The 55,158-nt window shown below is 62.8% G+C and carries 56 protein-coding genes and 1 pseudogene (2 of these 57 cut by a window edge); 22 read left to right on the top strand and 35 right to left on the bottom strand.

Translation table 11 applies throughout. The annotated features are described in order from the left end of the window. On the top strand, nt 1–247 hold the 3' portion of the coding sequence (carB, locus tag FJ527_RS12895) for a carbamoyl-phosphate synthase large subunit (protein WP_140713752.1). The gene continues 3,245 nt to the left of window position 1, outside the view; the window shows 247 of its 3,492 coding nt (coding positions 3,246–3,492); its start codon lies beyond the left edge, outside the window; the stop codon is at nt 245–247. Between the two features lie 17 nt (nt 248–264). Here the strand turns inward: carB and FJ527_RS12890 are convergent, their stop codons facing one another. The 7 genes from FJ527_RS12890 to FJ527_RS12850 form a co-directional block, all read right to left on the bottom strand. Further along, nucleotides 265–708, bottom strand: coding sequence for a hypothetical protein (locus tag FJ527_RS12890; RefSeq protein WP_140713750.1), 444 nt, complete (start codon nt 706–708; stop codon nt 265–267). A gap of 14 nt (nt 709–722) precedes the next feature. Further along, complete coding sequence (locus FJ527_RS12885) at nt 723–3,833, bottom strand: ATP-binding protein (protein ID WP_181166338.1); 3,111 nt, start codon at nt 3,831–3,833, stop codon at nt 723–725. A gap of 105 nt (nt 3,834–3,938) precedes the next feature. After that, entirely contained in the window at nt 3,939–4,331 is a 393-nt protein-coding gene (locus FJ527_RS12880; RefSeq protein WP_140713743.1) for a RidA family protein, read from the bottom strand. A gap of 83 nt (nt 4,332–4,414) precedes the next feature. Further along, nucleotides 4,415–4,879 carry a cupin domain-containing protein gene (locus FJ527_RS12875; protein WP_140713741.1) on the bottom strand — a complete coding sequence of 155 codons (465 nt, stop codon included), beginning with the start codon at nt 4,877–4,879 and terminating at the stop codon, nt 4,415–4,417. Between the two features lie 310 nt (nt 4,880–5,189). Next, entirely contained in the window at nt 5,190–5,747 is a 558-nt protein-coding gene (locus FJ527_RS12865; RefSeq protein WP_140713739.1) for a DUF4142 domain-containing protein, read from the bottom strand. A gap of 124 nt (nt 5,748–5,871) precedes the next feature. Beyond that, a complete protein-coding gene (locus FJ527_RS12860; protein ID WP_140713737.1) occupies nt 5,872–6,870 on the bottom strand; it encodes a YihY/virulence factor BrkB family protein in 999 nt (332 codons plus the stop codon). A 226-nt stretch (nt 6,871–7,096) separates the two neighbouring features. Beyond that, the gene (locus FJ527_RS12850) at nt 7,097–7,840 is read right to left on the bottom strand and encodes a DUF899 family protein (RefSeq protein ID WP_140713735.1); all 744 of its coding nucleotides are present in this window, start codon (nt 7,838–7,840) and stop codon (nt 7,097–7,099) included. A 152-nt stretch (nt 7,841–7,992) separates the two neighbouring features. Between FJ527_RS12850 and FJ527_RS12845 the strand changes: the two genes are divergently transcribed. After that, complete coding sequence (locus tag FJ527_RS12845; protein WP_015316182.1) at nt 7,993–8,331, top strand: hypothetical protein; 339 nt, start codon at nt 7,993–7,995, stop codon at nt 8,329–8,331. 87 nt (nt 8,332–8,418) lie between these two features. On the opposite strand, the gene FJ527_RS12840 is transcribed toward FJ527_RS12845, so the two are convergent. The 5 genes from FJ527_RS12840 to FJ527_RS12820 form a co-directional block, all read right to left on the bottom strand. Continuing rightward, entirely contained in the window at nt 8,419–9,243 is an 825-nt protein-coding gene (locus tag FJ527_RS12840; RefSeq protein WP_140823259.1) for a carbohydrate ABC transporter permease, read from the bottom strand. 1 nt (nt 9,244) lies between these two features. Continuing rightward, a complete protein-coding gene (locus tag FJ527_RS12835) occupies nt 9,245–10,117 on the bottom strand; it encodes a sugar ABC transporter permease (protein WP_224529548.1) in 873 nt (290 codons plus the stop codon). Between the two features lie 80 nt (nt 10,118–10,197). Beyond that, a complete protein-coding gene (locus tag FJ527_RS12830) occupies nt 10,198–11,466 on the bottom strand; it encodes an ABC transporter substrate-binding protein (protein ID WP_140823257.1) in 1,269 nt (422 codons plus the stop codon). A 115-nt stretch (nt 11,467–11,581) separates the two neighbouring features. Continuing rightward, nucleotides 11,582–12,070 (bottom strand): GNAT family N-acetyltransferase, encoded by a 489-nt coding sequence (locus FJ527_RS12825; RefSeq protein WP_140617760.1) that lies wholly within the window; start codon nt 12,068–12,070, stop codon nt 11,582–11,584. A 5-nt stretch (nt 12,071–12,075) separates the two neighbouring features. Next, nucleotides 12,076–13,008, bottom strand: a complete 933-nt coding sequence (locus FJ527_RS12820; RefSeq protein WP_140617759.1) for a lytic transglycosylase domain-containing protein — start codon at nt 13,006–13,008, stop codon at nt 12,076–12,078. A gap of 181 nt (nt 13,009–13,189) precedes the next feature. Between FJ527_RS12820 and FJ527_RS12815 the strand changes: the two genes are divergently transcribed. Continuing rightward, complete coding sequence (locus FJ527_RS12815; protein ID WP_140617758.1) at nt 13,190–13,759, top strand: methylated-DNA--[protein]-cysteine S-methyltransferase; 570 nt, start codon at nt 13,190–13,192, stop codon at nt 13,757–13,759. A gap of 23 nt (nt 13,760–13,782) precedes the next feature. Here the strand turns inward: FJ527_RS12815 and FJ527_RS12810 are convergent, their stop codons facing one another. Continuing rightward, entirely contained in the window at nt 13,783–14,109 is a 327-nt protein-coding gene (locus FJ527_RS12810; protein WP_140823256.1) for a hypothetical protein, read from the bottom strand. A 275-nt stretch (nt 14,110–14,384) separates the two neighbouring features. Between FJ527_RS12810 and FJ527_RS12805 the strand changes: the two genes are divergently transcribed. Continuing rightward, complete coding sequence (locus FJ527_RS12805; RefSeq protein WP_015316174.1) at nt 14,385–14,597, top strand: cold-shock protein; 213 nt, start codon at nt 14,385–14,387, stop codon at nt 14,595–14,597. A 249-nt stretch (nt 14,598–14,846) separates the two neighbouring features. On the opposite strand, the gene FJ527_RS12800 is transcribed toward FJ527_RS12805, so the two are convergent. From FJ527_RS12800 to FJ527_RS12790, 3 genes are all read right to left on the bottom strand, one after another. After that, a complete protein-coding gene (locus FJ527_RS12800; protein WP_015316173.1) occupies nt 14,847–15,455 on the bottom strand; it encodes a glutathione S-transferase family protein in 609 nt (202 codons plus the stop codon). A gap of 83 nt (nt 15,456–15,538) precedes the next feature. Continuing rightward, nucleotides 15,539–16,393 (bottom strand): EAL domain-containing protein, encoded by an 855-nt coding sequence (locus tag FJ527_RS12795; protein WP_140823255.1) that lies wholly within the window; start codon nt 16,391–16,393, stop codon nt 15,539–15,541. Further along, nucleotides 16,390–17,286, bottom strand: a complete 897-nt coding sequence (locus tag FJ527_RS12790) for an EAL domain-containing protein (RefSeq protein ID WP_041163693.1) — start codon at nt 17,284–17,286, stop codon at nt 16,390–16,392. Before FJ527_RS12790 ends, FJ527_RS12795 begins: the two co-directional genes overlap by 4 nt. 216 nt (nt 17,287–17,502) lie before the next feature. Here FJ527_RS12790 and FJ527_RS12785 point away from each other — a divergent pair, with 216 nt between their 5' ends. Beyond that, entirely contained in the window at nt 17,503–18,705 is a 1,203-nt protein-coding gene (locus FJ527_RS12785; protein WP_140823254.1) for a pyridoxal phosphate-dependent aminotransferase, read from the top strand. Nucleotides 18,706–18,776: 71 nt separating this feature from the next. Here FJ527_RS12785 and FJ527_RS12780 read toward each other — a convergent pair whose 3' ends face one another. Further along, nucleotides 18,777–19,172, bottom strand: coding sequence for a cupin domain-containing protein (locus FJ527_RS12780; protein ID WP_140823253.1), 396 nt, complete (start codon nt 19,170–19,172; stop codon nt 18,777–18,779). Between the two features lie 234 nt (nt 19,173–19,406). Here FJ527_RS12780 and FJ527_RS12775 point away from each other — a divergent pair, with 234 nt between their 5' ends. From FJ527_RS12775 to FJ527_RS12765, 3 genes are all read left to right on the top strand, one after another. Continuing rightward, nucleotides 19,407–20,936 (top strand): EAL domain-containing protein, encoded by a 1,530-nt coding sequence (locus tag FJ527_RS12775; protein ID WP_140823252.1) that lies wholly within the window; start codon nt 19,407–19,409, stop codon nt 20,934–20,936. A gap of 190 nt (nt 20,937–21,126) precedes the next feature. Beyond that, nucleotides 21,127–23,178, top strand: a complete 2,052-nt coding sequence (locus FJ527_RS12770) for an elongation factor G (RefSeq protein WP_015316167.1) — start codon at nt 21,127–21,129, stop codon at nt 23,176–23,178. Nucleotides 23,179–23,920: 742 nt separating this feature from the next. Next, nucleotides 23,921–24,418 (top strand): isoprenylcysteine carboxylmethyltransferase family protein, encoded by a 498-nt coding sequence (locus FJ527_RS12765; protein ID WP_140823251.1) that lies wholly within the window; start codon nt 23,921–23,923, stop codon nt 24,416–24,418. Nucleotide 24,419: 1 nt separating this feature from the next. Here the strand turns inward: FJ527_RS12765 and FJ527_RS12760 are convergent, their stop codons facing one another. Together FJ527_RS12760 and trxB are read right to left on the bottom strand one after the other, a co-directional pair. Then, nucleotides 24,420–25,316, bottom strand: coding sequence for a LysR family transcriptional regulator (locus tag FJ527_RS12760; RefSeq protein WP_023770205.1), 897 nt, complete (start codon nt 25,314–25,316; stop codon nt 24,420–24,422). A gap of 89 nt (nt 25,317–25,405) precedes the next feature. Beyond that, complete coding sequence (trxB, locus tag FJ527_RS12755; protein ID WP_127873462.1) at nt 25,406–26,380, bottom strand: thioredoxin-disulfide reductase; 975 nt, start codon at nt 26,378–26,380, stop codon at nt 25,406–25,408. Between the two features lie 263 nt (nt 26,381–26,643). Here trxB and FJ527_RS12750 point away from each other — a divergent pair, with 263 nt between their 5' ends. After that, nucleotides 26,644–27,123 carry an Lrp/AsnC family transcriptional regulator gene (locus FJ527_RS12750; protein WP_015316163.1) on the top strand — a complete coding sequence of 160 codons (480 nt, stop codon included), beginning with the start codon at nt 26,644–26,646 and terminating at the stop codon, nt 27,121–27,123. Between the two features lie 241 nt (nt 27,124–27,364). After that, entirely contained in the window at nt 27,365–28,159 is a 795-nt protein-coding gene (locus FJ527_RS12745) for a glycosyltransferase family 2 protein (protein WP_140823250.1), read from the top strand. 3 nt (nt 28,160–28,162) lie between these two features. Here FJ527_RS12745 and gmhB read toward each other — a convergent pair whose 3' ends face one another. The 5 genes from gmhB to FJ527_RS12715 form a co-directional block, all read right to left on the bottom strand. Beyond that, complete coding sequence (gene gmhB / locus FJ527_RS12740) at nt 28,163–28,801, bottom strand: D-glycero-beta-D-manno-heptose 1,7-bisphosphate 7-phosphatase (RefSeq protein ID WP_140713698.1); 639 nt, start codon at nt 28,799–28,801, stop codon at nt 28,163–28,165. Beyond that, nucleotides 28,794–29,366, bottom strand: coding sequence for an SIS domain-containing protein (locus FJ527_RS12735; protein WP_140823249.1), 573 nt, complete (start codon nt 29,364–29,366; stop codon nt 28,794–28,796). The genes gmhB and FJ527_RS12735 overlap by 8 nt, the downstream gene beginning before the upstream one ends. A gap of 8 nt (nt 29,367–29,374) precedes the next feature. Beyond that, a complete protein-coding gene (gene rfaE1 / locus FJ527_RS12730) occupies nt 29,375–30,868 on the bottom strand; it encodes a D-glycero-beta-D-manno-heptose-7-phosphate kinase (protein WP_140823248.1) in 1,494 nt (497 codons plus the stop codon). A gap of 136 nt (nt 30,869–31,004) precedes the next feature. Next, a complete protein-coding gene (locus tag FJ527_RS12725; protein ID WP_140823247.1) occupies nt 31,005–31,637 on the bottom strand; it encodes a LysE family translocator in 633 nt (210 codons plus the stop codon). 442 nt (nt 31,638–32,079) lie between these two features. Next, a complete protein-coding gene (locus FJ527_RS12715; RefSeq protein ID WP_015316156.1) occupies nt 32,080–32,316 on the bottom strand; it encodes a type II toxin-antitoxin system Phd/YefM family antitoxin in 237 nt (78 codons plus the stop codon). A gap of 142 nt (nt 32,317–32,458) precedes the next feature. Between FJ527_RS12715 and rfaD the strand changes: the two genes are divergently transcribed. From rfaD to waaC, 3 genes are read left to right on the top strand one after another with little or no spacing between them, the layout of a single operon-like run. After that, on the top strand, nt 32,459–33,409 hold the full coding sequence (gene rfaD / locus FJ527_RS12710; RefSeq protein ID WP_140823246.1) for an ADP-glyceromanno-heptose 6-epimerase: 951 nt from the start codon (nt 32,459–32,461) through the stop codon (nt 33,407–33,409). Next, on the top strand, nt 33,382–34,389 hold the full coding sequence (gene waaF / locus FJ527_RS12705; protein ID WP_140721798.1) for a lipopolysaccharide heptosyltransferase II: 1,008 nt from the start codon (nt 33,382–33,384) through the stop codon (nt 34,387–34,389). Before rfaD ends, waaF begins: the two co-directional genes overlap by 28 nt. Further along, entirely contained in the window at nt 34,386–35,366 is a 981-nt protein-coding gene (gene waaC, locus FJ527_RS12700) for a lipopolysaccharide heptosyltransferase I (RefSeq protein WP_140823245.1), read from the top strand. The genes waaF and waaC overlap by 4 nt, the downstream gene beginning before the upstream one ends. A gap of 108 nt (nt 35,367–35,474) precedes the next feature. On the opposite strand, the gene greA is transcribed toward waaC, so the two are convergent. Next, nucleotides 35,475–35,948, bottom strand: coding sequence for a transcription elongation factor GreA (gene greA / locus FJ527_RS12695; RefSeq protein ID WP_023767588.1), 474 nt, complete (start codon nt 35,946–35,948; stop codon nt 35,475–35,477). A gap of 269 nt (nt 35,949–36,217) precedes the next feature. Further along, complete coding sequence (locus tag FJ527_RS12690) at nt 36,218–36,754, bottom strand: tetratricopeptide repeat protein (protein ID WP_140823244.1); 537 nt, start codon at nt 36,752–36,754, stop codon at nt 36,218–36,220. 142 nt (nt 36,755–36,896) lie between these two features. On the opposite strand from FJ527_RS12690, the gene FJ527_RS12685 reads away from it, so the two are divergent. From FJ527_RS12685 to FJ527_RS12675, 3 genes are all read left to right on the top strand, one after another. Then, the gene (locus FJ527_RS12685) at nt 36,897–37,322 is read left to right on the top strand and encodes a DUF3775 domain-containing protein (protein WP_140823243.1); all 426 of its coding nucleotides are present in this window, start codon (nt 36,897–36,899) and stop codon (nt 37,320–37,322) included. 200 nt (nt 37,323–37,522) lie between these two features. Continuing rightward, nucleotides 37,523–38,563: an extensin family protein gene (locus FJ527_RS12680; RefSeq protein WP_181166346.1), complete on the top strand. Its 1,041-nt coding sequence runs from the start codon at nt 37,523–37,525 to the stop codon at nt 38,561–38,563. 116 nt (nt 38,564–38,679) lie between these two features. Then, nucleotides 38,680–39,486, top strand: a complete 807-nt coding sequence (locus tag FJ527_RS12675) for an extensin family protein (protein ID WP_140823241.1) — start codon at nt 38,680–38,682, stop codon at nt 39,484–39,486. A 7-nt stretch (nt 39,487–39,493) separates the two neighbouring features. On the opposite strand, the gene FJ527_RS12670 is transcribed toward FJ527_RS12675, so the two are convergent. Continuing rightward, the gene (locus FJ527_RS12670; RefSeq protein WP_015316147.1) at nt 39,494–40,204 is read right to left on the bottom strand and encodes a gamma-glutamylcyclotransferase; all 711 of its coding nucleotides are present in this window, start codon (nt 40,202–40,204) and stop codon (nt 39,494–39,496) included. A gap of 111 nt (nt 40,205–40,315) precedes the next feature. Here FJ527_RS12670 and FJ527_RS12665 point away from each other — a divergent pair, with 111 nt between their 5' ends. Then, complete coding sequence (locus FJ527_RS12665; RefSeq protein WP_140721786.1) at nt 40,316–41,023, top strand: LssY C-terminal domain-containing protein; 708 nt, start codon at nt 40,316–40,318, stop codon at nt 41,021–41,023. A gap of 159 nt (nt 41,024–41,182) precedes the next feature. Further along, nucleotides 41,183–42,493 (top strand): hemolysin family protein, encoded by a 1,311-nt coding sequence (locus FJ527_RS12660; protein ID WP_015316146.1) that lies wholly within the window; start codon nt 41,183–41,185, stop codon nt 42,491–42,493. 67 nt (nt 42,494–42,560) lie between these two features. Here FJ527_RS12660 and FJ527_RS12655 read toward each other — a convergent pair whose 3' ends face one another. The 5 genes and pseudogenes from FJ527_RS12655 to FJ527_RS29570 form a co-directional block, all read right to left on the bottom strand. Next, the gene (locus tag FJ527_RS12655) at nt 42,561–43,880 is read right to left on the bottom strand and encodes an HlyD family type I secretion periplasmic adaptor subunit (protein WP_140789629.1); all 1,320 of its coding nucleotides are present in this window, start codon (nt 43,878–43,880) and stop codon (nt 42,561–42,563) included. A gap of 1 nt (nt 43,881) precedes the next feature. Further along, nucleotides 43,882–45,618 (bottom strand): type I secretion system permease/ATPase, encoded by a 1,737-nt coding sequence (locus FJ527_RS12650; RefSeq protein ID WP_140823240.1) that lies wholly within the window; start codon nt 45,616–45,618, stop codon nt 43,882–43,884. Nucleotides 45,619–45,652: 34 nt separating this feature from the next. Continuing rightward, a complete protein-coding gene (locus FJ527_RS12645) occupies nt 45,653–47,134 on the bottom strand; it encodes a family 16 glycosylhydrolase (RefSeq protein WP_140823239.1) in 1,482 nt (493 codons plus the stop codon). A gap of 322 nt (nt 47,135–47,456) precedes the next feature. Then, nucleotides 47,457–48,383 (bottom strand): DMT family transporter, encoded by a 927-nt coding sequence (locus tag FJ527_RS12640; RefSeq protein WP_140823238.1) that lies wholly within the window; start codon nt 48,381–48,383, stop codon nt 47,457–47,459. A 437-nt stretch (nt 48,384–48,820) separates the two neighbouring features. Continuing rightward, nucleotides 48,821–48,986: pseudogene (locus tag FJ527_RS29570) on the bottom strand (CadC-family transcriptional regulator); the annotation flags it as partial. A gap of 74 nt (nt 48,987–49,060) precedes the next feature. Between FJ527_RS29570 and FJ527_RS12630 the strand changes: the two are divergent. Then, entirely contained in the window at nt 49,061–49,582 is a 522-nt protein-coding gene (locus FJ527_RS12630; RefSeq protein ID WP_015316141.1) for a hypothetical protein, read from the top strand. Between the two features lie 334 nt (nt 49,583–49,916). Here FJ527_RS12630 and FJ527_RS12625 read toward each other — a convergent pair whose 3' ends face one another. Continuing rightward, nucleotides 49,917–50,522, bottom strand: a complete 606-nt coding sequence (locus FJ527_RS12625) for an NADPH-dependent FMN reductase (RefSeq protein ID WP_015316140.1) — start codon at nt 50,520–50,522, stop codon at nt 49,917–49,919. Between the two features lie 90 nt (nt 50,523–50,612). Between FJ527_RS12625 and FJ527_RS12620 the strand changes: the two genes are divergently transcribed. Then, on the top strand, nt 50,613–50,981 hold the full coding sequence (locus FJ527_RS12620) for a helix-turn-helix domain-containing protein (RefSeq protein ID WP_015316139.1): 369 nt from the start codon (nt 50,613–50,615) through the stop codon (nt 50,979–50,981). Between the two features lie 493 nt (nt 50,982–51,474). On the opposite strand, the gene FJ527_RS12610 is transcribed toward FJ527_RS12620, so the two are convergent. Both FJ527_RS12610 and FJ527_RS12605 read right to left on the bottom strand, forming a co-directional pair. After that, on the bottom strand, nt 51,475–51,870 hold the full coding sequence (locus tag FJ527_RS12610; protein WP_013893544.1) for an acyl-CoA thioesterase: 396 nt from the start codon (nt 51,868–51,870) through the stop codon (nt 51,475–51,477). Between the two features lie 423 nt (nt 51,871–52,293). Next, nucleotides 52,294–53,235: a phosphoribosylaminoimidazolesuccinocarboxamide synthase gene (locus tag FJ527_RS12605; protein ID WP_140823236.1), complete on the bottom strand. Its 942-nt coding sequence runs from the start codon at nt 53,233–53,235 to the stop codon at nt 52,294–52,296. Between the two features lie 257 nt (nt 53,236–53,492). On the opposite strand from FJ527_RS12605, the gene FJ527_RS12600 reads away from it, so the two are divergent. After that, a complete protein-coding gene (locus FJ527_RS12600; protein ID WP_140823309.1) occupies nt 53,493–55,109 on the top strand; it encodes a GMC family oxidoreductase N-terminal domain-containing protein in 1,617 nt (538 codons plus the stop codon). Continuing rightward, on the top strand, nt 55,106–55,158 hold the 5' portion of the coding sequence (locus tag FJ527_RS12595) for a mandelate racemase/muconate lactonizing enzyme family protein (protein WP_140823235.1). 1,162 nt of this gene lie beyond the right edge of the window; the window shows 53 of its 1,215 coding nt (coding positions 1–53); the start codon lies at nt 55,106–55,108; the stop codon falls past the right edge of the window. The genes FJ527_RS12600 and FJ527_RS12595 overlap by 4 nt, the downstream gene beginning before the upstream one ends.

Here is a 55,158-nt window from a genome sequence, read left to right as displayed (position 1 = left end):
CAACAAGGTCCTGGAAGGCCGCCCTCACATCGAGGACGCCATCCGCAACCGCCAGGTCCAGATCGTCTTCAACACGACCGATGGCCAGAAGGCGGTGTCGGACTCGAAGTCGCTGCGGCGGGCGACGCTGATGCAGAAGGTGCCGTATTACACGACGCTGTCAGGCGCCGCGGCTGTGGCAGAGGCGATCGCGGCGCTGAAGGCCGGGAGCCTGGAGGTCAGGCCGCTGCAGGAGTATTTTGCTTAGGGGCACATCCACGTTCATTAGAATAACGGAATAATTATCTTGTATATAACTATGGCGTAGGATAGCACGACCAACAATATACCAATTATTATGTAAGACTCATACCATCGAAACGCATCCATGACTCCAATTGGCTTTCGTGCCTTACCAAATACAACTGCCTCTATCTCTGCCTCATCAGATCGATAATTCAGCCAAGCAAATAGTCCAGCAACCAGCGTCATGACACAAATCGCCGATACCGCTGCGGCGCACCAGAAAAGGCCCCAAGTGCCAAGCTTAGCAATATCGCTACTCAGACTATGGTCAGAGACACTTCGCACCACCTGAAATTGTGCGGCAAATATGACCGCCAAAACCGCTTGATAAAAGGCTCCGATTAGAAATGTGGTCTTGTTGAGCTCTTTCTTTTGATCCAGGACATATTTATACCGCTCTAAGAGATACGGATTTTCCCTCATGGTGTAACCTATCCTCAGTAGCCAAATGCTTCGATCGATGAGTCTCTGCGGTCCCACGCGAATGGATCAAATATAGTCGAGTTAGTGTCCCGCAATGCGAGAACGAACGACTGCGAATCCTTCATATAATTCTTCAGCCACTCGAACCCGGCCTGACTAATAGCCCTATCAAGCAGATCCTCGCTAAAGACATCCCAGGTCCAGCGGAAGCTCCGCAGCAATTCTATAACCAAAAGATTCGCGGCCAATGAACGAAGATCCGCTAAGTCACCTGATGTACCCATTGAAAACAGCAAATTGGCTAGAGGAACCCCTGGTACCAAATACCTCTCCCGATTTGATACAAAGCTGCCCGCTACACCCAGTCCCCGCGCCTGAACTGACGGGCCGGGTACATTGAGTCTATCACCACTCGCAGCCCTAGTCGTGCGTAGCCGTTCACGAGCCTCCCGCAGCATATGCCAGAACTTTATTTCCCGCTGAGCGATCTGATCAAAAACCGTAACAGTTGAAAGCCAATTTGGATTGCCTTCCCGCTTCACCCACCGAAGCTCCAGTTGTCTAGCTTCCTGAGAAGCCACAATTTCAGAAATTTCAAAAGAGGCTTTAATATTTTCCTCAACATAAGCAGATGAATTAAGATTACACACAGTTATTCCAGAGTGATGGACGCCACTTTTATTGCCAAGCGTAGCCAAGATCTTCGATGTAGTCACGTTCAACGGAGCTTCCTTAACAAAATACTCTATAGATTTGTATAGAGGGGATTCGACCGTCCAAAACTCTCTCGATCCAGAGAGATCAGTCATCGTAATATTTGATCTACCGCTAGAATCCTCAACAAGCACAAGCGGGACCTTCGACATTGATTCAGAAAGGAGCGCCGGCTTAGAAGCAGGAACTATTTGCCCAATCAAAGGAGTCGCGATGTAAGGTGCGACTCCAACGGCTCGCGAAAGGGAGTGACTGTCACTCGCAGAAAGTCGCTTAATCTCATCAGAGATATGGCGGGCATACATCTCGTAAATGGTCTGCAACATCTGCCTTTGCTCGGCCGTTTCTTCAAATGCCGAGCGTGCAACGTTCGTGCGGGGCGCCCCTTTCCCGACGGAGTTTGCTACCGCAAGGATAATCGGAGCCCTAAATCCTGGCGTGCTGTGCTCGACCGCCACACCTTCGATGCAAGTAGCGATTGGAGCAGGAACTTCATCGTCATCAACAGGCCCCCTCTCGCGTGGCACATCGACGAAACTCCAATCCTGAAATAATTCGTCCTTAGCGACCGCAAATGCCAGCGTAACACCCGCCTCAGTAAATTCCTTTACTTCCACTTCTCGTTTGTATCGAGGGCGTTGACGAGACGAAGAATCCAAGTACGACTGGATCGCCTCCTTTGGGGATTGATAGCCGATAACAACAGGGTCGTCATCATTGATTTTTACCCTCACTATACACCGCGGAAACATCAACCACGATTTTGCCACTCGCAACACTTCCCCAATACGTGCTGTAGGTCGCAGAATTATCTTCACAGCAGTGCCATGAGGATACATAGGTAACTGATCCCGATTGGAAACCTTATCAAGTAATTTTATTAGATACTTTCCATGGACAGACCTGAGTGCAATTCTTCTTGCCTTCTCCTCGTCATCGCTACATGTCGTAATCTCGACATCGTCGGAAACCATAAAAGCCGAAAGTACTCCAATACCAAAGCGACTTATGGAGTGAAAATCTGGGAACTTCTCTTTGAATTTTGCATCTTGATAACGAGAAGACCCAACCTTCAGCAGATGGCTCTCTATTACCTCCTGCGACATGCCAGTCCCGTTATCCAATACCGTCAAAGAGCGCTCTGCGTCGCTCCAAACAATTTCCACAACTCCGCGCTTTTCGGATTCGACTTCGTCAATGTTCGCCTGAAGCCGAACTGCATCTAATGCATTTTGGGTAAGTTCCCTTAGAACAACTGTGGTATCGTTGTATAGCGTGTGTCCAGTTAGGAGATCGAGTATTTTATGTTGATCAAGCTCAAACTCGAACGAATCAGTCAGGAATCCTTCTGTATCAATGCTGTCCGTATTTATGTGACGCCACGGAAAAATGTATGGACTAACAACATCTCGGCTCGATTTTTGAATCGCTGCATAGGATTGATTAAGCTCCTTTTCGGCGTAGAATAAATAGCTTGTGAGTCCAAAGAAGCCATCGGGCTCTTTAAAAGTTGCATGCACTTCTATGGTATCGGATTGCACTGACTTACTCACATGCCCTTCCCGGTCCCTACCGAGCGCGGCACGTACAGTGCGCACAGCCCCCTGTTTTTGCCATTCGACCTGACTAATCGGGTCATTAGGGTTTATTAGTTGATATAGTACCCCCGGGGCTCGTTGCCTGGTAATTTGGAGTAAATCGACTGTACGCAGGATGACAGCACAATATTGGAGATTAACCGTCTCATCGGCACTACCATACGGCTGAGATATTTTAAAAACAGATGTGTCATCTATATTTGCGAGAGTATGACTTTCGCAGATAAGAGCCAGGTCACGCCTTACCGTGTAATCCAGAGGTTTAATCAAATCCTCAATGATCTTACGAATAGTCGAAGACGAATTGTCATCGTCCATAATTGTGCCATCAAGCCAGGCGCGAACCCTTTTTCCATGGCTGTATCGAACAAACTCTTGATAGCGTAGGCGATCAGCATCTTCTTGTTTCATCTGCTCAAGTCGAGCAACAAATTCCTTATGCTTCTCTGAGGGCAAAACCGGGTTGGCCAGAAAGGTCTTATAGTCGGGATTTTTCGCCCGATTTTTATATTCATCTTGACTAATCAAAAGGCCGAGATCGTGAAAATAAACCGACAGCACGATCATAAACCAATCGGCCGGCGTCATGTGAGACTTTGTTTCGTCCGGGATCACCCACTCGACAGTTTTCAGCATATCGACAACATGAGAAAAACTGTGGTCTGTATATTGATGAAAGAAACCAAGGGATTTCCATTCTGAAAGTATCTTCTGAATGGTAGACCTAATTTGATGTATATTTACTGGAAACGCTGGAAGTTTAGTTGCTTCTAGCGCGTGCAATTCCGCTTCCGTGAACGAGATTTCGGTCATTGTCTTCCCCCTAAGAACTTGATGACATGTACAATGATTTTGGCTTCTAAGGAAGACGTGAGGGAGCTTCATGCAGATCAATCCATGACCATAGGTCCGGTTCCCTCAAGCCACAGCCACACACTCGATCTCGATATCAAACTCCATCGGCCAGGACGCCACCGGCACAAAACTCCGCGCCGGCGGGTTCATGCTGAAATACCGCGCATAAACCCGGTTGATGGCGTTGTAGAAGCCGGAATTGACGGCATAGATGCGCACCATCACGACGTCATCCAGCGAGGTGCCGGCCGCTTCCAGGCAGTGTTTCAGCGCCTTGAGCGACGCCTCGGTCTGCGTTTCGATGTCGCCGCGCACCATCTCGCCGGTCACCATGTCCACCGGCGGCGTCGCCGAGATGAACACGAAGCCATTGGCCTTCACCGCCGTCGAGCAGGGCAGGCCGAGTGCGCGCACCTTGTCCGACATCACAGGCACTTCGATGACTTGTTTCTTCATGGTGATGCTCCCTGGGTTGGCAAGGAGCTTATCCCGGCACTGGCGGAACGCCAGTGGCAAACCCTCGGTTCAGAGCCGGAGCCCTATCCCTGCCCCGGATACGGCATGCCGTCCTTGTGCAGGAAGCGCCCGTCCGAACTCGGGCTCATCATGTCGATGTCGGAGCAGGTGATGACATCGTCCGGAGAGCGCGAGCCGACTTCCAGGTAGCGCGCCGTGACCGACGCGCGGTTGATCATGTGATGGCCGTTGCCGCTGTTCTTGGCGAAGGCAGCACTGTCACCGGCCTTGAGCAGCGTCTCGCCGCCATCCTCGACCAGCACCAGTTCGCCTTCCAGCACATGGACGAACTCGTCCTCGTGGCTGTGCCAGTGACGCTGGCTCGACCAGCCGCCGGGTGGCAATGTCATCAGGTTGACGCCGAAATCGGTAAGCCCGCCGGCATCGCCGAGGCGCCGGCGCGTACGGTCGGCGCAAGGGGCGTCGAAGGGTGCGGGGTAGCCCGAGCCCTTGCGCTCGGGCACGGATGCGAGATCGATCTTGGGCATGGGATGCTCCCGAGGTGAGGCGGCAGTGTAGCGCATGGCGGGTGGAGGCACAGGGCCAAGTTGCGCGTTTTGCCTGGGCGTATGCGACGTAGCGCCCTACGGCGCCCCCCTCTGTCCTGCCGGACAATCTCCCCCCAAGGGGGGAGATTGGCTGTTGTCGCTGCTTTCGCCAATTTTCAACAGCGCCAGGAAGAGAGCCGGCGCCGAAGCCGCCAATCTCCCCACTTGAGGGGGAGATGTCCGGCAGGACAGAGGGGGGCGCCGTAGAGCGCGGATCTCGAACCGTTCTCGCCCTAGCCACCGCCCAGCCCTAATGCGCCGCGCCGAGCTCCTTCACGTGCTTCTCGTGCATCTTCAGCGTCGGCAGCGTCTTCTTGGCGAATTCCTTCAGCGCGGGGTCGTCGCCCGATTTCGCATAGGTGCTGAACAGCGCGACCGCCTGCTTGTGGGCCTCAGTCTGCATCATGACGTATTTCTCATCGAACGCCTTGCCGCTGGCGGCTTTCAGCTGGTCCAGCATCTGCTGGTCCTTGGGCTGCAGCGCGGGTCCGGCGGGCTTGATCGAGGCGGTGGTCTGCCCCTTGCTCAGCGCCTGCTTGAAGTCCTCGCCGGCCTTGGTGTGGTCCTTGATCATCTGGCCGGCGAAGGCCTTGACGTCCGCCGAGGCGGATTTCTGTTCGGCGAGCTGGCTCGACTGGATCTCGAATTCATTGGCGCTGGGCACGGTGCCGACAAAGGTCGGGGTGTCGACCTTGCTGTCGGGCAACATGGGCGCGACCGCGTTCGAGTTGGTGCCGTTCGTCTGGGCAAGGGCGGCGGGCGCGACGGCGGTCAGCGCGACGGCGGCCATGGTCAGGAGCATTTTCATCTGGCGTCTCCGATCGGAATGGTTCCCTCGAGGAGTCCAACGCCGCAGATGCGGCGAGGTTGCCAGCCGTGTCCCTTCCCGTCGCGCCGTAGAAGGGAAAGCAGCCTTGCGACCGCGGCAGGATCTACGGACGACGAGGCCCCAGCAGAAAGGCTGTCATCGTCGCGCTCACGCACGCCACCGCCAACAAGGGGACGAAGCCCGAAGAGCCGGGGCTTCGGTGCATTGGACCAAGGCTTTCCGGAGCCGGAGCATTTTGAACCAACCCGTCCAGGTCGGACCTGCTCCCCCGTCGAACGGAATAGGCGCGCGTCAACTCCGCACCGAGCAGAAAGATTTCCGATGAATAATAGACCCAGAGCAGTATGACGAGCAGCCCTCCGGCCGCACCATAGGACGACGCGATCGCACTCGTGCCGATATACCAGCCGATAAGCGACTTTCCCAACGTGAACAGAGCGGCGGTCACCACGGCACCGATCCCGACATCCCGCCATTGCAAGGCACGGTCCGGCAGCACTTTGTAGATCGCGGCAAACATCACGGAGATCAGGGAAAAGGAAATCAGGGTGTTGATGGCGCTCAGAACAAATTGGCCGAACGGCAGATAAGCGCTGATCACGCTGCCCAGAGCCGAGATCGCCGCGCTCGCCGCCAGGGATACCAGCAACATGAAGCCGAGGGCGGCGACCAGGCCCAGACTTGCCGCACGCGCGCGCAAGAGACGCGACAGCGAATCTCCTTTCGCTTCAACCTTCCATATTGCATTCAGGGCCTGCTGCATCTCGCCAAACACCGCGGAGGCGGTGACGAGCAGAGTGGCCACGCCGATCAGGGCTGCCAGGGTCCCCGATGATTTGCTGGATGCCCCTTCGAGCGCCGTCTGAAGCAGCGCCGCGCTTTCCCGGCCCATCAGCCCCGATATCTGAGCAGACAAGGCCAACTGTGCCGCGTCATGACCAAAAGCGATGCCGGCTATCGCGACGACGATTATCAGGACCGGGGCTAGCGACGTGGCGGCATAAAACGCCATTGCCGCGCCATGGCTAAGGGCATTGTCGTTGACAAAGCCAACCACGCTTTCTCGCACCAAGTCCCATACGTCTTTAACTGCAGGGCGCACGTCTAATCCGTGAAGCGGGTCGCAAACCGTCTCCTATCAATGCAGCGGATCTTCCGATGTTCCGGCCGACTTGAGCGAGAGTTCCAGCAGCCACGTGAAGCGCGGATCAAGAACACGGGTCAAACACAAGGCATCCCCCGACGAGCCCGCCTGCCTCATCGAACAGGCCGACGGCGACCATGTGCTGAAGAGCCACTCGGAACTGAAGCGTGCGGACCGAGCGACTTCAGTGGCAGCACGCCTCGCTATATTGCAGCTGCTCGCCGAAATTCGGCCGGCCCTCCGGCGTGAAATCCATCAGGTTCCACAGGATCTCACAGGTGCCGATGGCGCGCGGGTCCTGGCCGGGCTCGGTCGGCGCGAAGCCGAGTTCCGACGACCAGAAATGCCTGATGCCGTCAGCGTCGCGGTGGAACACCGACAGCAGCGGGATCTGCGCGCCGTCCGCATCCTCGGCATTGTAGTCGCGCTTGAAGCTGTTGTTGGCCGACGACACCAGCCGCATGTTGCGCCAGCCGCGATCGCGGCCGAGCGTGACGAGGTTTTCCAGCGCCGTCCTGGCCACCACGGCGAAGTTGAAGCCGGCCGCTTCGAGATGGCCGACCGCGCCGTCGAACTGGTCGAGCAGGGCGGTGCAGGACGGGCATGGCTGGTCGGGCCGGGCGAGCTTCGCGGTACCGCCGCCGGCCGCGACGTCGCGCGTCTCCCGCGGATGGCGCGGGAACATCATGTTGTAGAGGATCAGCGTGTTCTTGCCGGCCGCGAACAGCTCCGACAGTTTTATCCTGGCGGGCTTGCCGGCTTCATCGAGGCCGTCGAATACATAATCCTGCGGCACCAGCCCGCCCGGCGGCAGCGCGCGGCGCGCCTCGGCCACGGCTTCCATGGCCCGGCGCAGCTCGATTTCCTTCTTCAGCAGCTTTTCGCGCGCGGTGCGGTATCTGGCGGATTCGTTGGGAAAGGTGATCATGATCGGCTCCTTGGTTCCGCGCGCCGGCGTCCCGGCGCGGTTGCTCTGCGATCCAAGGACGTTTGGCCGGAACCGGTCCCGACATTTCGCATCGGGCAGGCCCGGCCTTGCCACATCCCCGTTATCGGCTACAGCTGCGAGTGGAGAGAAGAATGCACGAAGCCGACGAGATCGACCTGCGCTGCCCGCAAGTGGTGGCCGACAATGCCGCCAAGGGCCTGCGGCTGCGCAAGCAGTTCGGCCGTGGCGGCACCGAGATCGGTGTCGCGCGGGCGACTGAGCTGAAGAACCGCGAGAAGCTGGCGCCTTCCACCATCCGCCGCATGGTCAGCTACTTTGCCCGCCACGAGGTCGACAAGCGCGGCAAGAATTACGGCAATGAGGAAAACCCTTCGGCCGGCACCATCGCCTGGCTCTTATGGGGTGGCGACGAGGGCCGCGCCTGGGCGCTGGAGATCAAGCAGAAAATCGGCAACGCGCCCGATATCTGAGGATGCCCTGCCCTCCGCTATGGCTTCGGGCGTTCGTCGCTTCAATCGACAAATCGTTGTCGATTGATCGGCTTCGCCGACCACTCCTCACCCCTTGACCCCGCCGGCTGTGAGGCCGGAGACGATCTTGCGCTGGAAGATCAGCACCAGCACCACCAGCGGCACCGTGACGATCACCGAGGCGGCCATGATATTGCCCCAGGGTATCTCGAACTGCGAATTGCCCGAAAGCAGCGCGATCGCCACCGGCACGGTCCGCCGCGCGTCGTTGGAGGTGAAGGTCAGCGCAAACAGGAACTCGTTCCAGGCACCGATGAAGGCCAGCAGCCCGGTGGTCGCCAGCGCCGGCCACATCAGCGGCAGGAAGATGCGCGTGATGATGATCCACGGCGTCGCGCCATCGAGGATCGCCGCCTCCTCGACCTCCACCGGCAGGTCGCGCACGAAAGCGGTGAGCACCCAGACGGTGAACGGCAGCGTGAAGATCATGTAGGAGAAGATCAGCGCGAGGAGCGAATTGTAGAGGCCGAACAGCCGCACCAACTCGAACAGCCCGGCCAGCACCGCCACCTGCGGAAACATCGAGACCGACAGGATGGCGAACAGCAATGCCGAGCGGCCGCGAAAACGGATACGCGCCAGCGCGTAGGCCGCGGTGACGCCGAGGAACAGCGATAGCGCCACCACCGCGCCCGAAACCACCAGCGAGTTCAGCAGGTTGCGCAGGAAGGCGCCTTCGGACAGCACGTTGCGATAATTGCCGAGGCTGGGCGCCCTCGGCCACAGGTCGGCCTGGAACAGCTCGGTCCCCGATTTCAGGCTGGTGACGATGGCGTAATAGAACGGGAACACCGCGATCAGCACGATTGCTCCGACCAGCAGATAAAAACCCATGCGCTTCAGCAGCCACATCTCAGCGGCCTCCGTCCAGGCTTAGCCGGCCGATGCGGATGGTGAGCATGGTGAGCAGAGCGAGAATGAGGAAGAGCAAGGTCGACGCGGCCGAGCCATAGGCGAACTTGTCGAACTCGAACAGGTTCTCGCGGGCGAACACCGACATCGACTTGGTGTGCGCATTGTTGGGCGTCAGCACATAGATCAGGTCGAAGATGCGCAGCGCATCGAGCGCCCGGAAGATCACCGCCACCATCACCGCCGGGCGGATCAGCGGCAAGGTCACCCGCCAGAAGATCTGCCAGGGATTGGCGCCGTCCAGCCTGGCGACCTCGATGATCTCGCGCGGCAGCATCTGCAGCGCGGCAAGGATCAGCAGCGCCATGAAGGGCGTCGTCTTCCAGATGTCGACGATCAGCACCGCCGCCATCGCCGTGTCGGCGCTGGCGGTCCAGGCGATCTTGTGGTCGATCAGACCGAGATTGACGAGCACGACATTGATGATGCCGAACTGGTCGTTCAGCATCCACTGCCACATCTTCGCCGAGACGATGGTTGGGATCGCCCAGGGGATGAGGATCGCCGCTCTGACGATGCCGCGGCCGGGGAATTCGGCGTTGAGCACCAGGGCGACGACCATGCCGAGGATCGTCTCGCAGGTCACCGAAACCACCGCGAACCGCACCGTGTTCCACACGGCGCCCCACCAGACCGGGTCGAGAAGCAGCCCGTCATAGATGACCCGCCCGCTCGGCATGCGCAGGACCGAGACGTAATTGGCCAGGCCGACCCATTGCCGGGCATCGAGGTCTGACAGCGAGGCATCGGTGAAGCTGAAATAGACCGTGCGCGCCAGCGGCCAGCCGGCAGCGGCGGCGAGCACCACAAGCATCGGCGCCAGGAACAGCCATGCCGAGCGCGCACGCTGGCGCGTCAGGCTCGAACCAGAGCGCGCATCGGCCGGATGCACGCTCACCAGCCCTTGCCTTTCAGCCGGGTCAGCGTCGCTTCGAGGTCGGCCAGATTGTCGGCGGCGCTGCCCTCGCCGGACAAGGTCTTGTGGACGGCGTTCCAGAACTGGCTCGACGCCTCGTTGTACTTGTTTCTGGTCACCGCCGAGGGCCGAGGCCCGGCATTGAGGAAGACCTCTTTCCAGTGTGGAATGATCGGCTGTTGCCGGGCGATGTCGGCATCGTCATAGAGCGCCTGGATGGTCGGCAGGTTGGCGGTCTTGAGCGTGCGGTATTTCTGCATTGCCGGCGAGGCGATGAACTTGACCAGCTCGATCGCCGCATCCGGGTGCTTGGAATATTTCGAGACCGCGAGGTTCCAGCCGCCGAGCGTCGCCGCCGGCCGGGCGCCCTCGCCCGTGCCCGCCGGCAGCGGTGCGACATCGAACTTGCCCTTGATCGGCGACCCCTGGCTGTTGCCCAGTGCATAGGCATAGGGCCAGTTGCGCATGAAGACCGCATTGCCGGTCTGCCACACGCCGCGCGCCTCCTCTTCCTGGTAGGCGAGCACGCCGGGCGGGGCGATGGTGCCGATCCAGGCCTTCGCCATATCGAGCGCGGCCGCCGCCTGGGGGTTGTTGATTGAAATCGCGCCATCCGGCTCGACGATATGGCCGCCGCCATTCGACACCACCCATTCGAACGCGTCGCAGGTCAGCCCCTCATAGGCGTTGCCCTGGAAGACGAAACCCCAGATATCCCTGTTGCCCGACGCCCGCTCCTTGTCCATCACCAGCCTGGCGGTGTCGCCCAGCTCCTTCCAGGTGGCCGGCACCTTGGCGCCGTATTTGTCGAGCAGGTCCTTGCGGTAGTAGAGCGCCGGCGCATCGGTGAAGATCGGCAGCGCCACCAGCCTGCCGTCGACGGTCTGCGACTGGATGATCGACGGGAAATGCTGGGCCACGACATCCCTGGTCGCCTGGGTCAGGTCGACGAACTGGCTGGCGAGCTGCGGCGCCCAGATGACATCGGTCTGGTAGACGTCGACGTCGCTGTTGCCGGCGGCGAGCCACAGCCTGTACTGGCCGAACTGGTCGGTCCCGGACGACGGCATGGCGACGATGGTGACCGTGTCGCCGCTCTCCTTCTCATAGCGGTCGAGGATCTCGCGCAGCACCTTGAGGCCGTTGCCGGTGTCGCCCGACACGATCGACAGCTCGACCGCGCGCGCCGGACCCGCTGCGAGCACGACAGCGGCGCTCAACGCCAGCCATGCATGGAAAAGCTTCATCGCGGTGGATCTCCCTTGGCAGCCGGCGGCGCACGGCACCGGCAGCCGGTCAGGACCCCACCGTTCATTGAATGCGGAGCAGCGCCTTGGGTTCCCGAACAGCCATCGCCGCCAGTCAGCCTTCCCAGGCGACGGGCCTCATGCCCAGCCGCTCGTAAAGCCGCACGGCGGCGGGGTTCTCGAGCGTATTGGTCTTGAGGTCGACATGGGCGGCGCCCCGGTCGCGAAAAATGGCGAAGGCGTGCCACATCAGCGCTTCGCCGACACCCTTGCCGCGCGCCTCTGGATGAACGGCCAGATCCTTGACGAACGCCGAGCTCCAGCACAGTGCAGCCGCCGCCAGCCTGCCCTTGGCGTCGATAACGAGGAAACACAGCGCCGGGTCGAATTGGGGATCTTCGGATATGCGTGGCCACCATTCGTCGAAGGGTCCGTCCGTGCCGTCGTCGAACACTTCGCCCAGCAACGCATGCAGGGGCAGCGCGTCACCGCGCTCGAACGAGCGCATGACGAAGCCGTCCGGCCAATGCGGTGGAACAAGTGTCTCGTCGAGGATCTTGCGCAGCCGGATGTCGTTCGGAGCCGGCGGGCGCGGTTCGGGCATCGCGCTCAGGCGTCGGGCTGAAGGCGCCCGCGCTTGCGGTCGACGCCGAGGCCGGTCGCCTCGAGAAGGCCCTTGCGCTTGGCGTCGAAATAATAGCCGGTCTGGTAGAGCCAGTCGGCCTTCTTGGCGTTGCCGTTGGACACCAGCCAGGCGCCGCGCAGATATTTGACCGCGTATTTGAGGTTGGTCTCGGCGTCGAACAGGCCCTTGGCCGGCCCATCATAGCCCATGCCGCGCGCCGTCGCGTGCTTGATCTGCATCAGCCCCCAATGGCCGTTATTGTAGGCCTTGGGATTGTAGGTGCTTTCGCGGTTGACGACATGGCGCACCAGATCGACCGGCACCTGGTAGAAGGCGGCGTATTTCACGATCAGCCGGTCGACGTCGCCGCGCATGCCGGTCGCATGCTGCTCCGGCTCGACCGGCTCCGACGGGAACTGCACCAGGGCAGCCGGGTTCTGCGGCACGACATAGGCCACCTGCTGCACGCCGGGCAGTTTCTGGCCGCCCTTGGCAACCGCCGGCACGATGAGCCCGGCGGTCGTATAGGTCTCCGCCGACTGGATCGGCCGGCCGGCTTTCGCCGGGGCCGGCGCCTGCCAGGCATTGGCGGCCATCACGGCGGGCACGGCAGGCGCGGTGGGGGTCGCCCCGGCAAAGGCCGCGGTCGCCGCGGCCGGCTGGGCGACGGCATCGAGGGCCGGTGTACCCGCGCTTGGAGTCGACTCGGCGGTCTGGACGGGGCTGATTCCGGAGGATTGCGGCAGCACCGAAACCGTTTCCGGCAAGGGGATGGTGAAGCCGGCATCGCTGCCGGCAACGGTCGCGGTTTCGGTCAGCGACGGCGCGGCCTTCATCTGCGAGGTCGAGGTGCAGCCGCTGATGCCGGCAGCCGCCACGATCACGCCGATGGCGATAAGGGTTTGTTTTGCTGGCAAGCCGCGTTCGGTGTCCGGTTTGTCGGGTGTTAAGATTTTCCTTACACCAGCGATTCCTGGGTAGCAATCGGGGCCATCTGGTGGTTTTCGGGTGGCGGGATGCAGGCAACGATGCCATATTGTTCCTGATATGTACCGGCAGGAATCCCGGATTTCGCCGCTTTGCGGAAAGGAGCGCAGCATGGAAACGACATCTTCGATCACGGCCGGCCACGCAGTGTTAGAAACAGTGATCGGTTTCATGGGCATCGCCTGGAGCGAAAAGGGCCTGATCCGGCTTTGCCTGCCCGAACGCAGCCGCGAAGCGGTGGAGCGGCGGCTGATGCGCCATGCCGGTATTTCCGCCTCCACGGCCCAGCCGTCATGGGTGGTCGAACTGATCGCCTCGATCAAGGCTTACGCCGCGGGCGAGGACGTCGATTTCACCGGCTTTCCCGTCGACCTCGACGGCATCGACGATTTCCGCCTCGCCATCTACGACGCGGCACGAAAACTCGGCTACGGCGAAACCACTACCTATGGCGAACTCGCCAAGCGCGCCGGCCATGCCGGCCTGCCGCGTGAAACCGGGGCCGCCTTGGGTGCCAATCCGGTGCCGCTGGTCATCCCGTGCCACCGCATCCTTGCCGCCGGCGGCAAGATCGGCGGCTTCTCGGCGCCCGGCGGCTCGACCACCAAGGAAAAGATGCTGGCCATGGAAGGCGTGCATGTCGGCCCGCCGCCGCCGGCGCAGGTGTCCTTCGGCTTTTGAGAGCAGTAAGCCGCTCCCGGGTGCTAATGGCGCCGGATGAATCGATGCCTGAAATGCTCATTGTCCGGCCGCTTGCAGTTGTACACCGGGCAGGACTTGGTGTCGGCGCTCGGCACATAGGCGCGTGTCCGCACCTCGCCCATGGTGCAGAACTGCTGGCTCTGCACATAGCGGTCATAGAGCGGCAGCCCCGGCACCCGGTTCGACTGATAGCGAAGGATAACCGCACCTTGGCGCGCGATCGTCGACTGGACCTTGCCGCAGCTCAGACGTGTGGGGTCGTAGCGCGAGATGGCCTGCGCCCGGGCGGCCAGCAGCGTGAGGCAGGCGGCAAGCAGGATGGTTTTCATGGTCGCTCTCCCCTCGATCCGCCGCCCGGGACGGCACGATCTTGCGCCACGGTTTCACCAGATTGGGGCGGTCGTTGGGCGGCCCCGGATCACGACGTTTTCACGCAGTCTTGTTTTTTGTGCGAAAGCAGCCTATATCAGCCCCATTGATATTTCGGCCGATCGATCCGGGCCTCGCGATCTTCGCGTTTGCTGACGTCTATCTCCAAAATCTCGATGCACACCGGCTGGACTTAGGTCCGGTCATACCAAAGCAAATGTGAAGGACTATTTTTATGGCAACTGGAACGGTCAAGTGGTTCAACGCCACCAAGGGTTTCGGCTTCATCCAGCCTGACAGCGGCGGCGCGGACGTTTTCGTCCACATCTCGGCTGTCGAGCGCGCTGGACTGTCGACCCTGGTCGAAGGCCAGAAGATCAACTTCGAGATCGAGCAGGACCGCCGCACCGGCAAGTCGTCCGCTGGTTCTCTGAGCAAGGCAGCCTGATTTTGAAAATGGCGCGCGCCGGACGAGAGTTCGGGGCGCGCGGCAAGTCACGGATGTACTGACGGTCGCGCGAGAAGCGCGCCGGAGCGGAAAGACCCGACAAGCTGGAACAGCAGATAGCTGCCAGCCCGGACCGGACGCTCCCAATCAGGCTACCGAAATGGGAAGGCGGGATTTATCCCGCCTTTTTATTTGTCTGGGGTTCAGAGATCACGCTGTGTTGCCGCTTTCGCCAATCACCTGCGTCGCCTACCCCACCCACTCGATCGGCACATGCCCCGGGTCCGCCTCCACGCGGCCGAGCCAGGCGACCACCGCCGGATAGGCGTCGAGCTGGAAGCCGCCCTGCTCCGCCGTGTGGGTATAGGCATAGAGCGCGATGTCGGCGATGCTGAATGTGCGGCCGGCGAAGAAGGCGTTGTTTTCGAGATACGTGTTCATGACGCCGAGCGCCTTGTTGCCGCGCTCCAGCGTCACAGCCAGCCGCTCCGGCGTGGCATCCGCTGCGCGTTCCGGAAAGGTCAGCAGCGCCTTGCGCACGGCGATATAGGGCTCGTGGCTGTATTGTTCGAAGAACAGCCACTGATAAGCGAGCCCGCGCTCATATTTGTCCGCGGGCAGCAAGCGCGTGCCTTCGGCGAGATAGAGCAGGATGGCGTTGGATTCTGCCAGCCGCCGGCCGTCGTCCAGTTCCAGCAGTGGCACCATGGCGTTCGGGTTCTTGGCGACGAAATCGGCCTTGCGCGTATCGCCGGTATGCGAACTCACCTCGACGGTGGTGAAGGCCAGGCCGAGCTTGGCCATCAGCAAACGCGGCTTGTAGCAATTGCCGCTATCGATCATGCTGTAAAGTATCATCATGGTTCCCCGGAGCGCTGCTTCTGCGAGCGGATTATCGCAGCGGCGCCATCCTCAACCAATGATTTGTTTTGGCGCGACCATCAGCGCCGCTTATGCAATGGCACGACCTTGTTGTCGAAGCCCAGCAGCGCATCGACGGCAAGCGGCTCTTCGTTGAAGATGGTGCCGGCCAGCGCCGGACGCCCGAGAAGAAAGCCCTGCAGCAAATCGACCCCGCCTTCGAGCGCGACACGCAAATGGGTGGGCTGCTCGATGCCCTCGACCAGCACCTTGGCACCGCGATCGTGGAGGCTGGACACCAGCGGGCGGAAGAAGCGTTCCGCGGCGGCGTGGCGGCAGAATTCCGCGAACCAGCCGCCATCGATCTTGACGATGTCGGGCTGAAGCAGGCTCACCCGCTCCACGGTCGAATGGCCGGTGCCGAAATCGTCAATGGCGATGCGGATGCCGTCGCGCCGCATTTCACGCACCAGCCTGGCCAGCAGCGCATCGTCCGCCGCCTGCTCGGTGATTTCACACACCAGCATGGCCGGTGCCAGGCCGAGTTCATCGAGGTGCCGGCTCATCAGCCGGATCTCGGCCAGCGCCCGTCCAGCATGGTCGTTGACCCGGGGATTGTAATTGAAGAACAGGTCGAGCCCGTCGACCCCGATATTGTGGAAATTCCTCAGATGCAGCACCCGGCACATTGTTTCGACGTACAGCCGCTCCGGAGCCGCGACGCTGTCGAAGAACACCCGCGGCGACACCGGCCGGCCGGCGCGATGCGGTTCGATCAGGCCCTCGACGGCCACGGGATGCAAGCTGCCGCCGCGCGGGGCGTAGATCGGCTGGTAGGCGCTGCGCAGGCGGAAGTCGCCATGGATGCCACATTCGATGCCGATCTCGTCGACGAAGATCGCATCGCCGACGGTGCGCCGCCGCTCGACGCTCATGGCGCCACCTTGCGCCCGAAGGCTTTTGCGGGCCGCCCGGTGCGCGGCGCGACGGCGGGGGGAGCGGGCGCATGGCTCGGGGGAGGAACCGGCTCGGGACTGCCCTGGCCGAAAGCGCGGAAACTCGTCGGCGCCAGTTCTGGGCGGGCCAGCACATAGCCCTGGACCATCGAGGCGCCCGATCGTTCCGCCAGCTCCAGTTGCCAGCCTTCCTCGATACCTTCGAACACGGTGCGGATGCCCTGGTCCTCGAAGCTCCTCACCATGGATGTCAGCAGCGCGAAACCGGCGCCCGATTCCATCAGTTGCGTGATCCAGTGCGCATCGAACTTGACGATGTCGGGGCGCAATTCCTTGACGCGGGTGATGTCGGAATCGTCGGCGCCATAGTCGTCGACGGCAATCCGGAAGCCGTTGGCCCTGAGCGCGGCGACGAAGCCGTGCAGGGTTTCCTGCGATGCCGATCTCTGCTCCGTCACCTCGCAAACGACGCGGCCCGGATCGATGCCGGCTTCCTGCAGCACCAGCCGCATGTCACGCAAGGCATTGTCGGCGACAGCGCGCTCGGTGAACACCGACGGGTCGAAATTGATGAAGATCGACGCCTCTTGCGGCAGGCAGGCGCCGGCATTGAGCAGATGCAGCGTCCTGGTCAGCGCCTCGACATGCAGACGGTCGGCCGCCGGACAGGTCGAAAAAAAGCTCATCGGCGATTGCGGCTCGCCGTCGCGAAACGGACGGATCAGCCCTTCGAAGGCGGCAACCGAAAGCTTGCCCTCGTTGAAGGCAAAGATCGGCTGAAAAGCGCTTTGCAGCGTATAAATGCCCCAGACACCACTCGAGGTGCCGTCATCATGACGGGTGATATGGGCAAGTCCGATGCTGCGCGACAAAGGTTCCTCGCTCCGCGACCTGGCGGAATTGAACCGCGATCCTGCCATGCAAGCCTCTACCGCCCGTTAATGAACTTTCTTTTGCCGATCACGCCTCGTTGACCGCGCCGCCCCACCTGGCCCAGCCGACAAGGCTTGCGCTGACGGGAATGTTGCGACATGAGAAGCGCCGCGGCCGCTCCTGGCCGCGCCGATCCTTTGGAGAGACAAAAGGTCATGGCCTTTCTTGCCGACACCCTTTCCCGCGTTAAGCCTTCCGCCACCATCGCGGTGACGCAGAAAGCGCGCGAGCTGAAAAATGCCGGCCGGGACATCATTGGCCTTGGCGCCGGCGAGCCCGATTTCGACACGCCCGACAACATCAAGAATGCGGCGATCGAGGCCATTCGCCGTGGCGAGACCAAATACCCGCCGGTTTCGGGCATCGTGCCGCTGCGCGAGGCGATCGCGAAAAAATTCAAGCGCGAGAACAATCTCGACTACAAGCCCGAGCAGACCATCGTCGGCACCGGCGGCAAGCAGATCCTGTTCAACGCCTTCATGGCGACGCTGAACCCCGGCGACGAGGTCATCATCCCCCGCCCCTACTGGGTCAGCTATCCCGAAATGGTGGCGATCTGCGGCGGCACGTCGGTGTTTGCCGACACCTCGATCGACAATGGCTTCAAGCTGACGCCGGCGGTACTGGAAAAGGCAATCACGCCGAAGACCAAATGGCTGCTGATGAACTCGCCGTCGAACCCGTCGGGCGCGGCCTATAGCGAGGCCGAACTGCGGGCGCTCGCCGACGTGCTGCTGAAGCACCCGCAGGTCTGGACGCTGACCGACGACATGTACGAACACCTGACCTATGGCGACTTCGTCTTCAAGACCATCGCCGAGGTCGAGCCCAAGCTTTACGAGCGCACGCTGACCATGAACGGCGTCTCGAAAGCCTATGCCATGACCGGCTGGCGCATCGGCTACGCCGCCGGTCCCGTCCAGTTGATCAAGGCGATGGACATGATCCAGGGCCAGCAGACCTCCGGCGCCTGCACCATCGCGCAATGGGCTTCGGTCGAGGCGTTGAATGGCCCGCAGGATTTCATCGCCAAGAACAAGGCGATCTTTCAAGGCAGGCGGGACCTCGTCGTCTCGATGCTCAACCAGGCGCGCGGCATCACCTGCCCGTCGCCGGAAGGCGCCTTCTATGTCTATCCGTCCTGCGCCCAGCTGATCGGGAAGAAGACCAAGGCCAGCAAGATGATCGACAGCGACGAGGCCTTCTGCTCGGAACTGCTCGAGGCCGAGGGCGTCGCGGTGGTGTTCGGCTCGGCCTTCGGCCTTGGCCCCAACTTCCGCATCTCCTACGCCACCTCGGAGACGCTGCTGGAGGAAGCCTGCACGCGCATCCAGCGCTTCACGGCATCGCTGACCTGATCTGGTAGATCCGAAACAAACCCGGCGTCACCGCTGTCAGGCGTTACCGCCGGGTTTTGTGGATACAGCAATCAGCCGCCATATTGCGCCGCGGTCACCTCTTCCAGCCAGTCGGCATGGACGCCGTCGAGCGCCTCCTGCATGGCGATGTGCGTCATTGCCGATTTCGGCGCCGCGCCATGCCAATGCTTCTCGCCAGGCGCGAAGGAGATGACGTCACCGGCCCTGATTTCCTGGATCGGCCCGTCCCATGTCTGGACCAGGCCGGCGCCTGCGGTGACATAAAGCGTCTGGCCAAGCGGATGCGTGTGCCAGTGGGTGCGCGCGCCGGGCTCGAAACTGACCAGCGTGGCCCTGAGCCGCGCTGGTGGCTCCTTCTCGATGATTGGCGTCTGCAGAACCCGGCCGGTGAAATATTTTTCCGGCGCTATAACGGTCGGCACGCTGCCGCAAGCACTGATCTTCATCGTCTGTTCCCTGGAACTGGTGGTTGCCGGTGAGATGCCGGCCCGCGAAGTGAGCCGCATTCTCGGTCTGGATCGGCTCTGATGCAACCGCCCTTGTCACCTCGCTTGGACGAAGGCCTGATTTCTTAACCATGACACTTGCCGGCACGGGACCGCCAAGCGAAATGCCCGGGAATTCAATGTCTTCTTAACGGCTGCGCACTAGCCGTTGGCCTGCATTGCGGGGGCTGGCGGATGAGCATACTGGCGACGATCAAGGACCATAGCGGCCGGATCTATCGCGGTATCCAGTCGCTGCTCGTGATCAGCACCGGCGCGGCGGTGCTTGGCGCTTTCGACGTCTCGCAAGACCTGTCAGCCGGCGGTGCCTTCGCCATCTCGATCCTGGCCACGAGCCTGGCCTTGCTGGCATTGATGTACATGCGCAGCAGCGTCGTCCATCGTCTCCAGTCGGCCGCCGCTGCGGAAGCCGAGAAACATCATTTCCTCACCAGGGATGCGATGACCGGCGCCACGACGAGACGCTATTTCCTCGAAGCGCTGCGCGAAAGCCTGGGCACCAGGCGCGACAGGCGCGAGGCAGCCTTGCTCTTGATCGACCTCGACCATTTCAAGCAGTTGAACGACACGTTCGGACACCAGTTCGGCGACCTCACCTTGGCGCATCTGGTCAAGACCGCGGAGCGCATCTTTGCCGGCGCCATGGTAGGACGCCTCGGCGGCGACGAATTCGGTGTCATCATTCCGCATGGCGACCTGACGGCCATCAACAAGGATGTCAGACGATTGCTGGATGCCATGCGCGCCGGCAAATCGCATGAAGGCAAGACCATTCCGCTCTCCATTTCGATCGGCGTCGCCCTGGCGCCGGCCCATGCCTCGAACACGACGGAATTGATGCTGGTTGCCGATCTGGCGCTTTATGAAAGCAAGGCGGCGGGCCGTGGCCGCGTCACCGTCTTCGACGAGGAGATGCTGTCCGACAAGCGCTACCGGCGGCTGGTCGAACGGGAATTGCGCGCCGCGGTCTATCTGGGCGAACTCGAACTGCATTATCAGCCGATCGTCGGCCCGGACGGTTCCACCGAGGCGTTCGAGGGGCTGATCCGCTGGCGCCACCCGGTTCGCGGGCTGATCGCGCCGGCCGAGTTCATTGCGATCGCCGAACGATCGACGTTGATCGACATGCTCGGCGAATGGGTGTTCAAGCGGGCTTGTGCCGACATCGGCCAGTTCGCCGGCCGCCGCATTTCCATCAACGTCTCCGGCGAGCAGCTCAAGCGTGACGAGATCGTGACCATGTGCGACCGCGTGCTGAAGGACACTGGCCGGTCGGCATCACAGTTCATCATCGAGATCACCGAGACGGTGGCGACCGCCGCCACGCCCGAGATCCTGCGGCGCCTCGAAGCATTGCGTGGCCTCGGCTTTCACATCGCCCTCGACGATTTCGGCACCGGCCATTGCGGCTTCAACTATCTGAAGACCTTGCCCGTCGATATCATCAAGATCGATCGCTCCTACATCCGCGCCCTCGCTCACGATCAGGTGGCACAGATATTCGTCTCGGCGCTGGCGCAGATCGCGCGCATCCAGGAGGTCACCATAGTGGCGGAAGGCGTGGAGACGGCAGAAGAATTCGCTCTCGCCAAGGCGGCCGGGTGCAATCGCTTCCAAGGTTATTTCTTCGGCAGGCCGGTGCCTCGCGGCAAGCTCGCGCTGCTTGACGGGCGCTCGGCCGAACCGCTCGCGCTCAGCGCCTGAGACGACCGGCCGTGCCTGCTCCCTATTTTTCTTGCCCTGCCGGCAAACAAGTGGGACGATAATCGCGGGCAGGTCGAAACAGACCGCCCGCGACGGTCGAACAGGCCGGCCGCCGCTCAGGACCGATTGACCCTGGCCTGAACCATGAATGCCAGTCGGTCCCCAGGAAACGCCTGAGTGGAGGTCAGTCATGGGTACTCGCGCCGGAGGACGACGCACGGGACCGAAATGCATTGCCATAGTCGGTCCCTTCGCAAGCGGTAAGACGACACTTCTCGAAGCCATATTGGCCCGTACCGGCGCCATTCCCCGCCAGAACCCGGTTTCCTCAGGCAATACCGTTTCAGATCATTCGCCCGAGGCCCGCGCCCACGCCATGAGCGTCGAGGCGTCGATCGCCACCACCGAGTTCATGGGCGAGCAGTTCACCTTCATCGACTGCCCCGGATCAATCGAGTTCTCCTTCGAGGCCGAACCGGTGCTGGCCGCCTGCGACGTCGCGGTGGTCGTGGCCGAGGCCGACGAAAAGAAAATCCCCGCCTTGCAGCTCATCATGCGCAAGCTCGACGATCTCGGCGTGCCGCGCATCCTGTTCCTCAACAAGGTCGACAAGGCGATCGCGGGCGTGCGCGATACGCTGAAGATGCTGCAGCCGACAAGCGCGGCGCCGCTGCTTCTGCGCCAGATCCCGCTGCGCAAGGACGGCGTCGTGATCGGCTCGATCGATCTGGCGCTGGAGCGCGCCTACATCTACCGCGAATATGCCGAAAGCGAGGTGGCCGAGATACCGGGCGACGACAAGGCGCGCGAACTGGAGGCGCGCTTCTCGATGCTGGAGACGCTGGCCGATCACGACGATGAGTTGATGGAGCAGCTGCTGGAAGAGATAGAGCCGCCGAAGGACGCGATCTTCGACGATCTCGCCGCCGATCTGCGCGAAGGCGCGGTGACGCCGGTGCTGATCGGCACCGCCGAGAAAGGCAATGGCGTGCTGCGCCTCTTGAAGACGATCCGCCACGATGCGCCCGACATCGAGGCGACCCGCAAGCGGCTCGGCGCCCCGGACGGCAATGCGACGGTGGTCCAGGTGATGAAGACCATCCACACGCCGCATGGCGGCAAGCTGTCGGTGTCTCGCATCCTGTCCGGCCAGGTCGCCGACGGCTCGGAACTGTGGCTGCCCGGCGGCGACACCGCCAAGGTTTCCGGAATCTACCGGATGCTGGGCAAGGATCAGGTCAAGCTGACCGCCGCCAGGACCGGCGACACCGTGGCGCTCGGCAAACTAGACGCGGTCAAGACCGGCCAGACGCTCACCTCGGCCAAGGGCGGTGCCAAACAGCTCTTCGATGTCGAGCCGCCGCAGCCGGTCTTCGCCTTCGCGCTGCGCCCCAGGGAGCGCAAGGACGAGGTCAAGATGTCGGCCGCCATCCAGCGCTTGGCAGAGGAGGATCCCTCGCTCAGCCTGCGCCACAACCAGGATTCGGCCGAGACCGTGCTGTCAGGGCATGGCGAGATGCATCTGCGCGTCGTGCGCGAGCGGCTGGAGGGCAAGAACCAGATACCGGTGGAAGGCCATGCGCCGGCGGTGCCCTATCGCGAGACGATCCGAAAGCCGGTGCAGCAGCGCGGCCGCCACAAGAAACAGTCGGGCGGCCATGGCCAGTTCGGCGATGTCGTCATCGAGATCAAGCCGCTGCCGCGCGGCTCCGGCTTCCAGTTCACCGACACCATCACCGGCGGCGTCGTGCCCAAGACCTACATCCAGTCGGTCGAGACAGGCATACGTGACTACCTGAAATCCGGCCCGCTCGGCTTCCCCGTGGTCGATGTCGCGGTCAACCTGTCGGACGGCTCGTACCATGCGGTCGATTCCTCCGACATGGCCTTCCAGATGGCGGCCAAGCTCGCCATGAAGGAAGGCATGGCCGCCTGCTCGCCGGTGCTTCTGGAACCGGTGATGAAGGTAGAGATCGTCACGCCGTCGGACGCGACATCGAAGATCATCGCGCTGATCCCGCAGCGGCGCGGCCAGATCCTCGGCTATGACGCGCGGCCCGACTGGCCGGGATGGGACGTCGTCGAGGCGACCATGCCGCAGGCCGAGATCGGCGATCTGATTATCGAGCTGCGCTCGGCCACCTCGGGCGTTGCCAGCTACCGCGCCGTTTTCGATCACATGGCCGAGCTGACTGGTCGTCTCGCCGACGAAGCGATGAACGCCAACGGCAAGGCTGCCTGATTTCGCCCGGTGCCAGATTCCGAATCATGTGGGGCCCCCTCGAACGATCGAGGGGGCGAAAACCAAAAACGACGCCCGGGGGGGCCGGACGCCGTTTTGTTTGCGGACCGTTTTCTCGGGAGGAAAAACGGCAGGTCCGCCGCATGTCGAGGTCGTCGCGCTTCGGCGCAAAAGGTTCGGACGCGGTAGCCGCCTGAGCCCGGGCCGTACGAGTGATGCCCCCATCTCCCGTCCGAACCACACCGCGTCCTATCATCCACTTAGCAGATGGAGGGTGTCCTTGTCATGTTACCAGAGGTTACATGACACTGTTACGCGGCAATTCCGGTGAATTTTTCAGCCATCCCAGTGGCATGCAGGCAACAAAAAAGCCGGATCAACGAAGATCCGGCTGAGTTTGATTGGAAGTGCCTGTTAAGGCTAACCTCCAGAGGGGAACACTCGAGGACGCTAATGGGAGGAGAACGCGTCCAGGAGATGATTTCTATATGTGCTCTTCATGCCCAAGAAACAAGCATCTATTTTGCAACACACACATGCAAAAAGGCACAGGCTGTGGTCCAACCCATTCCGAAAGCCAATAGGACCAGCAGAATCGTGAAAATGAGGCGCGATTTCGGGTCATTGTCGTCTCGAAAACGCCGATCCCGACCGATTTTGCTCCCGAATGCCGAAAAACACTGATGATGTGGAATGAGGCAGCGGCGGTTCATTTCCAAGGCAGTCAAGCGAGGATCGACCATTGCGCAGGTTTTCGGCGATCGCCGGCAGCGGCATTTTCCTGATTGCGGCTCCCGGCGTTGTCGCCGGGCTGGTTCCCTGGCTGCTTAGCGATCGCTGGGGCCTGCCATGGTCGCCCCTGCCCTTGTTTGCGCTCACCGGCGGCATGCTCGTCATTGCCGCGGCCGCGGTGCTGCTGCATGCCTTCGCCCGCTTCGCGCTGGAGGGGCTGGGCACGCCCGCCCCCGTCGCACCGACCGAAAGGCTGGTGATCGGCGGCATCTACCGCCATGTCCGCAATCCCATGTATGTCGCCGTGCTGTCGATCATTCTGGGCCAGGCGCTGCTGTTCTCGAGCTGGTCGATTGCTGCCTACGCGGCAATCGCGGCGGCTGCCATGGTCACCTTCGTCAAGCTCTACGAGGAGCCGACGCTCGCCGGCCGCTATGGCGCCGAATACGAGGCCTACCGCCGCAACGTACCGGGCTGGCTGCCGCGGATTACGCCTTGGAAAGGATAAGCTAGAACGACCAGCTTCTGGCCTTGGCGATGATGAAGTCGCGAAACACGTGCAGCTTGGCCTGGTTTTTCATCGCGTCGGGGTAGGCGAAATAGGTGTCGAAGGACGGCACCTCGGTCTCCGGCAGCAGCTGCACCAGCCCGGAATCCTTGCTGATCACATAATCCGGCAGCATGGCGATGCCGGCGCCGCCCTGCACGGCGCGCTTGATCGACAGGATGTCGTTGATCTGCAGCGACGGCACGCGCTGGCCGCTCTCGAAATCGCCGACCGTCTCCAGCCAGTTCAACTCCGACAGATGCGACGGCACGGGCAGGCCGAAGGTGACGATGCGATGGGTTCTCAGCTCCGCGACCGAGCTCGGCTTGCCGTGCTTGGCGACATAGGAGGGGGCTGCGTAAAGGTGGAAATGCACGGTGAACAGGCGGCGCTGGATCAGGTCCGGCTGTTGCGGCTGGCGCAGCCGGATGGCGCAATCCGCCTGGCGCATGGTGAGGTCGAGTTCCTCGTTGGCGAGGATCAGCTGCAGGCTGATTTCGGGATAGAGTTCGATGAACTCCTGCACCCGCTCGGTCAGCCAGCCGGCGCCGAGGCCAACGGTCGTCGTTACCCTGAGCACGCCGGACGGCCGGTCCTTGGTCTCGGTCAGCCGCGACTTGATGGTCTCGAGCTTCATCAGCACGTCATGCGCCGTGCGGAACAGCATCTCGCCCTGCTCGGTCAGCACCAGGCCGCGCGCATGGCGGTTGAACAGCGGCACGCCGACATCATGTTCGAGCGCGCTGACCTGCCTTGAGATCGCCGATTGCGACAGATGCAGCGTCTCGGCCGCATGCGTGAACGATCCCGCTTCCGCCGCGGCGTGAAACACGCGTAGCTTGTCCCAGTCCAACGCCATGATTTCCCCTCGTTCCGGTTGGCGTCTGAATGAAAAATCAGGCTTTTACACGGCGTTTCTAAGCCGTTTTATACAGTCTGCGGCGGCCCCTATTCCGCTGCTTCGCGATGCACCTCGATGCCGGCCAGATACTTTTCCGCTTCGAGCGCGGCCATGCAGCCCAGCCCCGCCGCTGTCACGGCCTGCCGATAGATATCGTCGGTCACGTCGCCAGCGGCGAACACGCCGGGCACGTCGGTGCGCGTCGAATCCGGCGCTGTCCACAGATAGCCGTTCGGCTTCTGCTTCAGCTTGCCCGCGAACAGCTCGACCGCGGGCGCATGGCCGATGGCCACGAAGACACCGTCGATCTTGAGGTGGCTCTCGGCTCCGGTCACGGCATGCCTGAGCTTCAGCCCTTCGACCGAAGGCGGCAGCGGTGCCTTGCCGGGGCGGCCGGTGATCTCATCGACGATCGTGTCCCAGATGACGCGGACATTGTCCTTTTTCAACAACCGTTCGCGCAGGATGCGTTCGGCACGGAAATCCGAGCGCCTGTGGATGACGGTGACGCTCTTGGCGAGGTTGGACAGATAGAGCGCCTCCTCCACCGCCGAATTGCCGCCGCCGACCACCGCGACATCCTTGCCGCGATAGAAGAAGCCGTCGCAAGTGGCGCAGGCGGAAACGCCGAAGCCCATGAAGTCCTGCTCGGTCGGAATGCCCAGCCACTTGGCTTGCGCGCCGGTGGCGATGATCAGCGCATCGGCCGTGTAGGTCGTGCCGGAATCGCCCTTGGCGCGGAACGGCCGCACGTTGAGGTCAACCTCGGTGATGATGTCGTTGATGATGTCGGTGCCGACATGCTCGGCCTGCTTGAGCATCTGCTCCATCAGCCACGGTCCCTGGATCGGATCGGCGAAGCCGGGGTAGTTCTCGACATCCGTGGTGATCATCAATTGGCCGCCCTGCTGCAGACCGGCGACCAGCATCGGCTTCAGCATGGCCCGCGCGGCATAGACCGCCGCCGTATAGCCGGCCGGACCGGAACCGATGATGAGAACGGGCGCGTGCTTGGTGGTCATTTGGAGCCTCTGCGGGGGCGGACAGCGAGTGTGCCTTGGAAAAAGACGTGGAGTATCGCTCTTAATGTAAGGGCTGCAAACCACGCCAGCAAGACGAACGGACCGTCGTCCCCGGAAAGCTTCGGCCCCTATGGACATTCGCGCGATGGCCGCTTTCGTTACCTGTCCACAATCGCGTCGACGAGGGCTGGCTTCGACGCAAAAGTCGTTTAATTACAAAATAGCGAAAGATTCTTGCGCCACACTGATCATCGAGAACCCTGATGCCCCTCAAGGCCGATCTTGACGCCATCGACTGGAAGATCCTGCGCGAGCTTCAGTCGGATGGGCGCATGACCAATGTCGAGCTCTCGAACCGCGTCGGCATTTCGGCACCGCCCTGCCTGCGCCGGGTCAAGCGGCTGGAAGAAGCCGGCATCATCCGCGGCTACCGCGCGCTGCTCAACGCCCCGGCGCTGGGCCTCGATGTCGTTGCCTTCTGCCTGGTCGGGCTGCATCACCAGGCCGATGCCGAACTGCGCATCTTCGCCGAGCGTACGCGCGGTTGGCCGGTCGTGCGCGATGCCTGGATGGTATCGGGCGAATCCGACTTTCTGCTGCATTGCGTGGCGAGCGACCTCGGCGCCTTCCAGACCTTCGTCATCGAGGAACTGACCTCGACGCCGAACGTCGACACGGTCCGCACCGCGCTCACCATCCGCCGCGTCAAGGATGAGGGCCTGGTGTCGTTCGAGCGATCCTGAGCCGGGCGAACGCCTGCGCGATGGCCGAATTCCCGACATTCGCCATACAGGTGCCGCGTTGGTATTCGAAAGACGCTGATGTACAAGGCTGGACGGCTCTGCCGGATTCGCCGCTCGACTGACGCTTCATTGGTTTCCCGAGCATTCCAGCATGTGTAACGGTTTTCCGCCCGGAATTGCTTGAGAACAGATGGCGCCAGCAGCGTATATTCCGGGAAGAATCCGCCATGGGAAGGGGACCATGACCCGTTTTGCAAGCCCGGTCTCGGCGCTGATCATCTGCGTGAACGAGGCCGATATGATCGGCCCGTGCCTGGAAAGCATCGATTTCTGTGCCGAGATCATCATCGTCGATTCCGGCTCGACGGACGGCACCGTCGAATGCGTTGAAAGTTATATCGCCAAGGGCTATCCGATAACGCTGCTGCACAATGACTGGCCGGGCTTCCCCCGCCAGCGGCAATTCGCGCTCGACCACGCCAACCAGCCTTGGTGCCTTTCGATCGACCCGGACGAGCGCGTCGACGACCGATTGCGGCAGTCGATCGTGGCCATCACCCAGGCGGCCGGCGGCAAGGCCAGCGGATGGTACATGCGCCGCCGCGACTGGCTGAAGGGCTACGGTTATGCCCATCGCTGGGTGCTGCACAACAGGCTGCTCAGGCTTTTCCGCAGGGAAGGCGCCAGCATGGATCTAACGGCACGGGTGCATGAATCCGTTCACGTGCCGGGCGAGACCGACACGATCGAAGAGGGTCTCTTGCTGCATCGCCGTGAAATATCGGTCGAGGAGGATCTTGCCCGAGCCAACACCTATTCCAGCCTCAAGGCGGTGACGCTGGTCGAGAGAGGCAAGAAGCCCGGCCTGGTGCGGCTGGTGCTGTCGCCGTTCGGCAACTTCCTCAAATTCTACCTGGCCAAGCGCTACTTCCTGTGCGGCCGGCACGGCTTCGTCTACTCGATGTCTGTGATGATCTATTCCTTCGCCACCGAAGCCAAGCTCTACGAAGCCTCGCAGCAAAACGACCAGGCGTAGGCCCTACGATCCGAGCGCGTCGATGGCGGCGAGCAGGCCGCCGAGATCGTGGTCGTCATGCAAGCGCCTGATGGCGAAGCCAGGCTGAAGCGCCGCCTCACCGTCGACCAGCCAGCCCTGTGCCAGCCCTGCGCGTTGGGCCGCCTGCATGTCGGCCAGCTTGTCGCCGACCATCAGGGAGCGCTGGAGGTCAAGATCAAGGCGCCTGCCCGCCTCGATCAGCATGCCCGGATTGGGCTTGCGCATCGGATGGTCCGTTATGGCGAGCGGCCCGACGCCCGCCTCGTGATAGGCGCAGGCCAGCACCATGTCGACGAACGCGCCCTGCCTGTCCAGCAAATGGAGCACGCGGTCGTTTACCGCGGCAAAGACGCCCCAGTCGAAATAGCCGCGCGCGATGCCGGACTGATTGGTGACCACGACCACCGGAATGCCGATCCGGTTGGCGGCGGCGATCGCCGGCAGCATCTGCGGCCTGAGTTCTATCTCGTCCGGGTCGCTGGGATAGTCGGTGTCGACATTGATGGTGCCGTCACGGTCCAGGAACAGCGCCGGCGAGCGTGCGGGAAAAACCCGCCCGCCGACCTGCTCCACCCACAAGCCCGGCTCGGCCAGCGGAAACGGCGCTGTCTCGTCAGCCATTCGACAGGCGCGCTTCGACCGCCTCGCACAGATAGTGATAGAGGCACAGATGCCCCTGCTGGATGATCGGCGTCGAGGTCGAGGGGACGTTGAGCAGGATGTCGGTGAGCGGCTTGAGCTTGCCGCCGGCATCGCCGGTCAGGCTGATCACCGTCATGTCCATCATGCGCGCCTGTTCGGCCGCGGCGAGAATGCTCGGCGAATTGCCGCTGGTCGAGATCGCCAAAAGCACGCCGCCCGCGGCGCCATGCGCTTCGACCTGGCGCGAAAACACCGTGTCGAAGCCGTAATCATTGCCCCAGGCGGTCAGCATCCCGGCGTTGGCCGGCAGCGCGATCACATTGTAGGCCTTGCGTTCCTTCAGGAAGCGGCCGACCAGTTCGGTGGCGATATGGATGGCGTCGCTGGCCGAGCCGCCATTGCCGCAGACCAGCAGGGCCTTTCCCTGGGAAAGCGCCGCCACGACAGCATTCACCGCACGGTCCATCTCGCCGGTCAGATCTCGCTCGACCGTGGCAGTGATGGCGGCCGCCGAGCGGACCAGATAGTCGTTCAATTCGGACATGAATTCCCTCAGTTGGTGGCGCCGCCGGCGCGCAGTTTGCCGATGGTGCCAGTGGTGCTCTTGCCGGCGACGAGATCGACCAGCACGACGCGCCCGCCCGCCTTTTGCACCACATCGGCGCCGACCACGGTGTCGATCGTGTAGTCCGCGCCCTTGACCAGTATGTCGGGCAGAAGCGCCTCGATCAGAGCCAGCGGCGTATCCTCATCGAAGACAATGACGGCATCGACCGAAGCGAGCGCGGCAAGCACGCAGGCGCGGTCATGCTGGTCGTTGACCGGGCGGCCCGGCCCTTTCAGCCGCCGCACCGAGGCATCGCTGTTGAGCCCGAGCACCAGCCGGTCGCACTGGCTGCGCGCTGCGTGCAGCAGGCTGACATGGCCGGCATGCAGGATATCGAAGCAGCCATTGGTGAAGCCGACGCTCAGGCCCTCCGCCTTCCATCCCGCCACCATGCGCGCGGCAGAAGTGGCGTCCAGGATAGCGTCCTTGTGCGCGGTCGGTCCGTGCGAGCGGAACAGCGCGCCGGTGAGTTCCTCGACGCTCAGCCGGGCGGTGCCGCGTTTTCCGACCACGACGCCGCCGGCGGCGTTGGCGATGGAGGCAGCGGCGACAGGATCGGCACCGGCGGCAAGTGCCAGCGCGAAGGTCGCGATCACCGTATCGCCGGCGCCCGAGACATCGAACACCTCGCGCGCCTGGGTGGCGATGTGGCTCGCCTCGTCGGGACCGACCACGCTCATGCCCTTCTCGCTGCGCGTGGCGACGACGAAGTCGAAGCCGTGCGCCGCAATCAGTTCCCGTGCCGCCGCAACGATCTCGTCATCGGCGAACACCGCATGGCCGACGGCCTCGCCAAGCTCCTTGCGGTTGGGGGTGACGGCGGTCGCCCCGGCGTAGCGCGCGTAGTCGCGGCCCTTCGGGTCGACCAGCACCGGCTTGCCCGCCTCGCGGCAGATGGCGATCAATTCGGCGGCGACGCCGTCCAGCAATATGCCCTTGCCGTAGTCGGACAGGATAACGATGTCGGCCTGCTGCAATGCGTTCCGGAAACGGCGGATCAGCTCCGCCCGTTCCGCTTCGCCGAGCGGCTTGATCTCTTCCTCGTCGAAACGCAGCACCTGCTGGTTGAGCGCGCTGAAGCGGCTCTTTGACGAGGTCATGCGGCCGCGATGCTGTGAAAGGCCCACTGTCTCGGCGCCAAGCTCGCCCAGCATCCGCACCAGACTGTCACCGGCGGGATCGGTGCCGATCACCGAGACCGGAATGGCGCGCGCGCCAAGCGAGACGATGTTGGCCACGACGTTGCCGGCGCCGCCCATGGCCGAGCTTACGCCACGCCCATGCAGCACCGGGATCGGCGCCTCCGGCGAGATCCGCTCGATGACGCCATTGACGAAGCGGTCGAGGATGATATCGCCGACCACCAGCACGGCGACGTCGCCGAAGCGCGCAATGGCGCGGTGCAGGGGCTCGGGTGAAGGTGGATTGTGCTTGATCATGTCATCTGCCACGCGCGGGAAACGCCGATCTCAGATAGGTCGAAACACCAGATTTGCGAGGCCGGCCGGTCATGCCTGCCGATATACCGCAATTGGGCACCAGCGCAACGCCGGGGCGGAGGCAAACCCGGACAGGTCAGGCCTTCTGCAAGGCGACGTGGACGCCCAGCCCGACCAGCACCGCGCCGCCGGCCTTCTGCATCAGCCGCTGCGCACGGCTCGAACGCCGCAGCCGGCCGATCACGAGACCGGCCAGGAACACGCACACGACATCTGCCGACGAGAACATCAGGTTGACGATGGTGCCCAGCACCACGAATTGCACCCAGACCGGCAACCCCGCCGAGGCATCGATGAACTGCGGCAGGAACGCCATGAAGAAGATCGCGGTCTTGGGATTGAGCACCTCGACGGTGATGCTCTCGAAAAACGCCCGGCGGGCCGATTTGCGGGTGATTGCCGGCAGCGCCACGTCGCCCTCCACGCGCTTGCGAAACAGCGAGATACCCAACCAGATCAGGTACAGCGCGCCGACCAGCTTGACGGCCATGTAGAGCGGCGGCACGGCGTGGAACAGCACTGACAAGCCGGCTGCGGCGGCAAAGACATGGACATAGCCGCCGAGATGAATGCCGAGTGCCGCCGTCAGCCCCGACCAGCGCCCCCGCGCCATCGTCTGCGCGGCGGCATAAAGCATGGCGGGGCCCGGAATGTAGGCGAAGATCGCCGTGGTGGCGAAAAACGCGATCAGCAGTTCGGTCGGCGGCATTTCTTGTCCCTCATGATCCTGCCCTGTCCGATTGCAGGCCTTTCAGTCAGCCCGTGGGATGGCTTTGGATCGGCCTGCGCGAACAGTTGCCATGAAAGCCGACATGACTTTTTTGTGGAATGACGGACTGAATGCGCCGATACGTGCACCCGGTTCGAAATAAGCCGACGATTCCAGAATATCGTGTACTCGTCGACTATGACCCAAAGCGGGATTGGGTCAAGGCCGGCGCGGCGCGTTCAATTTCCGGAACGCCAACTGCGACGCGATCACGGCCCGGCTGGGTGGAAGTGATTGCAAGGATGAAAAGGTTCGTGCCTCCGGCTTTCCGGGAAGAACGGCGACGAAGGCAACAGGCCTCGCCTTGCGGCCTTCGGTCTCGCCGTCTCCATCTTGGCGATGCCACAGATATGGATATCGCCAGACGTCCGCGGCCACTGGTTTAATCACGGTCCAATTCCGCGGCGTACTCCTCCAGCATCTCGACATGTTGCAGCGGTGCATCCTCGGCCGCGTAGACGCGACGGCTATCGTTGCCGAAGCGCGCTTCGTAGGCCTCGATGCTCATCAGGACGTATCTCGGCTTGTTGTGACGAGTGATGGAGACCGGCTGCTGGCTGGCAGCCGCGAGCACATCGCCGAGATTCTGTTTCAGATCAGTGGATGGATAGTGTTTCATTGGAACTCCGTTTGCCTACAATAGACAAAATGGACAAAACAGACAAGCCTGAGCGGCCGAGCCGCGAGCGGCCGCCTGCTTTGTCGACAGCCCGGCCAGCCTCCCTTATAAGGACCGGAATCGCACGCAACCAGAGGCCTTCATGATCATCGTCACGGGCGGCGCCGGCATGATCGGCTCCAACATCGTCGCCGCGCTCAATGCGGAAGGCCATGACGACATCCTGGTCGTCGACGACCTCACCGACGGCCACAAGATCGCCAACTTGGCCGACCTCGGCATCGCCGACTATCTCGACAAGGACGATTTCCTGTCGCGCATGGAGGCCGGCTCGCTTGGCCGTGTCGAGGCCGTCTTCCATCAGGGGGCCTGCTCGACCACCACCGAGTGGAACGGCAAGTTCATGATGGAGGTGAATTACGCCTATTCGAAACGGCTGCTGCATGCCTGCCAGGCGCTGCGCGTGCCCTTCCTCTACGCCTCCTCCGCTTCGGTCTATGGCGGCGGCGCCGAATTTCGCGAGGAGCCGGCGCTGGAGCGGCCGCTCAACGTCTATGCCTATTCCAAGAAACTCTTCGACGATTATGTCAGGCGCACGGTCTTCGACAGCGATCATTCGCAGGTCGCCGGCTTGCGCTACTTCAATGTCTATGGCCCGCGCGAGGCGCATAAAGGGGCCATGGCCTCGGTCGCCTTCCATCTGTTCAACCAGGTCGAGCGCGGCGAGAATCCAAAGCTGTTCGGCGCTTACGATGGCTTCGGGCCGGGCGAACAGAGCCGCGACTTCATCCATGTCGGCGATGTCGCCGACGTCAATTTGTGGCTGTGGAAGCGCGGCGCCAGCGGCATCTTCAACTGCGGCACCGGCCGCGCGCAGCCGTTCCGTGCGATCGCCGAAACGGTCATCGACACGCTGGGCAAGGGCGAGATCGAGTTCATCCCCTTCCCCGACCACCTCAAGGGCAGCTACCAGAGTTTTACCCAGGCTGATATGTCCCGCTTGCGCGCGGCCGGCTATAACGGGCAATTCCGCACTGTAGAAACCGGCGTCAGAGACTATGTCGAATGGCTGAAAGCCCAACGATCCTCGTGATCGGCCCACGCTGGGTGGGCGATATGGTGATGGCGCAGTGCCTGTTCTCGGCGCTGAAGGAACTCCATCCCGATGCCGCGATCGATGTGCTGGCGCCCGCCTGGGCGGCACCTCTGGTCAAGCGCATGCCCGAAATCCGACAGCAGATCGACTTTCCGCTGAAGCCGGGTGCGCTGGAATTCAGCCATCGCCGCCGTTTCGGCCGTCTGCTGCGCGGCCGCTACGACATGGCCTATGTCCTGCCGGGCAGCTGGAAGTCGGCGCTGATCCCGTTCTTTGCCCGCATCCCGCGCCGTTTTGGCCATCTGCGTGAAATGCGCTACGGCCTCTTGACCGACATCGTGCCGCTGCCCGATGCCGTGAAACGACGCACCGCGCAGGCCTATTTCGGCCTCGCCCAGGGTGGCAACTTCCGCGCGCCCCGGCTGACCGTGGACGTGAAAAACCAGGCCGCCCTGCTCGATCGTTTCGGCCTGGCGCCACGGAAATTCGTAGCCCTGATGCCCGGGGCCGAGTTCGGCCCGGCCAAGCGCTGGCCAAGCGAGAGCTATGCCGGCCTTGCCCGCGAATTCATGGCCAAGGGCCTGGAGGTCGCGCTGTTTGGTTCGAAGAACGACCGCGACGTTACGGCGGAGATCGCAGCCCTTGCCCCCGGCGTCGTCGACCTCGCCGGCCAGACGCGGCTGGAGGACGCCATCGACCTGATCGCGGCGGCAAGGCTCGCGGTCTCCAACGACAGCGGGCTGATGCATGTCGCGGCCGCCGTCGGTACATCCATCGTGGCCGTCTATGGCTCGACCTCGCCTGAAAACACGCCGCCGCTGGCGGAGCGTCGCGAACTGGTCTGGCTCGGCCTGTCCTGCTCGCCCTGCCACCGGAAAATCTGTCCGCTCGGTCATCTCAACTGTCTGAAGACATTGGAAGTCGCGCAGGTCGCCGCGGCAGCGGACCGCCTGCTGGAAGTGTCGGCCGCGGCATGAAGGTACTGATCGTCAAGACTTCGTCGATGGGCGATGTCATCCACACTTTTCCGGCACTTCAGGATGCCTGCCGCGCACGGCCCGATATCGCTTTCGACTGGTGCGTGGAGGAGGCGTTTGCCGGCATCCTCGCGCTGCATCCGGCTATCGGCACCATCCACACTGTGGCGATAAGGCGCTGGCGAAAGAACCTCTTCGACGCGAACACCTGGCGCGAGGCGGCGGCCTTGCGCCGAACCTTGCGCGAATGCCGCTACGACCTCGTCATCGATGCGCAAGGCCTGCTGAAGTCGGCCCTGGTGGCACGCCAGGCGCGCGCGCCGATCGCCGGCTTCGACCGGTCGAGCGTGCGCGAGCCCTCGGCGACGCTGTTCTATGATGTCACCTATGCGGTGCCGCGCGACCTGCACGCCATCGAGCGGACACGGCGGCTGTTCGGGCTGGCGCTCGGCTATCGGCCGGACCTTTTGACGCTCGACTCCGGCATCGTGGCGCCGACGGGCATGATCGCCGGCGTCGACGGCAGGACCGCGTTCCTGCTGCACGGCACCAGCCGCGAGGACAAGAAATGGCCGGTCGAGGACTGGATCGAAACCGCCCGCCTGCTGGTCGAGCGTGGCATGATTCCGGTCACAACCTGGTCGAACGAACGGGAGAAGGCGGTGGCCGAAGCGATCGCCAAGGCCGTGCCATCTAAGGTCGTGTTGCCAAAGTCGCCGCTGGCCGACATCGCCGCCATCCTCGGTCGCTCGACCCTCGTCATCGGCGCCGATACCGGGCTGACCCATCTCGCCAGCGCCTTCGGCCTGCCGACGGTCGCCGTGTTCCTGGCGACGGAGCCGGGTTTGACCGGACCGCGCGGGCCGTATGCGTCGACGCTGCTGGCGCCTGGTGGCAGGCGCGTGACGCCCTCGGACGTGATGGCGGAAGCGGAACGACTTCTAGAGCTTAGGCGGACAACTACCGGGAAAGACTGAATTTTCGATCGAACGATTGGCAGGGTCGGCGCTGCCCCTTATCTGCCTGCCGGCAGGGGCGGCGCCAACCTCGCGCGAATAGAACCTGTCAGCGCCCAGCCGACGCCCTCAGATGAACTGCACCTGGACGATCTCGTAACCCCTGGCGCCGCCCGGCGCATTCACCTCGATGGCGTCGCCGACTTCCTTGCCGATGAGCGCGCGCGCGATCGGCGAGGAGATCGAGATGCGGCCGGACTTCACGTCGGCTTCCTGGTCGCCGACGATCTGGTAGGTCTTCTTCTCCTCGGTGTCCTCGTCGACCAGCACCACGGTGGCGCCGAACTTGACCTTTTCGCCGCTAAGCTTGGTCACGTCGATCACCTCGGCGCGCGCGATATAATCCTCGAGCTCGTTGACGCGGCCTTCATTGAGGCTCTGCGCCTCTTTGGCGGCATGGTATTCGGCATTTTCGGACAGGTCGCCATGCGAGCGCGCCTCGGAGATCGCCTCGATGATGCGAGGCCGCTCTTCCTGCTGGCGCCAACGCAGTTCTTCCTTCAATGACGCGAACCCCTCGCCTGTCATCGGGACCTTGTTCATAGTGCCTGACCTTTCCTGCCGCCGCCCCCGCATTTCGGGGGAAGCCTTGTCGTTGGGGTACAAAAAGAAAACGGTCCGGCAGCCTCGGGCTAACGGAACCGTTTCACCGCAATTTCCCTGAATATAGCAATCTTTGCGGGCTTTTCACGCCCAAAAATCGGTTTTGTAAAAATCATCCCTTCTTTTGTAGCAGGGCTGGCCGTGGGACGGAGCCGAACAAAAACGGCCGCGATCGCTCGCGGCCGCTTTGAGAAATCATAAGGGCCCGATCAGCTCCTCATGAAATGGTCGATCTGCTCGGACAGCATGCCGTATTCGCGCGAACCCTTGCCGGTGCGTTTTTCGATTTCCATCAGCTGCTGCTGGGCGCCGGCCAGATCGCCGATCTGCAGATGCGCCTCGCCGAGATATTCGCGTACCAGCGTGTAATCGGGATCGATGCGCAGCGCTTCCTCGTAGTAGCCGAGCCCGACGGTGACGCGGCCGGAATGGCGGTGCGAGTAGCCGAGATAGTTGAGGATGCGCGGATCCTGTTTGTTGGCGGCGAGGCTGAGCACGGCGATCGCCTCGTCATAGCGGCCGGCCATCGCCAGCGCATGGCCCGCATCGTAGATGCTGTCGTCGTCCAGCATGCCTTCCTTCGGCGGTACGCATTTCTGCTTCTTCTTGTCCCAGACCTCGCCTTTCTTGCACTGGGTGACAGTCTGGTCGCTACCACCACTGCTGCCGGCGGCAAACGCCGGAACGGCAAGGAACTGCAGAGCGATAAGCGCGCTCGCCGCCTGGATCAGCACTCTTTTATGCATGGAAACCTCCTGAGGGTGTGACAATGCAACACTAACGCCGAGCGGTCCGCGTTTCATCCCGGAAAAAGATCGCCTGGAGAACATGAGGTGACGGATGCCGCAAATCCGGTATCATCCGGCAAACGACTGACGGAGAGGGCCCGTGCAGCGACGGCTGGAAAAGGACTGGGATCTCACGATCGGCCCCGATACCGTGCGGCTGTTCATCCTCAAGGCCAAGGCGCTGAGCGCGGCCGTCAACGAGGACTATGCTGACGGCGCCGAACACGAGGTCGAGTTCGACGGTGACACGCATGACAACCACCACCATGACGGCCTTGCCGAGGAGAGCTCGGAAAACCTCACCGGGGAAGAGCTGCGCGAGCTGATCAACGACCTCAATATCGACGAGGCCGCCGAGCTGATCGCGCTGGCCTGGGTCGGCCGCGGCGACTACGACCCCTCGGAATGGGCTGACGCCGTAACCGCGGCACGGGAGCGCGCCAACAAGCGCACGGCAAAATACCTGCTCGGCATGCCGCTGCTCGCCGACTGGCTGGAAGAGGGACTGGAAGCGATCGGCGCGTAACGCGGAGGTAACCGATTGTGATCGGGTCTAAGCGCCTGTCCAGGCAACTTCAGCCGACCGGTGCCGTTTTGTGGATGATGGCAAAGCTGAGCTTTTCTCGAGGGTACAGGATTGCATTGGCCTTGGCCGTCACGGCTCTGCTGGTCATGCCGGCCGACGCCAGACATCGTCACAAACACCATGGGCCGCTGAGCCCGCGCGTGGAGCAGCCGCTGACACAGCGGGCCGATCAGCCGCTGAAACCGCGCGGCAAGCGGCAGTCGAGAGCGCGAACCAGGCAGCATCTCGCGCCCAATCCGGCACCGCCGGCAACGCAGGATGCTCGGCCGTCTGCCGATGTTCCGGTGCCCGAGCCACGCCCGGTGGACACTCAGAAAGTGGACACCCCAAAGTCGCAAGATCAGAACGCTGAAAATCCAAAGAGCGGCGCGGCGCCCAACCCGCCCAAGGACCCCGATCTACCCAGCGACGAAGAGTCCCGTCAAAAAAGCCCGAAACCACCGGAACCACCAGAAACCGAACGCGAGCCGGAGCCGCCTGCCGTGGCGCCGACGCCGACGCCAAAGCCCGCCACCACGACGCCCGAATCTCAACCGCCGGCCGTCGCCCCGCAGCCAACGCCAAAGCCGGCGGAAGCAGGTGACGAGGAGAAGATGCTGCCCGATCCACGCTCGGCCGATCTTCCCGCCGACAAGATGCCGGCTGAGGAAGTCGCCTGCCGCGAGCGCCTGAAGACACTCGGGGTCGAATTCGAGGAGCACAAGGCCGAAAGCAACCCCGAAATCGGCTGCTCGATCCCCTACCCCATCGTGCTGAAGTCGCTTGGCAAATCGATCGCGATTGCTCCGGGCACCGAGCTCAACTGCCCGATGGCCGAGGCGGCGGCGCGTTTTGCCGCCGACGTCATCCAGCCGGCGGCTAAAGCCGAATTCGGCGCTGACCTGAAATCGATCGGCCAGGCGTCGGCCTTCGTCTGCCGGCCGCGCAATGGCACACGCAAACTGTCGGAACATGCTTTCGGCAACGCGCTCGACACTGCCAGCTTTACGCTGTCCGATGGCAGGACGATCGAGGTCGGGCCGGCGCCGCCGGAAAAAGACGGCAAATTCCTCGACGCCGTGCGCAAGGCCGCCTGCGGCCCGTTCAAGACCGTGCTCGGCCCAGGCGCCGACGCCGACCACGCGCTGCACTTCCATCTCGACCTTGAGCCCCGGCGGCATGGCGGCACGTTCTGCCAATAAACGCGGTTGACGCAGGATCGCCGCCGCAATTCCGCCGCAGGCATGAACGCGGACGCTGAGTTTTCCTTTACCCTTGATCGTTAAAATGCCGGATATCCAGAAGTAGGATTCCGCCAATGGCCGGCAAATTTCGCGCCGTTTTCCTCGCCACCGCGCACCAATTGAAACCTGCGGCGCTTATGGCCGCCGGTCTTGCATTGGCCACGGTTTCCGCCTGCAACACCGGCAGCGTGCTGTCGCTGCAGCCTGCCGTCGATGTCGGCTCGCAGACCGCGGCCGTGCCGCAATATCAGGGCATGCAGAAGCTTGTTCCGTCCAATCCCTACATGACTCAGGCCGCCTATCCGCGCATGGACGAGCCGATGTCGCCGGTGGAGCAGATTCCAGCCAGCGAAACCGATTGCCGCCAGCAGCTGAAGCGCCTCGATGTCGCCTACACCGACCTGGCGCCGATCCATGAAGGCCAGTGCGGCATCGACTATCCGGTCAAGGTCACGGCTATCGGCAGCATCGAGATGAAACCCGCCGCGACCCTGACCTGCGACATGGCGGCTACCTTCGCCGCCTGGACCAAGAACGAACTCGTTCCCTCCGCCCGCTGGCGCTATTTCTCCGGCGTCAGGACCATCCACCAGGGCTCAAGCTACTCCTGCCGCAACATTGCCGGCGAAGGCGTGCTGTCGGAGCACGGCAAGGGCAACGCGCTCGATGTCATGAGCATCGAACTCAACAATGGCGACGACATCGACGTGCGCAAACCCGGCCTGTTCGCCTTCCGCACCCGCGGCTTCCTCAACAATGTGCGCGCCGACGGCTGCCAGTATTTCACCACCGTGCTCGGCCCCGGCTACAATTACGACCACCGCAACCATTTCCATTTCGACATCAAGAACCGCAGGAACGGTTACCGCGCCTGCCGGTAGGAAAAGATCATGCGTCACCGGTGGACGCGATAATTTGCCGAGCCACGAGATCCTGGATGCGCCAGAGATTCTTATCCCGAATACCGCTTTCTTCCAGCTTGCTGACGGTCCGGAACAGATACTGCGCCGACGACCCCCAGTGTCCGGCGGCTCGCGCCAGCGTGTCCGCAACCTGCTCCAACGGCAACCGTCCGGCATAGGCCTTGCCACCCGGCGCGGCGACGAAAGCCAGAGCGCGCAGCGGACCCTCCTTGGTCTTGACCTTGATCCAGCAGGGCACGTTGGTTGGTGGGTTGGCATCGATTTCCCGGCGCATCAGCTGGCCGAGCTGCCCGAAATGATCTTCATCGGGAAGCCGGTAGACGATCCCGTTGCAGCTGCCGCCGCGGTCCAGCGCCAGCATCAGGGCAGGCAATTCGCGCGTGCCCCGCCAACGCGTCAGCTTCAGGCAGAACGAACGGTGCCATCCAGGCGCCGTCGCCGGGCGCTGCTCGACAGGAACGAATTCGGGATTCCAGATCAACGAACCATAGGCGAAGACCCACAGCATTTCGGGCCGATATTCGGCGAGCAGTCGAGCGACCAACTCATCGAACTCCGCGTTGGTGTGCTCGGCCGTTCCAGGCTCAGGCCCGGGATCCAGTTCGACGCGCTCGACCCGGGCGACAAGATCCGCGGTCAACGCCATCGTTCTCGGGCCCGTCGGCTTCCGTTTCATTCCCGCCCCCACGAAAAAATGATGGCTTACGATAAACCGTCTGCTCATCTCTGGCCATTGATTTCCAGGGAACCGTCAGGCAACAGATAGCGCTCGGATCGAGCCGCCTTTATGAGCCAACGAAGCCTCCAGCGACGCATTGCGATCTGGGTAGTGGCCGTGCTGGGCGGCTATCTGGCGCTCGCCTATGTCGCGGCGCCGGAATTCTGGACATTCCGTGATCGCGGCTTTCGCGATCGGCATTTCGAGATGGTCACCCACACGTCGCAAGGCATTCCCGGCGACCCCATCAATGTCGGCCTGATCGGCACGGAGAAGGAGCTGGTGCACGCTTTCGCCGTCGCCGGCTGGGACACCGCCGACGCCGTCACCTTGAGAACCGCCATCGACATCGGCGAAAGTGTACTGTTTTCCCGCCCCTATCCCGACGCACCGATAAGCCGTCTGCTGTTCGAAGGCCGCGCCCAGGAACTCGCTTTCGAAAAGCCGGTCGGCGACAGTGCCGACCGGCGCCATCACGTCCGTTTTTGGCGAACGGATATGGTTGGCGACGATGGCAGGCCGCTCTGGCTGGGTGCCGCCAGCTTCGATCGCGGCGTCGGTCTGAGCCATGACACGGGCGCCATCACCCATCACATCGGTCCCGACCTCGATGCCGAGCGCGACTTTATGATCGGCGATCTCAATGCCGCCGGCCTGTTGGCCTCGACCAGCGGCCTGGCGGGCATCGGCCCCACCCGGAGCGGCCGCAATGGCGGCGGCGACCCTTATTTCACCGACGGCAAGGCGGTCGTCGGCGTGCTGAAGCAGTTGCCGTGACGGCAGGTCAGGTCGTCGCGATGACGATCTTGCCGAACGGCCCCTTCTCGAAGGCGCGCCGCCCTGGGATGCTGTCTGATCCACCCGCATCCGCTGTCATCTTTCTAAAATGGCCGCCGACTATTTTCGAAAGCCGTGCGGCAATGCTATTGAGCCCTCATGCTATACGTTGAAATCGCCACCGTGGTCGTCCTCATCTGCGTGAACGGCCTTCTGTCGATGTCCGAACTCGCCATCGTCTCATCGCGGCCGGCTCGCCTGAAGGCGATGATCGACCGCAACGTCAAGGGTGCCGGCCGCGCTTTGGCGCTTGGCTCCAATCCCGGCAAATTCCTGTCCTCCGTGCAGATCGGCATCACGCTGGTCGGCGTGCTCTCGGGTGCCTTTTCCGGCGCCACGCTCGGCCAGAGGCTGGCGCAATATCTGGCTACGGCAGGCATCCGCGAGAACATAGCAGACCCGCTCGGCGTCGGCATCGTCGTGGCCATCATCACCTATGCCTCGCTGATTATCGGCGAACTCGTGCCCAAGCAGATCGCGTTGCGCGATCCCGAGCGGGTCGCGGCACGGGCGGCGCCGGCAATGACCATCCTGGCCACCATCTCGGCCCCTCTGGTCTTCCTGCTCGATATTTCGGGCCGTGCCGTGCTCTGGCTGCTCGGCCAGCGCGGCGAAAGCGAGGAAAAGGTCACCGACGAGGAGATCAAGATGCTGGTCGCCGAGGCCGAGCATCACGGCACTATCGAATCCGACGAGCGGCGCATGATCGCCGGCGTCATGCGGCTTGGCGACCGCGCCGTGCGCGCCGTCATGTCACCCCGCACCGATGTCGACTGGATCAACCTGCAGTCCGATGACGCCACGATCCGCAAGCTTCTGATGGACACCCAGCATTCGCGCCTGCCCGCCGGCGACGGCGGGGTGGACGCCATGATCGGCGTCATCCAGACGCGCGACGTGCTGGCCGCACTGCTCGGCGGCCGCGCGCTCGACCCGCGCAAATATGTGCGCGCGGCACCGATCGTGCACGATCAGGCCGATGCGCTTGATGTGTTGCAGAAGCTGAAGGAGAGCGACGTGCCGATGGCGCTGGTGCATGACGAATACGGCCACTTCGAAGGCATCGTCACCCCCGCCGACATCCTAGAAGCCATCACCGGCGTCTTCCGCTCGGATCTCGAGGCCGGCGAGGAAGAAAACGCTGTCCAGCGCGACGACGGCTCATGGCTTCTCGCCGGCTACATGCAGGCCGACGAGATGGCCGAGGTGCTCGGCATCGACCTGCCGGAGAACCGCGACTACGAGACCGTCGCCGGCTATGTGCTGTCGCACATGCACCATCTGCCGGCGACCGGCGAATGTGTCGACGCGCAGGGCTGGCGTTTCGAGGTCGTCGACCTCGATGGCCGCCGCATCGATAAGCTGATCGCCACCCGCCTGCCCAGCGGTCACCGCGAGATGGTGCGCTGACGGCATATGCCTGGTTTCGGTCCGGCGGCCCTCGACGGCGGCCAATATACTGCGCGGACCGCGAGCTCTACCGCTCGGTAAAGGCGCGGGCGAAGGAATCGAGCATCGGCCGTGCCAGATACTCCAGGAAAGTCCGATCACCGGTGTTGATGAACGCCTCGACTGGCGTTCCGGGATAAAGCTGCTCGGGCTTTACGCCGGGCGGCAGGTCGGCCGCGATCCTCAGCTTGGCTCGGAAATAGGGCTCATGCGTTGCCTCGTCGACGAGCCGGTCCGCTGAGATTTGCGCCACCGTGGCTGAGACCTCGGGAGTGAGCCGCGCATTCAAGGCCGACAGCCGCAGCTTCGCCGGCTGGCCGACACGGACCTGATCGAGGTCTTTCGGCCGCAGCCTTGCATCGACGACGAGGCCCGATGCCGTGGGCAGGATCTCCATGATCTTTTCGCCTGGGGCGATCACGCTTCCCTTGGAATTATAGGCCGACGACACCACGATGCCTGCCGCCGGCGCCTTGATCGTCGTGCGCCGCAGCACCGCCTCCGCCGCCCTGGTCTGCTCCTCGACATCGGCCAGATTGGAGCGAACGTCGTCCAGCTTCGTCAGCGCCTCCTCGACGCGTTGCGTGGTCTGGCGCTCGATCTGCTCCTGGGCCTCGACGATCTGGGTGTTGGCCGTCGCCAGATTGGCCTCCAGCGCCCCGGCCTGCCCGACGAGATCGGCCTCGCTGCGCAATAGCTGGGAGTACTCGGTGCGGTTGGTGAGGCCCTTGTCCAGCAGGCCGGTCTTGATGCCGAGTTCGTTCTTCACGACGTCGGCTTGCTGCTGAATGGCCTGTTGCTGGGCCTGCAACCCCACCACCGACTGCCGATGCATGGCGACGCGTTGTGCCAGGATCGATTTTTCCGACCGGAACCGGGCCAGCCTGGCGTCGAATTCCTTTTGCTGTTCGCGAACCAGGATCTCGAAATCGTGCTGGAAAGGTGCCGGCGCCGCTTCGGTGATGGGCGCCATCCTGTCCAACCCGTCGCGTTCCGCCTCCAGCCGCGCCGCACTTGCCCTGAGCGCGATCGACTGCCTCACCAGCCGGTTGAGCTCGGCCTGCGCGGCCGTTGGGTCCAGCACGACCAGGTTCTGGCCCTGTTGCACGCGATCGCCTTCATGGACCGGTAATTCCCTGATGATCCCGCCCTCGCGATGCTGGATGCGGATGTTTCCGCCGGTCGCCGAGATCGTGCCTTGCGTGATCACCGCTCCCGACAAGGGAGCGCTGACGGCCCAATAGCCGAAGCCGCCCGCCAGCACCGCTATGGCGACGTAGCCGGTCAGGGCCACGCGTCTTATGTCGGTGCGCGGCTGGCTGTCCCAGGCGAGGCTCTGTGTCGTCATCTCACGATCCGAAACTGCCACCCGCGCGGATTGTCGGGACGAATGACCCGGTCACCACCGTGCTCTGCTGGGGGGCCTTGCCGATGACCGAACGCCGCAGCACCTCGTCGCCAGGGCCGAAGGCTTCGACCATGCCGCCGCGCAAAAGCATCACGCGGGCGCAAGCGGCGGCGATCGAAGGGCGATGGGTGACCACGATGACCGTGACGCCCGCCGCTCGCGCGGCCGAAAGCACCGCCTCGAGCGCGGCCTCGCCGCTGCCGTCGAGATGGGAGCTGGGCTCGTCGAGTACCAGGAGCCGCGGATTTCCGTAGAAGGCGCGCGCCAGGCCGATTCGCTGGCGCTCGCCCCCCGACAGCGCCCTGTCCGACGGGCCGATCATGGTCTGGTAGCCGTCGCGCTGCGCCAGGATCAGCTCGTGCACCTGGGCGCGCCTTGCCGCCTCGACGATCGCGGCGTCGTCCGCTTGCGGGTCGAAGCGGGCGACGTTTTGCGCGATCGATCCAGGAAAGAGCTCAACCTCCTGCGCGAGGTAGCCGACATGCTTTCCAAGCTGGCTTTCGTCCCAGGTCCTGAGGTCGGCGCCGTCGATCCTGATTGAGCCGCCGGTCGGTTGGGCGGCCCCTACGAGCAACCGCGCCAGTGTCGATTTGCCGGCCCCGCTCGGGCCGACGACGGCCAGCGCTTCGCCCGCGCCGATCGCAAAGTTGAGCCGCTTGAGGATGGGTTCCGTGCCGGGCTGGGCGTTCGGCGCCATGAAGAAGACGTCCTGCACGGAAATCGCGCCGGCCGGATCGGGCAGGATCAGTTTTCGCGGCTCCGTCGGACGCATTGCGAGCGCTTTTTCCAGCCGCGTCCACGCCCGCCGCGCGTCGGCGATCTGCCGCCAGGCGCCGATCAGCTGGTCGAGCGGCTGCAGCGCGCGCGACGACACCAGCGAGGAGGCGAAGATCATGCCGGCCGTCATCTGCCCCTGCAGCACCAGCCATGCGCCGGCGCCGAGGATCGCCAGTTGCAGCATCATGCGCAGCGCCCGCGAGGCGCCGCTGAAGATCGCGTTGGCGCTCGAGGAACGGTCATGGAAAGTGAGCGCCGCCGCCACGTGCCGTCCCCAGACCAGCGAGGCATTCCGCACCATGCCCATGGCTCGCAGCGTCTCGGCATTGCGGGCAAAGGCCTGTTCCGCCTGGCTGGCCAACGCCGAACGCTCCGCGGACAAGGCATCGTTCCTGCCGATCGCAAGCTGGTTGGCCACGACGAGGAATAGCAGAAGCACCGCGCCGGCGACCGTTACCCAGAACAGCACCGGATGGATGAGATAGAGCAAGGCGAGGAAGACAGGGGCGAAAGGCAGGTCGAACAGCACCGCCACGCCGCGTGACCTGATGAAGGCGCAGACCGAAGCGAGATCGCGCAGCGGCGACAGGCCGCCGGCATATCTCGCGCCGAGCGAAACGGCGAAGGTGCTGGCACCCAGCTTGCGGTCGACGGTCGCCGCGACGCGCTGCGTGTAAACGGCGCGGATCGCGTCCAGCAGCCCGAGGAAGGCGAGCGCGAGCACCGCGATAGCTGACAGATAGACAAGCGTCTCGACGCTGGAGGACGGCAGCACGCGGTCGTACACCTGCAGCAGGTAGAGCGGAATCACCAACAGCAGGATGTTGATCAGCAGCGAGAAGACGCCGACATCGGCGATAGCGCGCAGGAAGACCGGACGCAGGCCGGACGGTCCAGTCATTTCCGCATTTCCCGCCGCTGCATGATCCCGGCCCTTACGCGTGGCCCCCGAATTCGGAACCGCCGTGCAGCGTGCTGCTGGCGATGCTATGCGTGGCGGTGCTGGTGGTGGTGTGCAAAGCGCTCGCCGGCGCGTTGTCCAGCGTATAGGCGCGGATATAGTCGATCTTCATCTCGGCAGGCGTCGCCAGATGATCGGGAGGCGCGCCGGCAAGACCGCCGACCGCGAGATCGGCCAGCATGTACATGGGCTTGTGCATATCGGATGGCGTCGCCGCTTCCGCGACCTGGACACCGTCATAAGTCCAGACGAGCTTGTCCGGCGTCCACAGCAGCCCATAGGTGTGGAAGCCGGCGGTATCCATGGTGTTTACCGTCGACGTCACCTTGGTGTGGGTTCCCGTTTCATTCGAATGCGCCGTCATGATCAACGAGTTCGGGTCCTGCCCGCGCGTCTCGACCACATCCAGTTCCGGCGGCCACGAGCCGTCTGCCGGCAGCAGCCAGAAGGCGGGCCAGGCGCCGGCGTTCTCAGGCAGGTCGGCGCGCATTTCGAAATAGCCGTAGGTTTGTGAGAAGGTGCTGTGCGTATTGAGGATACCTGACGTGTATTCGTAGTTGTTGATCAGCGGCTTGATGTCGGCCGGCGCCTGCGCGGCGGTGATGGTGAGCACGCCGTTATTCACGCTGAACGGGTGGACGGAACTCGTCGGCCCGTAATTGGCGTCGATGTACCATTGCAGCTCGCCATTGCTGGCCAATGTGCTGCCGTTCGGCGCTCCCCATGAGAAGTTGGTATCCCACGTGCCGCCCTGAGCGTTGTGAAGATTGAGCGCGTTGAAGTCGTCGCTGAAGGACAGCTTCATGCCGGACATGTCGATCGGCAATTCGAACTGGGCGGGCTGCATCTTGTCGATGGTCGTGTCCTTGAACTCCAGGATCTCGCCTGATCCGAGGTTCAACAGCACATTCGACCCCGCCTGGATCATGCTGGAATGGATCGCGTCGAACGACGTGAACCCGTAGCCGTTGAGGCGGACAGTGTCGGTGGCGGCAAAATTCGCGATCAGGTCGCTGCCATTGCCTTTCGAGATGACGAACGTGTCGTAACCGCCGCCGCCGTCGATCAGCACGTCGTTTCCCGCGCCGCCGTCGATCGTCTGGTGCCCGGCCTTGGCGGTGATGATGTTGTCCAACCCGTTTCCGAAAGCGTAGTTATTGGGGTTTGTGACGATGAGGTTCTCGACATTGGCGGGGAGCTTGTAGCTCATCCATGTGCTGATCGTGTCGATGCCTGCCCCGGCGCCCTCGGCCACCTTGTTGCCCGCCCCATAGAGGTAATAGATGTCATCGCCCGTGCCGCCATGCATGGTGACGTTGAGATTGCCCGCTCCGTAAAACGAGTCATTTCCCGCGCTGCCATACAGGTCGGGCCCGGCCCCAGGCGCCGAGAACCAGTGGTTGGACGTGCCGCTATAGGGAAGAGGAACACCCACGGCGTTGACGAAGAAGCTCATCGGATACACCCTCCTCGTGAGGCCTGGCCGCCTCGAACCGTTCGCTTACGACTTCCGGATGGCCACGTCGGATCAATGCTGAAAGGAACGATTTCGTTCCGGGGAATCATTGCACAATCCACCATAACATCGATCTTTCGGAAGACATATACTTATTATTCGGGAAAAGAGCGGCGCTTAAGCAAAGATATTTAGTAAAATGGTGTATAAACTAGAAATTGCAAAGGATCTACTTAGATGAATGATCTACTTAGATGACGGCTACCCCTCCGAGCCCATCAGCCCCCCTCCTCGGCGCATGGTGGGCGGGAAGCTTAGGCCATCAGAGAGCGGCTTCGATCGGCTCGGCAAGCCTGGGATTTGAGCGTGCCGCGATCAGGCAACTGGTGACGATGAGACCCGCTCCCGCCAGCGTGGTCCAGGTCACCGCCTCGTCGAAGAAGAGGAAGCCAAGTGCGATCGCCCAGATGAAGGCGGAGTATTCCGTCGGGATCAGATACTGCGCTTCCGCCCGCGCATAGGCCCAGCTCATCAGGAATTGGCCGGCGAGCGACAGCGCCGTCACGCCGGCGAGCGGAAGCCAGAGCTCGCGCGGCAGGGCAATGGCCAGCCAGGGCGCCGCGAGACCAAGGAAGACCGCCACGCAAAGGTTCTGAAACAGCATGATCTCGATCGGCTTGGCCACCAGCGCCTGCTGCCGCGCAAGGATCAGATTGTAGGCATAGAACACCGTCGACACCAGCACCGCCGCCGTGCCGAGCAAGGCATCCCTGGCATGGCTTGTCTGCCCGAACTGTCCGCCGACGATGATTGCGACGCCCGCAATGCCGGCCAGCGAGGCCCAGATCGCCTGACGCTGTATGCGTTCGCCGAGCAGCAACGCCGCCAGCAGCAGGGCGAACAGCGGCGCCACGAAACTGAGCCCGATCGCCTCCGCCAGCGGCAGCCTGGCAAGCCCCCAGAAGAAGGACAGCAGGACAAAGCCGACGACCGCGGCACGCAGCGCATGCAGCCTGAGCACGGAAGGCTTGGGCAGCGTGCGCGGTCCCGCCGACCAGCCGGCGCCGGCAACCACGGTCGCGAGCATGCTGCGCCACAGCACCGTGTTGTAGACGCCGACGGCAAGGACCAGGACCTTCATCGCCGCGTCCATCCCCGACAGCAGGAAGATGCCAAGCGCGCAGACAAGCACCGGGATCATGGGAGAAACGGCGCCTGCCAGGCTGGATGACTTCACGAGGCCCCTCATGTGACGGATCGCAGCCGGATATATCAGGGCAGACCGGCGGGGCCAGATGGCAGCCCCGCCGATATGGCGGTCCAACCATGGCGACTTGTGGAATGGCTGGGGAAGCTCGCAGCGAGCCCGCCAACCATTGCCGGCTTGTCTAGCGGCGCGTGACCGCGAAAGCGGATATCTGAGCATCGAGTTTCGGCCATGGCATGACGGACCGGCTTTTGCGCAATTCTGGCAAGTCCGCCTTCCGAAGGCCCTCGATATAGTTGTCGCGGTCTTCCACCCGTTGAAACGGGGCAGCACCTCCGCGAGTTCCGAAAGCCGCAATGTGGGATCGAGTTCGCGCAGGCGCGCATCTTCTCCGCTTCAGAAAGCTGTCCCGCCAAGGCATGACTTGCCATCGCGACACGCATCGCGCTCGCGTAGTTCGGCTGCGAGCGCAAAGATCTCGGTTTGCGCTTGGCACGTTCGATTTCAGCCTCCTCGACCTTCGGCGTGATTGCGCCGACTACGTTTGAGGCGATCTGATCCTGGAGATCAAAGATCTCCGCCAGAGTGCCGTCAAAAACAGTCGGCCCATAAATGGAGGCCGGTGGAAGAGTCGAGGAGCTGTCCTGTACGGCCAACGTTTTGGCGGCAAGAGATTTGAGTTAGGATGACGCAGCACTGGCGCGCTATAGAGCACCCTTATGAACGAATCTGCCAATAGAGCAGACAGCAACACAGCAGTCGCGAGCGACCTTGCCGACGGCGATCCCCGCCTTGCCTTCATTTATCAGGAGGCAGTGAGAGGCCTCAATCACCAGCAGAACCTCGTCGAGAACATGAACGCCCGCGCTGGCAGCCTCATCTTCGCCACTGCGTTCGCCAACTCGCTGCTTGGCGGAAGGGCGCTTTCCGACGGGCTTGGGCTTTGGGACTGGATCGCGGTGGTTCTGCTGTTCGTCATCGGCGGGCTGATCGTCTTCTTGCTTTGGCCCTACCACAAATACACGTTCCGCTTCGACCCAGAAGAGCTGCTCCATCAATATGTCGACGGCGACAGGCCGGCAAACATGTCGGCCATGCAGCGCGCGCTCGCCCTTCGCATCAAGGCGGACATGGTCAGCAACTGGCGCATTATCCAGCGGCTTCGGGTGGCATTGCAGATTGCGCTGGTCCTTCTGTTGTTCGACATCCTGGCCTGGCTTTTCGCGATCGCGGGTATTTGAGCCGTTCGATATTCGGAGCCGACCCGACCTGGACCGACGACCGCCCTTTGAGGTGGCAGTCTGCCGACGAGCACCTTCGGGAACTAAGGCATCAGCACGACCTTGCCGGTCGAGCCGCCCTCTTCGGGCAAAGGACGAGCACGCGGCTCCCGGGACGGGCGCCTTCGCAAGAGCGCTGTGTCTGCGGCACTCTCACCTGCTTGCGAGGCGCTGAGGGGCGGCGCGGCGTTGCATGCAGATCTTTCGCGCAGCCGCAACTCCTTGCAGGAACGCGAAAAAAGGGCGACGCAAGCGCCGCCCCGTATCCCTTGGGAGGACAATCCGATCCGGCGGATCAGGCCGCCTGGGCTTCTCCGGCGACGGCATCGGCGGCGCGGGCGGCCTTCAGCACCTTGGCCCACCAGGCGACGTCGTTGACCAGCGCGGTGGCGGCCTGGTTCAGGTGCTCGAGATCTTCGAGCTTCTTCTCGCCCTGGCGCACGGCCAGGAAATCGCCCCAGGCGATATGGACCGCGGACTTGACCGGCGCCATCTGCAATTCGACGGCGTGGAGACGAAGCTGTTCGACGGCGCGGGCGCCACCGACGCTGCCATAGCCGACAAAGCCGGCCGGCTTCTTGTTCCACTCGTTGGCGGCGTAGTCGATCGCATTCTTCAGCACGGCCGTCGGGCCGTGATTGTATTCGGCGGCGGTGAAGATGAAGCCGTCGAATCCGGCGACCTTCTTCTGCCAGCGCTGTGCGACTTCGTTCTGCGAGGGCGCCCAGGCGGAAGACGCGACCTCATCGAAGAAGGGCAGCGGAAAGTCGCGCAGATCGACAATTTCGACATCGATGTCGGCATGTGCCTTGGCGATCTTGGCGATCCACTGCGTCGGCACGTCGGCGAAGCGGGCAGCGCGCGTCGAACCGATGACAATGGCGATTTTGGGCTTGGACATAAGGGGCTCTCCTTGCGGGAATTTTTGGTATCGTTTGGATACCGGCGCTATATGTGATACTGACAATTTGATGCGCAAGGAGGCACGTTTTTGTTACTGAGGCACCCGCATAACACCGAGGACTGCCGCGCCGTGTCGGAAATCCTGCAGCGCGTCGGGGACAAATGGACCGTGCTCGTGGTCGGCAAGCTGGGCGGCGGACCGCTGCGTTTCAACGAATTGCGCGCCGCCGTCGGCGGCATCTCCCAGAAGATGCTGACCACCACCTTGCGCGGCCTGGAGCGTGACGGCTTCATCACCCGCAAGGTGTTTCCAACCATTCCGCCGCGCGTCGATTACGAGCTGACGGAGCTCGGTCACGAGTTGCTGGTGCCGGTCGGCGCGCTCGGCGAATGGGCCCGCAAGAACACCCAGCGTGTCCAGTCGGCACGCGCCAGATTCGACGACATGCACGCCTGAAGCCCATGCGCGGCAAGGGATTCGGGACCTGCACTGAGCGGCTCTAGCTGCCCAAGCGAAGTCACGGCTCCTTGAAAGCGACTGGACCTGAAGGCGACTTGGAAACAGTCCATGGCGCTCGATGCCGGCCCGACGCGCCCGGCCCCCCTCTCGACGGTAACCCACATTCCAACGGCAGCCAGTCAGGCCCTTCGCGCCAAGCAAGGCGTCTGGCTGCAGATCGTGCACGTCGCTGTTCGCTGCTTCGCATCCGTCGTGTCATGCAGGCAGGCGGTGCGCCCAAGGTCCTGTTTGACTTCGGCGTAAGCGGTTATACCGAGCAGGCAGACAAGGGCCATGAGAGCAGCCGCAAGCCAGCCGTTCAACAGGTGTTGACGCATTGTCTTCCTCCGGTGTCCGGGAGAATTGCGCGTGGAAGGCAACGGCAGCATGTCGCTGAACGCATCGCTTCGCTCGGGCGATGTTACAAATGCCCGGGCTTGGCGGTGTCGAATCAGCTCTCGGCCGGAACCGCCTTCGGCTTGCCCTCGCCGTCGAGCGCCACCATGACGAAATCGGCGTGCGTCACCTTTTCCATCAGGTCGGAAAGATAGCGCTGCGCCCAGGCCTCGACCTTGAGCGTCATCGAGGTGCGGCCGACGCGTTCGACATGGGTGTAGATGCACAGCGTGTCGCCGATCTTCATCGGCTTGGCGAAGGACATTTCCTTGACCGCCGCCGTCACCACGCGGCCCCTGGCGCGCTCGGCGGCGCGGATGCCGCAGGCAAGATCCATCTGCGCCATCACCCAGCCACCGAAAATGTCGCCTGCGGCATTGGCGTCCGAAGGCATGGCCAGGGTGCGCAGCGTCAGGTCTCCGATCGGCCGTCCGTCCGCGTACTGCACCATGGGCAGAATCCTTAAGCAGTGATGGTCATCGATCCCGTATCGCCGCTACGGGAATAGGTCAACGCGCGACGGCTGCTGTTTCCTCTCCCCAAGGCCATAGGCTAACCCTGCATTCGCCCGATTGTGCCGGATTTTCAGCGGCTTCGGGTTCTGGAACGGGCTTCCCCCACTCCGTCGCTGCTTCGCAGCGCCACCTCTCCCCCCTCCGGAGGGAGAGGAAGGAGCCAGGCCGGGCAAGGCTAGCGCCCCTTCCTCTACCCCGTCGATCGGGGGAGAGGTGGCGCCGCAAAGCGGCGACGGAGTGGGGGCCGACGGCTCGGCGTGGAATTGGCATACGCCCGGTTGTGGGCGATTTTCAGCGGCTTCGGTGTCAGAAAGGTTCTCCCAATCGCCGAGGAACGCGGTTCCTGGAGATCGCACCTCTCAGAAATAACGTGCAAGGTTAGCGCGGATGCGGTCGAGAACCGTATCCCCGGAAATGTCTGGAACGAATGCCTTGCCGGTGATCGCCTCGTAAGCCTGGGCATACACCCCAGAGGCCTGTTCGACGATCTCGTCCGGAATGCTCGGGATCGGGTCCTTGTAGGGATCGCAGCGCGCCGTCACCCATGAGCGGATGAAATCCTTGTCGAAGCTCTCCGGCCGCGTGCCATCAGCCAGCGCCTGTTGGTAGCTCGCCGCGATCCAGTACCGGCTGCTGTCGGGCGTGTGGATTTCGTCGGCGAGAATGACCGCCCCGTCCTTGTCTGTGCCGAATTCGTATTTCGTGTCGGCCAGGATCAGGTCGCGTTCGGCTGCGCGCGCCTGGCCGCGGGCGAACAGCTTCAAGGCATAATCCGAAACCGTGTCCCACTGCTCCTGCGTGAGCAGGCCCTGCTCCAGGATCTCGGCCCTGGACAGCGGCTCGTCATGGCCGCCGTCGGCCGCCTTGCTGGTCGGCGTGATGACCGGCTCGGCCAGCCTCTCATTGTCGCGCAGGCCGTCTGGCAGGCGCATTCCATACATGTCCCGTTCGCCGCGTCGGTAGCGGGTCAGGATCGAGGTGCTGGTGGTCCCCGCCAGATAGCCGCGCACGACGATCTCGACCGGCAGTATGTCGAGCCTTGTGCCGACGACGACGTTGGGGTCGGGATACTCCAGCACATGGTTCGGGCAGATGTCGGCGGTTTCCTCGAACCAGTACCGCGCCGTCCGGGTGAGGATCTCTCCCTTGAACGGGATCGAGGTCAGGATGATGTCGAAGGCGCTGAGACGGTCGGTGGCGATGATGATACGCCTGCCGTCGGCCAGGTCGTAATTCTCGCGGACCTTGCCTTTGTAATAGCCCGGCAGTTCGGGAATGAAAGCATCCGACAGGACACGCATGGGTTCTCCTGCCTTTGCGCGGAGTGGCCAGGGGCATGATTCCGAAAAGTTGCAGACTTATCGGAAAAAATCATGCCGAAATGATGCTATCCGCATAGTCCGTCGACCCCATGCATATCAAGCGCGATTGTCGGCATTCCCCGAAAGCCGGCCGGTATACCAGTCGCTTTTTTCACAACCGATGCCGGAAGGCGCGGCGACGCGGCGAACCCATGGCGTCTAGGCTGCGCCAGATTTCCGGAGCCGCCATTTTCATCATGCAGACCTATGACTTCATCATCGTCGGCTCCGGCTCGGCCGGCTCGGTTCTGGCCGACAAACTGTCGGCTTCGGGCCGCTTCTCGGTGCTGGTGCTGGAAGCCGGCGGCAGCGACCGGCGCTTCTACGTGCAGATGCCGCTCGGCTACGGCAAGACCTTCTTCGATCCCACGGTGAACTGGAACTACAAGACCGAGCCGGATCCCGGCCTCGGCGGCAATGTCGACCACTGGCCGCGCGGCAAGCTGCTTGGCGGGTCAAGCTCGATCAACGCCATGGTCTGGATCCGCGGCGCCCGCGAAGACTTCGATGACTGGCGCGCCGCCGGCAATCCCGGCTGGGGCTATGACGATCTGTTGCCGGCCTTCAAGGCGCTCGAGGACAATGAAGCCGGCGCCGACGCATGGCGCGGCAGCGGCGGTCCCCTGCACATCAGCGACACCACCGATGCCGTCCACCCGCTGACGAAGCGCTATCTCACCGCAGGCCAGCAGGCCGGTCTGCCGCTCAATCCCGATTTCAATGGTGCTGCCCAGGAAGGCGTCGGCATCTACCAGATCTCGACCAAGAACGGCCGCCGCATGTCGGCCGCCCGTGCCTTCCTGCGCCCGGCGATGAAGCGCGCCAATGTGCGCGTGGAGACCAAGGCGCTGGCAAGCCGCGTCCTGTTCGAAGGCAAGCGCGCCGTCGGCGTCGAGTATCTGCAGAACGGTCAGACCAGGACGGCCCGCGCCGGCCGCGAAATCATCCTGTCCGCGGGTTCGATCAACTCGCCGCAGCTCATGCAGCTCTCCGGGGTGGGTCCGGCGGCGCTGCTTGAAGGCTTGGGCATCCCGGTCGTGCATGCCAACGAGAATGTCGGCGCCAATCTGCAGGACCATGTCGGCATCAACTACACCTTCAAGGGCAAGCTGCCGACGCTCAACCAGATCCTGCGTCCCTGGTGGGGCAAGCTTTTGGTCGGCATGCAGTACATCCTGACCCGCTCCGGGCCGCTGTCACTGTCGATGAATCATGGCGGCGGCTTCTTCCGCACCGATCCGGCCTTCTCCCGCCCCAACATGCAGCTCTATTTCCAGGCCTTCTCGACCCTCATCCCGAAGAACGGCGAGCGGCCGATCCTGACGCCGGATCCGTGGCCGGGCTTCTCCATCGGCCTGTCCAACTGCCGGCCATCGAGCCGCGGCGAGATCATGATCCGCTCCAGCAATCCGCTCGATTATCCCAAGATCGTCGCCAACGCCTATTCGACCAATGCGGATGTCGAGGAAATGCTGTCGGCGGTGAAATTCGTGCGCAAGATCGCCTCAATGCCCGCCATGGCCGAGATCATCGCCGAAGAGGTGCTGCCCGGTCCGTCGATCCGGTCCGACGCCGACTTGATCACCGATTTCAGGAAACGCTCCGGCACCGTCTATCACCCGGTCTCGACCTGCCGCATGGGACCCGATCCCTCGCGCTCCGTCGTCGATCCGCGCCTCACGGTGCACGGGCTCGAAGGCTTGCGCATCATCGACGCCTCGATCTTTCCCGACAACATCACCGGCAACACCAACGCCGCCTCTGTCATGACCGGGTGGAAGGGCGCCGAACTGGTTCTGGAGGACCACACATGAAGATCACCGACGTAAAGACCTGGGTTGTCGGCAACCCGCCACCCGGCAT

It is taken from the genome of Mesorhizobium sp. B2-4-18 (assembly GCF_006441385.1).
In the GTDB taxonomy this organism is placed as follows: Bacteria; Pseudomonadota; Alphaproteobacteria; order Rhizobiales; family Rhizobiaceae; genus Mesorhizobium; species Mesorhizobium australicum.
This window is presented reverse-complemented; position numbering and strand designations above follow the sequence as displayed.

What these genes read in the sequence shown, in the direction of transcription:
- FJ527_RS12890 (WP_140713750.1), bottom strand. Translation starts at nt 708, where the DNA reads ATGAGGGAAAATCCGTATCTCTTAGAGCGGTATAAATATGTCCTGGAT.
- FJ527_RS12885 (WP_181166338.1), bottom strand. Translation starts at nt 3,833, where the DNA reads ATGACCGAAATCTCGTTCACGGAAGCGGAATTGCACGCGCTAGAAGCA.
- FJ527_RS12880 (WP_140713743.1), bottom strand. Translation starts at nt 4,331, where the DNA reads ATGAAGAAACAAGTCATCGAAGTGCCTGTGATGTCGGACAAGGTGCGC.
- FJ527_RS12875 (WP_140713741.1), bottom strand. Translation starts at nt 4,879, where the DNA reads ATGCCCAAGATCGATCTCGCATCCGTGCCCGAGCGCAAGGGCTCGGGC.
- FJ527_RS12865 (WP_140713739.1), bottom strand. Translation starts at nt 5,747, where the DNA reads ATGAAAATGCTCCTGACCATGGCCGCCGTCGCGCTGACCGCCGTCGCG.
- FJ527_RS12850 (WP_140713735.1), bottom strand. Translation starts at nt 7,840, where the DNA reads ATGATCACCTTTCCCAACGAATCCGCCAGATACCGCACCGCGCGCGAA.
- FJ527_RS12845 (WP_015316182.1), top strand. Translation starts at nt 7,993, where the DNA reads ATGCACGAAGCCGACGAGATCGACCTGCGCTGCCCGCAAGTGGTGGCC.
- FJ527_RS12840 (WP_140823259.1), bottom strand. Translation starts at nt 9,243, where the DNA reads ATGTGGCTGCTGAAGCGCATGGGTTTTTATCTGCTGGTCGGAGCAATC.
- FJ527_RS12835 (WP_224529548.1), bottom strand. Translation starts at nt 10,117, where the DNA reads ATGCTTGTGGTGCTCGCCGCCGCTGCCGGCTGGCCGCTGGCGCGCACG.
- FJ527_RS12830 (WP_140823257.1), bottom strand. Translation starts at nt 11,466, where the DNA reads ATGAAGCTTTTCCATGCATGGCTGGCGTTGAGCGCCGCTGTCGTGCTC.
- FJ527_RS12825 (WP_140617760.1), bottom strand. Translation starts at nt 12,070, where the DNA reads ATGCCCGAACCGCGCCCGCCGGCTCCGAACGACATCCGGCTGCGCAAG.
- FJ527_RS12815 (WP_140617758.1), top strand. Translation starts at nt 13,190, where the DNA reads ATGGAAACGACATCTTCGATCACGGCCGGCCACGCAGTGTTAGAAACA.
- FJ527_RS12810 (WP_140823256.1), bottom strand. Translation starts at nt 14,109, where the DNA reads ATGAAAACCATCCTGCTTGCCGCCTGCCTCACGCTGCTGGCCGCCCGG.
- FJ527_RS12805 (WP_015316174.1), top strand. Translation starts at nt 14,385, where the DNA reads ATGGCAACTGGAACGGTCAAGTGGTTCAACGCCACCAAGGGTTTCGGC.
- FJ527_RS12800 (WP_015316173.1), bottom strand. Translation starts at nt 15,455, where the DNA reads ATGATACTTTACAGCATGATCGATAGCGGCAATTGCTACAAGCCGCGT.
- FJ527_RS12795 (WP_140823255.1), bottom strand. Translation starts at nt 16,393, where the DNA reads ATGAGCGTCGAGCGGCGGCGCACCGTCGGCGATGCGATCTTCGTCGAC.
- FJ527_RS12785 (WP_140823254.1), top strand. Translation starts at nt 17,503, where the DNA reads ATGGCCTTTCTTGCCGACACCCTTTCCCGCGTTAAGCCTTCCGCCACC.
- FJ527_RS12780 (WP_140823253.1), bottom strand. Translation starts at nt 19,172, where the DNA reads ATGAAGATCAGTGCTTGCGGCAGCGTGCCGACCGTTATAGCGCCGGAA.
- FJ527_RS12775 (WP_140823252.1), top strand. Translation starts at nt 19,407, where the DNA reads ATGAGCATACTGGCGACGATCAAGGACCATAGCGGCCGGATCTATCGC.
- FJ527_RS12770 (WP_015316167.1), top strand. Translation starts at nt 21,127, where the DNA reads ATGGGTACTCGCGCCGGAGGACGACGCACGGGACCGAAATGCATTGCC.
- FJ527_RS12760 (WP_023770205.1), bottom strand. Translation starts at nt 25,316, where the DNA reads ATGGCGTTGGACTGGGACAAGCTACGCGTGTTTCACGCCGCGGCGGAA.
- trxB (WP_127873462.1), bottom strand. Translation starts at nt 26,380, where the DNA reads ATGACCACCAAGCACGCGCCCGTTCTCATCATCGGTTCCGGTCCGGCC.
- FJ527_RS12750 (WP_015316163.1), top strand. Translation starts at nt 26,644, where the DNA reads ATGCCCCTCAAGGCCGATCTTGACGCCATCGACTGGAAGATCCTGCGC.
- FJ527_RS12745 (WP_140823250.1), top strand. Translation starts at nt 27,365, where the DNA reads ATGACCCGTTTTGCAAGCCCGGTCTCGGCGCTGATCATCTGCGTGAAC.
- gmhB (WP_140713698.1), bottom strand. Translation starts at nt 28,801, where the DNA reads ATGGCTGACGAGACAGCGCCGTTTCCGCTGGCCGAGCCGGGCTTGTGG.
- FJ527_RS12735 (WP_140823249.1), bottom strand. Translation starts at nt 29,366, where the DNA reads ATGTCCGAATTGAACGACTATCTGGTCCGCTCGGCGGCCGCCATCACT.
- rfaE1 (WP_140823248.1), bottom strand. Translation starts at nt 30,868, where the DNA reads ATGATCAAGCACAATCCACCTTCACCCGAGCCCCTGCACCGCGCCATT.
- FJ527_RS12725 (WP_140823247.1), bottom strand. Translation starts at nt 31,637, where the DNA reads ATGCCGCCGACCGAACTGCTGATCGCGTTTTTCGCCACCACGGCGATC.
- FJ527_RS12715 (WP_015316156.1), bottom strand. Translation starts at nt 32,316, where the DNA reads ATGAAACACTATCCATCCACTGATCTGAAACAGAATCTCGGCGATGTG.
- rfaD (WP_140823246.1), top strand. Translation starts at nt 32,459, where the DNA reads ATGATCATCGTCACGGGCGGCGCCGGCATGATCGGCTCCAACATCGTC.
- waaF (WP_140721798.1), top strand. Translation starts at nt 33,382, where the DNA reads ATGGCTGAAAGCCCAACGATCCTCGTGATCGGCCCACGCTGGGTGGGC.
- waaC (WP_140823245.1), top strand. Translation starts at nt 34,386, where the DNA reads ATGAAGGTACTGATCGTCAAGACTTCGTCGATGGGCGATGTCATCCAC.
- greA (WP_023767588.1), bottom strand. Translation starts at nt 35,948, where the DNA reads ATGAACAAGGTCCCGATGACAGGCGAGGGGTTCGCGTCATTGAAGGAA.
- FJ527_RS12690 (WP_140823244.1), bottom strand. Translation starts at nt 36,754, where the DNA reads ATGCATAAAAGAGTGCTGATCCAGGCGGCGAGCGCGCTTATCGCTCTG.
- FJ527_RS12675 (WP_140823241.1), top strand. Translation starts at nt 38,680, where the DNA reads ATGGCCGGCAAATTTCGCGCCGTTTTCCTCGCCACCGCGCACCAATTG.
- FJ527_RS12670 (WP_015316147.1), bottom strand. Translation starts at nt 40,204, where the DNA reads ATGAAACGGAAGCCGACGGGCCCGAGAACGATGGCGTTGACCGCGGAT.
- FJ527_RS12665 (WP_140721786.1), top strand. Translation starts at nt 40,316, where the DNA reads ATGAGCCAACGAAGCCTCCAGCGACGCATTGCGATCTGGGTAGTGGCC.
- FJ527_RS12660 (WP_015316146.1), top strand. Translation starts at nt 41,183, where the DNA reads ATGCTATACGTTGAAATCGCCACCGTGGTCGTCCTCATCTGCGTGAAC.
- FJ527_RS12655 (WP_140789629.1), bottom strand. Translation starts at nt 43,880, where the DNA reads ATGACGACACAGAGCCTCGCCTGGGACAGCCAGCCGCGCACCGACATA.
- FJ527_RS12650 (WP_140823240.1), bottom strand. Translation starts at nt 45,618, where the DNA reads ATGACTGGACCGTCCGGCCTGCGTCCGGTCTTCCTGCGCGCTATCGCC.
- FJ527_RS12645 (WP_140823239.1), bottom strand. Translation starts at nt 47,134, where the DNA reads ATGAGCTTCTTCGTCAACGCCGTGGGTGTTCCTCTTCCCTATAGCGGC.
- FJ527_RS12640 (WP_140823238.1), bottom strand. Translation starts at nt 48,383, where the DNA reads ATGAGGGGCCTCGTGAAGTCATCCAGCCTGGCAGGCGCCGTTTCTCCC.
- FJ527_RS12630 (WP_015316141.1), top strand. Translation starts at nt 49,061, where the DNA reads ATGAACGAATCTGCCAATAGAGCAGACAGCAACACAGCAGTCGCGAGC.
- FJ527_RS12625 (WP_015316140.1), bottom strand. Translation starts at nt 50,522, where the DNA reads ATGTCCAAGCCCAAAATCGCCATTGTCATCGGTTCGACGCGCGCTGCC.
- FJ527_RS12610 (WP_013893544.1), bottom strand. Translation starts at nt 51,870, where the DNA reads ATGGTGCAGTACGCGGACGGACGGCCGATCGGAGACCTGACGCTGCGC.
- FJ527_RS12605 (WP_140823236.1), bottom strand. Translation starts at nt 53,235, where the DNA reads ATGCGTGTCCTGTCGGATGCTTTCATTCCCGAACTGCCGGGCTATTAC.
- FJ527_RS12600 (WP_140823309.1), top strand. Translation starts at nt 53,493, where the DNA reads ATGCAGACCTATGACTTCATCATCGTCGGCTCCGGCTCGGCCGGCTCG.